Raw genomic sequence first — 57,200 nt, 5'->3', positions numbered from 1 at the left:
GTACCTGCGCAAGGTGGCAGTGTCCTCCACGATGGGCCTGGGCGTCCGCGTGGATACGCAGACCATCGCAGCGTAATTGCAAGAAATCTTCGGGCCGGCCTTCGGGTGGGTCCGATGTGGTGGGCTGGGGCTGCTTCGGTAGCCACAGGCCATCCAAGACCGTTGGTGCGCGATCCCGTCGCGCTTAAAGACACATAGACGCCAACGCAGATGGCGATCCCGCTGCAGATGGAAAATTTTCCTAAAACAGTTGGTCGCTGCAACAAGAGCGTGCACGAGGCAGTCGCCGAGTGCGCATTTTAAGGAGTAGACCTTGAGTCTTAATCGCAGTGAGAAAGAAGCGGTCATCAGTGAAGTGACCAGCCTCGCCGCTAAAGCTCAAACGCTTGTGATCGCGGAATACCGTGGCATCACGGTCGCCGACATGACCAAACTGCGTGTTGATGCTCGCAGCAAGGGCGTGACCCTGAGTGTTCTGAAGAACACCCTGGCTCGCCGTGCTGTGGCTGGAAGCGCATTTGACGTGGTGGCAGACCAGATGACCGGCCCGCTGATCTACGGCTTCTCCGAAGACGCTGTGGCCGCCGCCAAGGTGGTGGCCGATTTCGCGAAGACCAACGACAAGCTGGTGATTCGCGGTGGCGCTTTCGGTGGCAAAGCCCTGGATGTCAACGGCGTTAAGCAACTGGCCAACATTCCTTCCAAGGAAGTGCTGCTGGCTCAGATTTGTGGCTTGCTTATGTCCCCCATGTCGCGTACGGCCGTTGTGCTGGGCGCGCTGGCGGCGAAAAAAGGCGAAGGCGCTGCCGCACCGGCCGCCGAACCTGTCGCGGCTTGATTGCCCGATAGATAACCAACAAAATTGTTAGGAAATAAAAATGGCATTCGATAAAGACGCATTTTTGACCGCTCTGGACAGCATGACGGTTCTGGAACTCAATGACCTGGTGAAGGCCATTGAAGAGAAGTTTGGCGTGAGCGCTGCAGCCATGGCTGCACCTGCTGCCGGCGGCGGCGGCGGTGCTGCTGCTGCTGCAGAAGAGAAGACGGAATTCAACGTGGTGCTGCTCGAAGCCGGCGCCAACAAGGTTTCCGTCATCAAGGCAGTGCGCGAAATCACCGGCCTGGGCCTCAAGGAAGCCAAGGACCTGGTGGACGGCGCTCCAAAGAACGTCAAGGAAGCTATTGCCAAGGCCGACGCCGAAGCAGCAGTCAAGAAGCTGGTGGAAGCTGGCGCCAAGGCTGAACTGAAGTAATTCGGTCCCTTGCAAGGGCTGGAGTGCTCCTCGCGGGCCTCCAGCCTTTGGCGCTTTCAGAGCGCACCCGAAAGCCGCATCGAGAAAGCGGTTTTCGAGTGTCTTCTGACAACCCCGACAGCAGAAGATACCTTGGTTCGGGTGATGTGCAATGCATCGCCGTCCGCCATGGTTGGTAGTGGCCAACCGCCAAGCCCGCAAGGAGGAGAGCCTTTGCGGGTCAGTCGTCGAAGACCCAGGACTCATGTCTTTGCCCGGAGATCTCATGGCCTATTCCTATACCGAACGCAAGCGAATCCGCAAAAGTTTCGGCAGCCGCGACAGCGTGCTGGAAGTTCCTTATCTGCTGCAGATGCAGAAGGACGCATACACCGCTTTCCTGCAGGCAGACAAAGCACCACAGAAACGAACCATTGAAGGTCTGCAGGCCGCATTTGACGCTGCCTTCCCCATCGTCTCGCACAACGGTTTTGTGGAGATGAAGTTCATCGAGTACAACCTGGCCAAGCCGGCTTTCGACGTGCGCGAGTGCCAGACCCGTGGTCTGACCTTCGCCTCGGCGGTGCGCGCCAAGGTGCAGCTGATCATCTATGACCGCGAGTCCTCGACGTCGCAGTCCAAGGTGGTCAAGGAAGTCAAGGAACAAGAGGTCTACATGGGCGAAGTGCCCCTGATGACCGAAAAGGGCTCCTTCATCATCAACGGCACGGAACGCGTGATCGTTTCGCAGCTGCACCGCTCGCCTGGCGTGTTCTTCGAGCACGACAAGGGCAAGACGCACAGCTCGGGCAAGCTGCTGTTCTCCGCGCGCATCATCCCCTACCGCGGCTCCTGGCTGGACTTCGAATTCGACCCGAAGGACATCCTGTACTTCCGTGTGGACCGTCGCCGCAAGATGCCGGTCACGATCCTGCTCAAGGCCATCGGCCTGAACCCCGAGTCGATCCTCGCGAACTTCTTCGTGAACGACAACTTCCGCATCATGGACAGCGGTGCGCAGATGGAATTCGTGCCCGAGCGCCTGCGCGGCGAAGTGGCGCGTTTCGACATCACCGACAAGTCGGGCAAGGTCGTGGTCGCCAAGGACAAGCGCGTCACCGCGCGCCACACCCGTGAACTGGAGCAGTCCGGCACCACGCACATCAGCGTGCCCGAAGACTTCCTGATCGGCCGCGTGGTGGCCCGCAACATCGTCGACACGGACACCGGCGAAATCATCGCCAAGGCCAACGACGAGCTGACCGAAGCGCTGCTCAAGAAGCTGCGCGTGGCCGGCATCCAGGACGTGCAGTGCATCTACACCAATGAACTCGACCAGGGCGCGTACATGTCGCAGACCCTGCGCATCGACGAAACGGTGGACGAGTTCGCTGCACGCGTGGCCATCTACCGCATGATGCGCCCCGGCGAGCCGCCAACCGAAGATGCCGTGCAGGCCCTGTTCCAGCGCCTGTTCTACAACCCCGACACGTACGACCTGTCGCGCGTGGGCCGCATGAAGTTCAACGCCAAGATCGGCCGCGACGAATCCACCGGCCCCATGGTGCTGTCCAACGAAGACATCCTGGCCGTGGTAAAGATCCTGGTGGACCTGCGCAACGGCAACGGCGAAGTCGATGACATCGATCACCTGGGCAACCGCCGCGTGCGCTGCGTGGGCGAACTGGCCGAAAACCAGTACCGCACCGGCCTGGCACGTATCGAGAAGGCGGTGAAGGAGCGTCTGGGCCAGGCCGAGCAAGAGCCGCTGATGCCGCACGACCTGATCAACAGCAAGCCGATCTCGGCCGCCCTGAAGGAATTCTTCGGTGCCTCGCAGCTGTCGCAGTTCATGGACCAGACCAACCCCCTGGCCGAAATCACGCACAAGCGCCGTGTTTCCGCACTGGGCCCGGGCGGTCTGACCCGCGAACGCGCAGGCTTCGAAGTGCGTGACGTGCACGTGACCCATTACGGCCGCGTCTGCCCTATCGAAACGCCTGAAGGCCCGAACATCGGTCTGATCAACTCGCTGGCCCTGTACGCCCGCCTCAACGAGTACGGTTTCATCGAAACCCCGTACCGCCGTGTGGTGGACGCCAAGGTCACGAACGAGATCGACTACCTGTCGGCCATCGAAGAAGGCAAGTACGTGATCGCGCAGGCCAACGCCCTGCTCGACAAGGACGGCCGTCTGACGGGCGACCTGGTGTCGGCCCGTGAAAAGGGTGAATCCATCCTCTGTGGCGCAGACCGCGTGCAGTACATGGACGTGTCGCCCGCACAGATCGTGTCGGTGGCCGCCTCGCTGGTTCCGTTCCTGGAGCACGACGATGCGAACCGCGCGCTGATGGGCGCCAACATGTCGCGCCAGGCCGTGCCTGTGCTGCGCCCCGAGAAGCCCCTGGTGGGCACGGGCATCGAGCGCGTGGCCGCAGTCGACTCCGGCACCGTGGTCACGGCCAGCCGTGGCGGTGTGGTGGACTACGTGGATGCCACCCGCATCGTGGTGCGCGTGAACGACGCCGAAGCCGTTGCCGGCGAAGTGGGCGTGGACATCTACAACCTCATCAAGTACCAGCGTTCCAACCAGAACACCAACATCCACCAGCGTCCCATCGTCAAGAAGGGCGACATGCTGGTCAAGGGTGACGTGATCGCCGACGGCGCATCGACGGACTTCGGCGAAATCGCCATCGGCCAGAACATGCTGATCGCCTTCATGCCCTGGAACGGCTACAACTTCGAAGATTCGATCCTGATCTCCGAACGCGTGGTGGCCGAAGACCGCTACACCTCGATCCACATCGAGGAACTGGTGGTCATGGCCCGTGACACGAAGCTGGGTGCGGAAGAAATCACGCGCGACATCCCGAACCTGTCGGAACAGCAGCTGAACCGCCTGGACGAGTCCGGCATCATCTACGTGGGCGCCGAAGTGCAACCCGGCGATACGCTGGTCGGCAAGGTCACGCCCAAGGGCGAGACCACCCTCACGCCTGAAGAGAAGCTCCTGCGCGCCATCTTCGGCGAGAAGGCTTCCGACGTGAAGGACACCTCGCTGCGCGTGGACCAGGGCTCGCAAGGCACGGTGATCGACGTGCAGGTGTTCACCCGCGAAGGCATCCAGCGCGACAAGCGCGCCCAGCAGATCATCGACGATGAACTCAAGCGCTTCCGCCTGGACCTGAACGACCAGCTGCGCATCGTCGAGGCCGACGCCTTCGACCGTATCGAAAAGCTGCTCAACGGCCGTGTGGCCAACGGCGGCCCGCAGAAGCTGGCCAAGGGCACGAAGATCGACAAGGCCTACCTGGCCTCGGTGGAAAAATTCCACTGGTTCGACATCCGCCCTGCCGAAGACGAAGTCGCCACCCAGCTCGAATCCATCAAGAACGCTCTGGAGCAGACGCGCCACAGCTTCGACCTGGCTTTCGAGGAAAAGCGCAAGAAGCTCACGCAGGGCGACGAGCTGCCAGCGGGCGTGCTCAAGATGGTCAAGGTCTACCTGGCCGTCAAGCGCCGCCTGCAGCCCGGTGACAAGATGGCCGGCCGCCACGGCAACAAGGGTGTGGTCTCCAAGATCGTTCCGGTCGAAGACATGCCCTACATGGCCGACGGCACCCCTGCCGACATCGTGCTGAACCCTCTGGGCGTGCCCTCGCGGATGAACATCGGGCAGGTGCTCGAAGTCCATCTGGGCTGGGCCGGCAAGGGCATCGGCCAACGCATCGGCGACATGCTGCAGCAGGAAACCAAGGCGGCGGAAATGCGCACCTTCCTCGAAGAGGTGTACAACTCGCGTGGCCGCAAGGAAGACCTGTCGCAGCTGACGGACGAAGACGTGCTGGCCATGGCCCAGCATCTGACCGCTGGCGTGCCTTACGCGACCCCCGTGTTCGATGGTGCTTCGGAAGAAGAAATCATGGACATGCTCAAGCTGGCCTACCCCGACGACATCGCTGCGCGCAAGGGCCTGACGCCCACGCGCACGCAGGCCTACCTGCACGATGGCCGCACCGGTGACCGCTTCGAGCGCCCCACCACCATCGGCTACATGCACTACCTGAAGCTGCACCACTTGGTGGACGACAAGATGCACGCGCGCTCCACGGGCCCGTACTCCCTGGTCACGCAGCAGCCGCTGGGCGGCAAGGCCCAGTTCGGTGGCCAGCGCTTCGGGGAAATGGAAGTGTGGGCGCTGGAAGCCTACGGTGCAGCCTACGTCCTGCAGGAAATGCTCACCGTCAAGTCCGACGACGTGGTGGGCCGTACCAAGGTGTACGAGTCCATCGTCAAGGGCGAACACGCGATCGAAGCCGGCATGCCGGAATCGTTCAATGTGCTGGTCAAGGAAATCCGCTCGCTGGGCCTTGATATCGAGCTGGAACGCTCCTAAGCGGAAAAGGAAAGAGTCACTATGAAATCGCTACTCGACCTGTTCAAGCAATTCACGCCGGATGAGCACTTCGATGCCATTCGCATCGGCATGGCTTCGCCCGAGAAGATCCGTTCGTGGTCCTTCGGTGAAGTGAAGAAGCCCGAGACCATCAACTACCGCACGTTCAAGCCCGAACGCGACGGCCTGTTCTGCGCCAAGATCTTCGGTCCCATCAAGGACTACGAATGCCTGTGCGGCAAGTACAAGCGCCTCAAGCACCGCGGCGTGATCTGCGAGAAGTGCGGCGTTGAAGTCACGCAGACCAAGGTGCGCCGCGAGCGCATGGGCCACATCGACCTGGCCGCGCCCTGCGCGCACATCTGGTTCCTGAAGTCGCTGCCATCGCGCCTGGGCCTGGTGCTGGACATGACGCTGCGCGACATCGAACGCGTGCTGTACTTCGAAGCCTACGTGGTGACCGACCCCGGCATGACCCCGCTGAAGAAGTTCAGCATCATGTCCGAGGACGACTACGACGCCAAGCGCAAGGAATACGGCGACGAATTCATCGCCAAGATGGGCGCCGAAGGCATCAAGGACCTGCTGGAATCCATCGACATCGACCTGTCGATCGAACGCCTGCGCGGCGACCTGACCGGCTCCGAAGTCAAGGTCAAGAAGAACGCCAAGCGCCTGAAGGTGCTTGAAGCGTTCAAGAAGTCGGGCATCAAGCCCGAGTGGATGGTGCTCGAAGTGCTGCCCGTGCTGCCACCGGACCTGCGTCCGCTGGTGCCGCTGGACGGCGGCCGCTTCGCCACGTCCGACCTGAACGACCTGTACCGCCGCGTCATCAACCGCAACAGCCGCCTGCGCCGCCTGCTGGAGCTCAAGGCCCCTGAAATCATCGCCCGCAACGAAAAGCGGATGCTGCAGGAAGCCGTGGACTCGCTGCTGGACAACGGCCGCCGTGGCAAGGCCATGACGGGCGCGAACAAGCGTGCCCTGAAGTCGCTGGCCGACATGATCAAGGGCAAGTCCGGCCGTTTCCGCCAGAACTTGCTGGGCAAGCGCGTGGACTACTCCGGTCGTTCCGTGATCACCGTGGGCCCGACGCTCAAGCTGCACCAGTGCGGCCTGCCCAAGCTGATGGCCCTGGAGCTGTTCAAGCCCTTCATCTTCTCGCGCCTGGAAGCCATGGGCATCGCGACGACGATCAAGGCCGCCAAGAAGGAAGTCGAATCCGGCACGCCGGTGGTGTGGGACATCCTGGAAGAGGTCATCAAGGAACACCCGGTGATGCTCAACCGTGCACCTACGCTGCACCGCCTGGGCATCCAGGCGTTCGAGCCCATCCTGATCGAAGGCAAGGCCATCCAGCTGCACCCCCTCGTCTGCGCGGCCTTCAACGCCGACTTCGACGGTGACCAGATGGCCGTCCACGTCCCGCTGTCGGTGGAAGCGCAGATGGAAGCCCGCACGCTGATGCTGGCCTCCAACAACGTGCTGTTCCCCGCATCGGGCGAGCCCTCCATCGTTCCTTCGCAGGACGTGGTGCTGGGTCTGTACTACGCCACCCGCGACCGCATCAACGGCAAGGGCGAAGGCCTGATCTTCGCCGACACCGGTGAAGTGCAGCGCGCGTTCGACGCGGGCGAGGTCGAGCTGGCCACGCGCATCAACGTGCGCCTGACCGAGTGGACCAAGAACAAGGACACCGGCGAGTTCGTGCCCGAAGTCAAGATGGTGGAAACGACCACCGGCCGCGCCCTGCTGTCCGAAATCCTGCCCAAGGGCCTGCCGTTCTCGAACATCAACAAGGCCCTGAAGAAGAAGGAAATCTCCAAGCTCATCAACGTCTCCTTCCGCAAGTGCGGTCTCAAGGAAACGGTGGTGTTCGCCGACAAGCTGCTGCAAAACGGTTTCCGCCTGGCCACGCGCGCCGGCATCTCCATCTGCATCGACGACATGCTGGTGCCGCCCCAGAAGGCCGGCATCATCGAGCGCTCCGAGAAGGAAGTGAAGGAGATCGAACAGCAGTACGTCTCGGGTCTGGTGACCTCCGGCGAACGCTACAACAAGGTGGTGGACATCTGGGGCAAGGCCGGCGACGAAGTGTCCAAGGTGATGATGGCCCAGCTGTCCAAGCAAAAGGTCATGGACCGCCACGGCAAGGAAGTGGACCAGGAGTCCTTCAACTCCATCTACATGATGGCCGACTCCGGCGCCCGCGGCTCTGCCGCCCAGATCCGCCAGGTGGCCGGCATGCGGGGCCTGATGGCCAAGCCCGACGGCTCGATCATCGAGACGCCCATCACCGCGAACTTCCGCGAAGGCCTGAACGTGCTGGAGTACTTCATCTCCACCCACGGTGCCCGTAAGGGTCTGGCCGATACGGCACTGAAGACGGCCAACTCCGGCTACCTGACGCGCCGCCTGGTGGACGTGACGCAGGATCTGGTCGTGACCGAAGAGGATTGCGGCACCGCCAATGGCTCGCTGATGCGCGCCATCGTCGAAGGCGGTGAAGTGATCGAATCGCTGCGCGACCGTATCCTGGGCCGCACCGCTGCCGAAGACGTGCTGCACCCCGAAACCCGCAAGGTGCTGGTGCCTGCCGGCGTGATGCTGGAAGAAGACCTCATCGAGGAAATCGAAGCGGCTGGCGTGGACGAAGTCAAGGTGCGCACGGCGCTGACCTGCGAAACCCGCTACGGCCTGTGCGCCAAGTGCTACGGCCGAGATCTGGGCCGCGGCGGCCTGATCAACCTCGGCGAAGCCGTGGGTGTGATCGCTGCCCAGTCCATCGGCGAACCCGGCACGCAGCTGACCATGCGGACCTTCCACATCGGTGGTGCCGCATCGCGCGCTGCCATCGCATCGAGCGTGGAAGCCAAGTCCAACGGCGTGATCGGCTTCAATGCCACGATGCGTTACGTGAGCAACACCAAGGGCGAACTGGTGGTGATTGCGCGTTCGGGTGAAATCATCATCCACGACGAGCATGGCCGCGAACGCGAACGCCACAAGGTGCCGTACGGCGCCCTGCTGACGGTCAAGGCCGACCAGTCCATCAAGGCTGGCACCATCCTGGCCAACTGGGATCCGCTGACCCGCCCGATCATTACCGAGTTCGCCGGCCAGGTGAAGTTCGAGAACGTCGAGGAAGGCCTCACGGTCGCCAAGCAGCTCGACGAAGTGACCGGTCTGTCCACCCTGGTGGTGATCGACCCCAAGCGCCGTGGCGCTGCCAAGGTCGTGCGTCCACAGGTCAAGCTGATCGATGCGCAGAACAACGAAGTGAAGATCCCTGGTACCGACCACTCGGTGACCATCGGCTTCCAGATCGGTTCGCTCATCCAGGTGCGTGACGGCCAGGACGTGGGCCCCGGCGAAGTGCTGGCGCGTATTCCGGTCGAAGGCCAGAAGACCCGCGACATCACCGGCGGTCTGCCTCGCGTGGCCGAGCTGTTCGAAGCCCGCACCCCGAAGGACAAGGGCACGCTGGCCGAGATGACCGGTACCGTGTCGTTCGGCAAGGAAACCAAGGGCAAGGTCCGCCTGCAGATCACCGACCCCGAAGGCCATGTGTTCGAAGAACTCGTGCCCAAGGAAAAGAACATCCTGGTGCACGAAGGCCAGGTGGTGAACAAGGGCGAGTCCATCGTCGACGGCCCGGCCGACCCGCAGGACATCCTGCGCCTGCTGGGCATCGAAGAGCTGTCGCGCTACATCGTCGATGAAGTGCAGGACGTGTACCGCTTGCAGGGCGTGAAGATCAACGACAAGCACATCGAGGTGATCGTTCGCCAGATGCTGCGCCGCGTCGTGGTCGAGAACGTCGGCGAGTCGAACTACATCGGTGGCGAGCAGGTCGAGCGTTCCGAGATCCTCAACACCAACGATGCACTGCAGTCCGAAGGCAAGATCCCCGCGACCTATAGCAACCTGCTGCTGGGTATCACGAAGGCATCGCTGTCGACCGACTCGTTCATCTCGGCGGCTTCCTTCCAGGAAACCACCCGCGTGCTCACCGAGGCTGCCATCATGGGCAAGCGCGACGAGCTGCGTGGCCTGAAGGAAAACGTGATCGTGGGTCGCCTGATTCCTGCCGGCACCGGCATGGCCTACCACCAGGCGCGCAAGGCCAAGGATGCCATGGACGACGCCGAGCGCCGTGCCATCGCCGAAGCCGAAGCCGCTGAGATGGCAGCCTCGTCGACGGACGACGCCACGGAAGTCGAAGGCAGCACCACCACCACTGCCACGGACGCTTCCGCAGACTAAAGCCAGGTGGCGCCGGACAAGGAGACCCCAGCGATGCAAGGTGCGGCGCATGGGGCCCTGGTTCGGCGCAAGCCCAGGCTCTGAAGCGCTCCCGCCCTGTCCCTGGACAGGCCGGGAGCGTTTTTACTGGAGCGGCAGAGCGCTCCGGATTTTTCCCGTTTCCTCTTTCTCGGCCACGGGCTGCCCCTGCAGCGCACGTCCTTGGCAATGTGTATGTGGTCATCGCCCCTTTTCTGGATTTTTGTTGCCGTCATGCTGTTCTGGGCCCTGGGGGCCTACAACCGCCTGACACGGCTGCGCTCTTGCGTGGTCCAGTCCTTTGGCGCGGTGGACGCCCACCTCGTGCGCCTGATGGCCCTGCTCAGTGAGTTCGATGCCGTCCAGGGCCACCGCCACATCGCGGACCCCGCCGTGCCCGGCGGCCGCGCGGACCCTGTGCCGCAGCCCCTGGGCCCGGTGCTGGACCCGGCCAAGGTCGCGGCCCTGCGCGGTGCCACCACACAGATGGGGGCGTCGCTGGCTGTGGCACGCTCACAGCCCTTGCAGCGCGACGCGCTGGCCGCACTCACCGCGGCGCGCAGCGTTCTCGATGCCACCTGGCGCACCGTGGTGACCGAGGCCGATGGCCCCGGTGTCCGGGAGATGCTGGCGCCCTGGTCCATCCGCTGGGAAGAGCACCATGCGCAGATCGATCTGGCCGTGCAGGTGATCAACCATGCGGCCGAGCAGCACGATGCCGCCATCCACCAGTTTCCGGCCCGCGTGCTCGCCTGGGTCTTTGGCTTCAAGCCGGCCAAAGGGTTGTGAGAACGCCGCCACGTTCCACGCCCCGTCCACAACCCTTTTCTTTTGACCGCTCCATCCAGCGCCTGTGCGCCGGCACCCCCGAGGCCCCACCATGAATCCAGCCCCCCCCCACCCCGCCGCGCCTGAAGGGCCGCGCTCCGGCCCTGATCGCAAGGCCATGCCGGGGGCCGGTGCAGCGCAGGTGGCGCTGTGGCAGCAGCTCATCGCCGTGGCCGGCGTGCTCCAGGCGATCCGCGCCGGCACCTCGGGCACGGCCGCGCTCGATGCCGTCGGCACCGCGTTGCGTCCGGGCGTGCAGGCCCTGCTGTTCCAGGTGCTGCGCAACCTCGGGCGTGCCGAGGCCCTGCGCCGCCAACTGGCCAAGCGCCCGCCGCCGCCCGACGCGGATGCCCTGCTGTGCAGCGCATTGGCGCTGTGCTGGCGTGCCGACGAAGCACCCTATGAGCCCTTCACCCTGGTCAACCAGGCGGTGGAAGCCGCCAAGCGGCACCCTGCCACGCGCGCCCAGTCTTCATTCATCAATGCCTGCCTGCGGCGTTTTCTGCGCGAAAGCGATGCGCTGGTGGTAGCCACCGATGCCGATCCCGTGGCCCGGTGGAACCACCCGCTGTGGTGGATCAAGCGCCTGCAGAAGGACCACCCCCAGCAGTGGGAGCAGATTCTGCACGCCAACAACACCCACGCCCCGATGGCGCTGCGCGTGAACCGCCTGCAGGGCAGCCAGGCGCAGTACCAGCAGGAACTGGCCGACCTGGGGGCCGGTGCCGACGCGGCAGGCGCCGATGGCCTAGTGCTGCACCGGCCGCTGCCGGTGCAGGCGCTGCCTGGCTTTGCCCAGGGCCGGGTATCGGTGCAGGACATGGCGGCCCAGCAGGCAGCCCCGCTGCTGCTGCAGGGCATGGACCGCACGCGCGAGTTGCGCGTGCTGGACGCCTGTGCCGCGCCGGGTGGCAAGACGGCCCACCTGCTGGAGATGGCCGGGGAGGGCGCTGCGCTGCAGGTGACCGCGCTGGAAATCGACGCCACGCGCGCCGAGCGCATCCACCAGACCCTTTCGCGCCTGGGCCTGGCCGCCCAGGTGCTGGTAGCCGACGCCGCCCGGCCCGAGGCCTGGTGGCAGGCGGCCAATGGCGGGGCGCGGTTCGATGCCATCCTGCTCGACGCTCCGTGCACGGCGTCCGGCATCGTGCGGCGCCACCCCGACGTGCGCTGGCTGCGCCGCGAGACGGACATCGCCCAGCTCGCAGCCCTGCAAAAACAGCTGCTGGCCAGCCTGTGGCCGCTGGTCGCGCCGGGCGGGCGGCTGCTGTACTGCACCTGCTCCGTCTTCCGTGCGGAGGGCGATGCGCAGGTGCAAACGTTTCTTGCACACAACACCGATGCACATTTGCTCCCCTCGCCCGGGCATTTAATCCCTCGCGCACCGGACAAGCAGGGGGCTGTCCCGGACAATCGATTCGGTGATCACGACGGATTTTTTTACGCACTGTTGCAAAAATCGACCGACTGAGCGCTTTGCGGCGCGTTGGGCGTGGATTGGCGCGCTTTTGATGGTGATCACCCTGCTGGGATGGCCTGTATCCGCCCAGGCCGAGGCCAACCGCGGCGAAGTCGCCGAACTGCGGCTGCAGCGCCTGGACGACGGCATCTACCTGAGCACCAGCCTGGAATTCGACCTGCCCGAGCTCGTCCAGGATGCCCTGCGCAAGGGCATACCCATGTATTTCGTGATGGAGGCGCAGGTCATGCGTGACCGCTGGTACTGGTCTGACCGCCTGGTGGCCGAGGCCACGCGCTACCTGCGGTTGAGCTACCAGCCCCTGACCCGGCGCTGGCGCCTGAGCACCTCGGCATCGCCCATCACCAACACCGGCCTGGGTGTGGCGCTGGGCCAGAATTTCGACGACCTGGAAGACGCACTGTCGGCAATGCAGCGGATTTCGCGCTGGAAGATTGCAGAAGCTGCTGCGATCGATGCCGATGCAGGCCATACGATACAGTTCCGCTTCAGGCTCGACATGTCGCAGCTGCCCCGTCCGTTCCAGATCGGCGCCATGGGCCGCCCCGGCTGGAACCTGCTCGTCTCGCGTTCGGGACGCCTTGCCTTGCCGGAAGGCGCCAAGTGACATCCGGCCCTGCGTCGCCAGCGTCGGCCTCGGCCCATCTGGCAGCGCGCCAGTCCCGCGCCGTGCGCTGGGCGGTAGGGGTGGGGGCGGCCATCATGTCCGCCATCGGGCTGGTGCTCCTGTTCTTGCTGACGCTAGCGACCAACAACCGCGCCTTGTACGAGCGCAATTACGCCTGGCTCTTCGGCGTCAACGTGCTGGTGGCCCTTTTGCTGCTGGCGGTGCTGGGCTGGGTGGCCGTGCGCCTGTGGCTGCGGCTGCGCCGGGGCCGCTTCGGCAGCCGCCTGCTGGTCAAGCTGGCGGCCATCTTTGCGCTGGTTGGCCTGGTTCCGGGCCTTTTGATCTATGTGGTGTCTTACCAGTTCGTCACCCGGTCCATCGAAAGCTGGTTCGACGTGAAGGTCGAAGGGGCGCTGTCCGCCGGGGTGAACCTGGCGCGTGTGTCGCTCGATGCCCTGGCCACCGACATGGCCTCCAAGACGCGCACGGCCAGTGCCCAGGTGGCGCAGGTCCCCGACACCTCCGCCGGAGTGGTGCTCGAACGCATCCGCGACCAGTTGGGGGCCACCGACGTCATCCTGTGGAACAGTGCCGGTCAGGCCGTGGCCAGTGCCGGCCAATCCCGCTTCAGCCTGAACCCCGAGCGCCCCGGCGTGCCGCTGCTGCGCACCGTGCGCCAACAGCGGGCGCTGACGCAGATCGAGGGGCTGGACGACATTGCCGACCCTGCCGCCGTGCAGAACGCGCGCGTGAAGATCATCGCCCTCGTCAGCAGCCCCACGGTGGGCCTGCTGGCCGAGCCGCGCTACCTGCAGGCCACGCTGATGCTGCCACCGGCGCTGGTGGAGAACGCCATCGCCGTGCAGGAGGCCAACCGCGAGTACCAGGAGCGTGCCCTGGCGCGTGGCGGCCTGCGGCGCATGTACGTGGGCACGCTCACGCTGAGCCTGTTCCTGGCGGTCTTCGGTGCCGTGCTGTTGGCCGTGCTGCTGGGCAACCAGCTGGTGCGGCCGTTGCTGGTGCTGGCCGAGGGGGTGCGCGAAGTGGCCGCCGGCAACCTGAGCCCCAAGGCCGCCCTGCAGGGCAAGGACGAACTGGGCGGGCTGACCCGCTCGTTCGCGCTCATGACCCAGCAGCTGGCCGATGCCCGGGGCGCGGTGGAGCAGAGCATGAGCGAGGTGGATGCGGCGCGCGCCAACCTGCAGACCATCCTCGACAACCTCACTGCCGGGGTGATGGTGCTCGATGGCGCGGGCACCATCCGCTCGTCCAACCCCGGGGCCACGCGCATCCTGCGTGCGCCCATGGCCGCCTTCGAGGGGCAGGCGCTGGCCGAGGTGCCCGGCCTGGCCGATTTTGCCGCCGCCGTGCAAAAGCAGTTTGCCGCCTTTCTGGGCGAACGCGACCACCACGGTCTGGACCACTGGCAACACCCGTTCGAGCTTCACGCCTCGCTTGCAGGCGTCGGTCAACACGCGACCAGCATCATTGCGCGGGGCGCGGAACTCCCGGATTCGACCCGACTGTTGGTTTTTGACGACATTTCTGAAATCGTTTCGGCACAACGTGCGCAGGCCTGGGGCGAGGTCGCACGGCGCCTGGCGCACGAGATCAAGAACCCCCTGACGCCCATTCAGCTGTCGGCCGAACGGCTGGAGATGAAGCTCACCGGCAAGGTCGCAGCCACCGAGCAGGCCGTGCTCACCAAGTCGGTCAAGACCATCGTGGAACAGGTCGATGCCATGAAGCGCCTGGTCAACGAATTCCGGGACTACGCACGCCTTCCGGCCGCCGAGCTGCACGCGCTCGACATCAACGCGCTCGTGACCGACGTGCTCCATCTGTATGGCGAGGAAAACGCCACAGTCCCCGTGAAAGCTGAGCTGGACGCGCGTTGCCCGGCGATTGCAGGCGATGCGCAGCAGTTGCGCCAGGTGGTGCACAACCTGCTGCAGAACGCGCAGGATGCGACCGAACAGGCGCGTGCGGCGGGTGGCGAAAACCTGCCGGCCGTGCGCATCACGACGCGCTGGAGCGAGTCGTCCGGGCGCGTGCGGCTCACGGTTTCGGACAGCGGAAGCGGCTTTCCTGCGCACATCCTGCAGCGCGCTTTCGAGCCCTATGTCACCACCAAGCCGCGTGGCACCGGCCTGGGTCTGGCGGTGGTCAAAAAGATCGCCGATGAGCACGGAGCCCGCATCGACCTGTCCAACCGGGTCGAAGATGGCGTGGTGCGGGGCGCCCAAGTGTCGTTATCATTCGCCACTGAACCAGCGGTGGCGGCATAACAACACGCCCCGCAGTACCTCCCAAGGCGTTTTCACACACATGGCAAACATTCTGGTGGTCGACGATGAGCTCGGCATTCGCGACCTGCTGTCCGAAATCCTGAACGACGAAGGCCACAGCGTGGACCTCGCAGAGAACGCGACGCAAGCCCGTGCGGCGCGTGCCGGCAGCAGCTATGACCTGGTGCTGCTGGACATCTGGATGCCCGACACCGACGGCGTGTCGCTGCTCAAGGAGTGGGCCACCGGTGGCGTGTTGACCATGCCCGTCATCATGATGAGCGGCCATGCCACCATCGACACGGCGGTGGAGGCCACCCGCATCGGCGCCTTCTCCTTTCTGGAAAAGCCCATCACCCTGCAAAAGCTGCTCAAGGCCGTGGAGCAGGGCCTGGCGCGCAACGCCGCCCACCATGCGGCCCCCGTGGCGGCCGTGCAGGCCCCGGTCGCAGCGCCCGCCGACGCGCCTTTCACCCAGGTGCCCGTGATCACGGCCCTGTCCGGCGTGGAGGCTGGCCCGCATTCGCACCAGGGCTTCGACCTGGACCGCCCGCTGCGCGAAGCGCGCGATGGCTTCGAGAAGGCCTACTTCGAGTTCCACCTCGCCCGCGAAGGCGGCTCGATGACCCGCGTCGCCGAAAAGACTGGCCTGGAGCGCACCCATCTGTACCGCAAGCTGCGCCAGCTGGGTGTGGACCTGGGCCGCGGCAAGCGCGCCTGAAGAAAAATTTCTGCAGCAAATCTTTTTGGCCCGAATTTTCTGGCTATAATTTGAGGCTCAGGCCCGGTAGCTCAGTCGGTAGAGCAGAGGATTGAAAATCCTTGTGTCGGTGGTTCGATTCCGCCCCAGGCCACCAAATCGCGAACGCCCCAGTACTTTCAACGGTGCTGGGGCGTTTTGCATTGGGCGGCTCCTGCATTGCGGGCACATCGCTGGGCGGCCATGATTCATTGGACGGGGTGGTGGCCCGTTCCTAAGATGGCTGCCATGCACATGCCATCATCCCCAGACGCCTCCCTCCTTTCGCAACCACCGGCTGGCGCACTGGCGCAGGCCCTGGGCCTGCCGTTGTTCGAATCACCCTGGTACATGCCTGCGTACCCCGAGTACGCCGTGGGGCAATGGCAGATGCGGCGCGGCGGCGTGGGGCTGGACCGCGGCTACCACAGCGGTCCTTGCGTCGCGGCGGATTCGGCCGTGCTGCTGCGCAAGGGGGCCGGGGACCGCTGGGAAACCTGGATGTCGCTCTCGCCCTTCGAAATCGAAAGCCAGGAGCTGGCGTGCCGCCATGCGCAGGGGCACACGGTCGTGCTGGGCCTGGGCATGGGCTGGACCACGGCCAACATCGCGCTGCAGCCCGCGGTGCACAAGGTCACGGTGGTGGAGCGCGACGCCGAGGTACTGGAACTGTTCGAGCAGTGCCGCGTGCTGGACGGCCTGCCCGCATCGGCTGCGCAGAAGGTGGAACTGGTGCAGGCCGATGCCCTGGAATGGCGGCCTGCACCCGGTACGCCGCCCGTCGACTTTCTGTATGCCGACATCTGGCTGGGCATCGCAGAACCGCGCACGCTGCCCGACGTGCAATGCATGCAGTCCCAGGTTCAGGCGCGCGAGGTGTACTTCTGGGGGCAGGAACTGGTGCTGGGGACCCAGGCGCGTAAGCTGGTGCAGGAGGCGGACGGGGGCCTGTCCTGGCCGCAGGCCCTGGAGGCGGCGGCCCGTGCGACAGGCCTGCCGCTGCTTCAGCAGCCCGCCGGCAGCCATGCGGACTTTGTGGCCCGGGTGCTGCAGCTGCGCGAAGGCACGGTGCCGTCGCGCTGAAATCGGCGGTTGCTCAGCAAATTTTCTTCACCAGGGTGTTGACTGCGGAGTAAAGACTATTTACAGTTGCTTCCATCGCGGCTTCGACCGCACTCCATTTCGACCGACTGCCCTCCCTTCCTCCAGGATTCGCCATGAACGCCACCGCCACCCTCACCAGCCGCCGACCCGCACCGGGCCGCGTGCTCGTGCGCGCCGCTGTGGTCGCACCGTGTGCCGTCCTGCGCCTGCTGCCGTGTCTGGCAGCTGATTTGTGCGCACATGACCACGATGAGGATCGTTGGCCACCGGGTGGAGGGAGCGCGTAGGCGCATTCCCTTCCAAGCTCTCTTCGCAGAGGCCCGGGCACCGCAAGGTTCCGGGCCTTTTTGTTTTGCTTTGTTTTTTGGTTTTCAGTGCCTGCGGTGATCGTGCTGCAGGCCATCGATTGCTCTTTCACAACTTGCTGCGGGGCCTGGCTGGACATGACACCGGCGCAGTGACCCCGCCTGTGGTTCAGACAACAACCATTTCGGGTGTGCCTTCGCCCCACCGCCAGAAGACAGCCGCGTGGACGGCCTGGCGGGATGTGCAGGGGATAGCGATCCCCCTGTGCAGCGATGTCGACGGGGCGCGCGCAGGCCGCGCGTGGCCCATCGCGCGAGGGCACAACCGAAATGGAGAGCGCTTTTTTTCATCTTTGATCCACGCCCCGGTGACGGAACTGGCATACGTGTCCGCCTTAGAAGCGGAATTCTGGGAGTTCGACTCTCCCCTGGGGCACCAATTATTTTTTGCTGGGTGTACTGTCAATCTGGTAGACGGCCTGCCTTGGACGCAGGAGGCTGCAGGTTCAAATCCTGCCACCCAGACCAGCGTTTTTCGTCTCGTTCGTCTAGCGGTGAGGACACCGGACTTTCACTCCGGAGATCGCGGGTTCGAATCCCGCACGGGACGCCATATCCATCATTCCCGCGTTAGCTCAATGGATCAGAGCACTTGCCTACGGGGCAAGGGGTTGCACGTTCGAGTCGTGCACGCGGGGCCAGATTCCGGTGCCTGTTCCGCAGGCACCCCAGGGTGCGGTAGCAAAGCGACCATGCAGCGGATTGCAAATCCGCAGACACCGGTTTGAATCCGGTCCGCACCTCCATCATCATTTTGTGTACCTTTTCGTGGTGCGCGTAGCTCAATGGCAGAGCTGCGGGTTGTGATCCCGCCGACGACGGTTCGATTCCGTTCGTGCACCCCATTCATTCCCCTTGCCTCTCTTGCCTCAGGCAGTCTGGGGCGAAGTACCCATGCGCACAGCCAGGGCCGCCAGGCTGGCCGCCACGGCCAGCAGCGTCACGCCCATCCATCCCCAGTGCGCCAGCAGCAGGCTGCCCAGGGCGGCACCGGCGGCCATGCCGATGAACATGCCGGTCATCAGCACGGCATTGAGCCGGCTGCGGGCGCCCGGGTCGATGCTGTAGACCAGGGTCTGGTGCGCAATCAGTGCGGCCTGCACGCCCAGGTCGAAACCGATGGCAGCGGCCACCAGCAGGCACAGTTGGGCGGCAGGGGTCATCCACGGTGCCAGGGCCATCGCCGCGAAGGACAGGGCGGCCAGGCCGGCACCCAGGCGCGTGACGAGCTCCGGCCCCCGGCGGTCGGCCAGCTGGCCCGCCAGCGGCGCCGCCAGCGCACCGGCCGCGCCGGCCAGGCCGAAGGCGCCGGCAGCAGTGCTGCCCAGGTGGAACGGCGCGCCGTGCAACATCACCGCCAGCGTGGACCAGAAGGCGCTGAACCCCACCGACAGCAGCCCCTGGGCCAAGGCGGCACGCCGCAGGCTGCCATGGCGCCGCCACAGCGTGGCCAGCGATGCGAGCAACTGGCCGTAGGGCAACTGCGTGGTCGGGCTGAAGCGTGGCAGGCCGCGCCATGCGGCCACGCCGATGGCCGCCATGGCCGCAGCCGCCGCGAAGAACATGGTGCGCCAGCTGAAATGCTCGGCCACGAAGCCACTGACCACGCGCGACAGCAGGATGCCCAGCAGCAGGCCGGTCATCACCGTGCCCACGACCTTGCCGCGGTGCGCGGCGGGGGCCAGCGTGGCGGCGGCGGGCACGATGTCCTGTGCCAGGGTGGCGGTGATGCCGATGGCCAGGCTGGCAGCCAGCAGCACGCCGATGCCGGGCGCCACGGCGGCCAGCAGCAGCGCGCCCACCAGCGCGGCGGCCTTGGCCAGGATGATGCTGCGCCGGTCGAACCGGTCCCCGAGCGGCGCCAGCAGCAGAATGCCCAGTGCATAGCCCAGTTGCGTGAGCGTGGGCACCCAGCCCAGGGCCTGGCCGGAGGCGCCGAAGTCCGCCCCCAGCACGCCCAGCATGGGCTGGCTGTAGTACAGCGAGGCCACACCCAGGCCGGCACCGGCGGCGAGCAGCAGCACCAGGGGCGCAGGAAGTGCAGGAGCATCCGGCCCTGCCCGCTGGCTGCCGGATGCGATGGCAATCACCGCATCCGATTCTTGCATGAAAGACATGGTATTAACCCTTGGAAGACCGTTTGCAGCCAGTGTGCGCGTGGCGCGCTGCGCTTGGTAGTAGGATGCACCGCACATTGGATATACGTTGATTGCATGACCAAAGACGCTGTGTTCGAGCCACCAGTCTCCCGATCAGCCGGCGGTGCGTTGGGCAACCGCCTGCAGCTGATGGAGACCTTCGTGCGCATCGTCGAGGCCGGCAGCCTTTCGGCCGCGGCGGCGCAGATGCACGCCACCCAGCCCACGGTGAGCCGTCGCCTGCAGGCGCTGGAGCAATCGCTGGGGCTGCGCCTGCTGCAGCGCACCACCCACACCATGCGCCTTACGGTGGACGGGGAGCGCTGCTACCAGCGGGCCAAGGAGCTGCTGGCGAGCTGGGCGTCGTTCGAGGCCGACCTGCGCGGCGCGCAGGAGGAGCCCGAGGGCACGTTGCGCGTGGCCATGCCGCACGCCTTCGGGCAAGAGATGTTCGTGGGGCCGCTGGCGCAATTCCTGCACGTGCACCCGCGCGTCTCGGTCGAATGGCTGCTGCGGGACGACGTGCGCGATTTCATTGGCTCGGGCATCGACTGCGCCATCCAGGTCGGAGAACCGGCCGACCCGGCGGTGGTGGCCATCCGCCTGGCCGAGGTGCCGCGCATCGTGGTGGGTGCGCCGTCTCTGCTGGGGCCCGGGGGCACCGTGCCCACGGATCCGGACGGGCTGGCGGCCTTGCCCTGGCTGGCACTGCACACCTACTACCGCAGTGAGCTGGCGCTCACCCACGCCACCACGGGCGAAACGCGCCGCATCGCCTTTCGCCCGCGCGTGAGCACCGATAGCCTGTATGCCCTGCGCAGCGCGGCGAAGCTGGGGCTCGGGGCCTGCGCGGGCTCGGCCTGGCTGATGCAGCAGGAACTGGTCCAGGGGGCGCTGGTGCAGCTGGCACCCCAATGGCAGCCGGCGCCGCTGCCGATGTTCCTGATCTATCCGCATGCCCGCTTCTACCCTTCGCGCCTGCTGCGCTTCGTGTCGGCCATGCGCGAGGCGGTGCCGGCGATGATCGTGCCGCCACAGACGCACTGAGGCAGCCCCTGGTGCTGGCGCGGGGCCTGCCGGCGCCGTGGCACAATCCCGCTCCCCCTGCGCAGGGCCCGGCGGCATGATCTGCGGCAGGGAACTGCCCATTGCCGGGCCCGCTCCATGTTCCCGGGGCCGGGCAGCCTTCGCCCTGCGGCGTACTCCTGGCTGCGCGCCGCCGTCCGTCTTCCTGTTCGTTTGCTTTTTTCCCCTCCCTGACTCCCCATGCCCCTCCTGAAGGACACCACCCTCGGCATTGACTTTGGCACCTCCAACTCGGCCATGGCAGTCCGCCAGGGCCGCTCGCCGGCCCGCATGATCGCGCTGGAAGGGGAGGGCGTCACCCTGCCCACGGCGCTGTTCTTCAACGCCGAGGACCACCGCACGCACTTCGGCCGCGATGCCGTGGGCCAGTACCTGGCGGGCACCGAGGGGCGGCTGATGCGCTCGCTCAAGAGCCTGCTGGGCAGTGCGTTGCTGCAGGACAAGACGGCCGTGCACAACCAGCTCATGAGCTACCAGGACATCATCGGCCTGTTTCTGCGCATGCTGGCCAAGAAGGCCACCGAGGCCCTGGGCGCGATGCCGGGCCAGGTGATCATGGGCCGGCCGGTGCATTTTGTGGACGGTGACCCGGCGCGCGACCAGCAGGCCGAGGACTCGCTGCGCAAGGCGGCGCTGGAGGCGGGGTTCCAGAACGTGTCCTTCCAGTTCGAGCCCATGGCCGCTGCGCTCGACTACGAGCAGCGTATCGGCCACGAGTCGCTGGTGCTGGTGGTGGACATCGGCGGCGGTACATCGGACTTCACCGTGGTGCGCCTGGGGCCAGAACGCCTGGCGCTGGGCTCCGACCGCGCTGCAGACGTGCTGGCCACCACGGGCGTGCATGTGGGGGGCACCGACTTCGACCGGCGCCTGAGCCTGGAGCTGCTGATGCCCATGCTGGGCTTTCGGCACCTCGGGTCGAGCGGGCGCGAGGTTCCCAACCGCGTGTTCTTCGACCTGTCGACCTGGCACCTGATCCAGTGGCTGTATGCACCCAAGGCGCTGCGCGACGCCCAGAACCTGCGCACCGACTATGCCGACCAGCGCCTGCATGCGCGGCTGATGACGGTGCTCAACGAGCGCCTGGGCCACCGCATGGCCAACACGGTGGAGCAGGCCAAGATCGCAGCCTCGCTGTCGGATGCACCGGCCCCCATGGCGCTGGACTGGATCGAGCCCGCGCTCGACTCAGCGGTCACGCCCGAGGGGCTGGCCCGGCACCTGGCCGCGCCGCTCGAACAGGTCGTGGCCTGTGCGCAGGAGTGCGTGCAGCTCGCGGGCCTGGCGCCGCGCGGGCCGGACGCCATCTACCTCACCGGGGGCTCATCGGCATTGCGGCCGCTGCGCGAAGCGCTGCGCCAGGCGTTTCCCGAGACGCCGCAGGTCGAAGGTGACCTGTTTGGTGGCGTGGCCGCGGGGCTGGCCGTCTCGGGGCGCTGACGAACAAGCGCCTTAGGCGTCGCTGTCTGGCGCGTTCTTCTTCCAGCCCAGTGCCGTGTCGTAGAGCACGTTGCGCGAGGTTCCGGTGATTTCCGCGGCCAGGCGCACCGCCGTCTTCAGCGGCAGCTCGGCCAGCAGCAGGCGCAGCACACGCAGGCTTTCACCGTCATCGGCGGCCACGGGCACCGGATGCAGCAGCACCACGAATTCTCCGCGCGAGCGCTGGGGCGATCCTTCCAGCCAGGCGCTGAGCGCCTGCGCAGGCTGGGTTACCACCTCTTCGAACTGCTTGGTCAGCTCGCGTGCCAGGGTCACCGGGCGCTCTCCCAGCACCGCAAGGGCCTGCGCCAGCTCGCCGATGCGGTGGGGTGCTTCGAGCAGCACCACGCAGCGCGGCTCGCCGGCCAGTTGGCCAATGGTGCTGGCGCGCTCGGCGTTCTTCACCGGCAGGAAACCCGCAAACACGAAACCGCCATGTTCGGCGCTGTGTGCCACGGCGCCGGCCACGCTCAGGGCGGTGGTGATGCTGCTGGCGCCCGGCAGCGGCAGGGCACGCAGGCCCGCCGCCTGCACAGCGGCCACGAGCCGGGCGCCGGGGTCGCTCACGCCGGGCGTGCCGGCGTCGCTCACATAGGCCACGCGCTGCCCCTGCTGCAGGCGCTGCACCACGTTCTGCGCGGCCTCGGCCTCGTTGTGCTGGTGCACGGCGAGCAGCTGCGACGTGTTCTTGTCGATGCCATAGGCGCGCAGCAGGGACTGGGTATGGCGCGTGTCCTCGCAGGCCACGGTGTCGGCCAGTTGCAGCACGTGCAGGGCCCGCAAGGTGATGTCGGCCAGATTGCCGATGGGCGTGGCCACCACGTACAGGGCCCCCTGCGGATAATGCTGCGCAGCCGCCGCATCGCGTGCGGCATCGAGAGCGGAAGCGAAAGAGGCGCTCAATGAAATTCCTTGGATTTGGACGAAAGCAGGCGGTTGGGGCGCCGGCGCCCGCCGCCGGCGGTGGCACCACGCGGGCGCAAGGCAATGCGGCGGAAGACCGCGCCCTGGCGCATCTGCAGTCTGCCGGCCTGCAACTGCTCACGCGCAATTATCGGACGCCCGGGCGCGGCGGGGGCGAGATTGACCTCGTGATGTGCGAGCGCGACGGCACCACCGTCTTCGTGGAGGTGCGCAGCCGTGCCAGCCAGGCCTTTGGCGGCGCGGGCGGCAGCATTGGCACGGTCAAGCAGCGGCGCATCGTTCTGGCGGCGCGCCACTACCTGATGCGGCTGGCATCACCACCGCCCTGCCGTTTCGACGTGGTGCTGGTGGAGGAGCAGCAGGTGCAATGGCTCAAGGCGGCGTTCGATGCCGGCTAAATCCCCAGGTTCCACCACCACCTCCTGGCTTGCAAGGCCCTGCACAGCCTAAACCCTTTGCTACAAAATTTGCGGCAAAAGCTGTAACACGCGGCGGGTATCATCGGGCCTCCATGCTTGAGCAACGCATCCAACAGCACTTCATCGACAGCGCCGACCTGAAATACCAGGCGGCCCAGACCCTGAGCACACCCATCGCGGCGGCAGTGCATGCCATGCTGGCCTGCGTGACCAGCGGCGGCAAGGTGCTGGCCTGCGGCAATGGCCCCTCGGCGGCCGAGGCACAGCAGTTCGCCGCCTTCTTCGTGGCCGGCTTCGAGCGCGAGCGCCCCGAACTGGCCGCCCTGGCCCTCACGGCCGACAGCACCCTGCTGACGGCCGGGCCGGCCGGCGCCCAGGACCAGGGTTCCCAGCAGTTTGCCCGCCAGGTGCGGGCACTGGGCCAGGCGGGCGACCTGCTGCTGGCCTTGTCGGTCAGCGGCAACGACGCCAACCTGCTGTCCGCGACCGAGGCCGCGCACGAGCGCGATATGACCGTGGTGGTGCTCTCTGGCCGCAACGGGGGGCAACTGGCGGCCGCGCTGCGCGAGACCGACGTGCTGATCAGCGTGCCGCATGACCGCGCCGCCCGCGTGCGCGAGGTCCACGCCCTGGTGCTGCACTGCCTGTGCGACGGTGTGGACGCCCAGTTACTTGGTGAACAGGAGATACCGCTATGAAGCAAACCGTGAACCGTACCCTTTGCACGGCCCTGGCCGCTGCCGCCCTGGCAGCCGGCCTGTCGGCCTGTGCCCCGCTGATCGTGGGGGGCGCCGTGGTGGGCAGCATGATGGCCGTGGACCGCCGCACGACGGGCACCCAGGTCGAGGACGAAGGCATCGAGCTGCGTGCCGCCAACCGCATCCGCGAGGCACTGGGCGACCGTGCCCATGTGAACGTGACCAGCTATAACCGCCAGGCCCTGTTGACCGGTGAAGTGGCCAGCGCCCAGGACCGCGAGACGGTCGAGCGCATCGTGACCGGCGTGGAGAACGTGCGCTCGGTGGTCAATGACCTGGCCGTGATGCCCAACACCTCGCTGGGCCAGCGCTCCAACGACACCGTGATCACCGGCAAGGTGCGCGCCAGCTTCGTGGACGCGGCCGACATCTCGGCCAACGCCTTCAAGGTGGTGACCGAGCGCAACATCGTCTACCTGATGGGCCGCGTCACCCAGCGCGAAGCCGGCCGCGCCACCGAAATCTCCCGTGGCGTGAGCGGCGTGAGCAAGGTCGTGCGCGTGTTCGAAATCGTCACCGAAGAAGAGCTGCGCCGCAACACGCCGGCACCGGTCACTACCGACACCGCGCCTGCTCGTTCGCTCTGACCTCGGTTTGGGGCATGGCATTTGAAACGGGCACTGCCCAAGCCAGTGCCCCCGTGCAAGGGCCGCCCCGCCGCACCGGGGGCGTCCCCCTAAGGGGGAAGGCGCGCAGCGCCTCAGGGGGAGCCTATTTCAAGCGTTTGATGAGGCTCGACGTATCCCAGCGGTTGCCGCCCATGCCCTGCACGTCGGCATAGAACTGGTCCACCAGTGCGGTGACCGGGACGCGTGATCCGTTGCGCCGGGCCTCGTCGAGCACCAGGCCCAGGTCCTTGCGCATCCAGTCCACGGCAAAGCCGAAGTCGAACTGGCCATCCACCATGGTCTTGCCGCGGTTGTCCATCTGCCAGCTCTGGGCAGCGCCCTTGCCGATCACCTCCAGCACCTGCTTCATGTCCAGGCCGGCATTCTGGCCAAAGGCCACGGCCTCGGACAGGCCCTGCACCAGCCCGGCGATGCAGATCTGGTTGACCATCTTGGCCAGTTGGCCCGAGCCGCTGGCGCCCAGCAGCGTGAAGGCGCGTGCAAACGCCAGGGCCACGGGGCGGGCAGCATCGAAGGCCGCGGCATCGCCACCGCACATCACCGTGAGCTGGCCGTTCTGTGCGCCGGCCTGGCCGCCCGACACCGGCGCGTCGACGAACTGCAGGCCTGCAGCCCGGGCTGCGGCATACAGCTCGCGCGCCACCTCGGCCGAGGCCGTGGTGTGGTCCACGAAAATGGCGCCGGTCTGCATGCCGGCGAAGGCACCGTCGGCACCCAGGGTGACGGAGCGCAGGTCGTCGTCATTGCCCACGCAGCAGAACACGAGGTCGGCGCCGGCCGCAGCTTCGCGCGGGGTGGCGGCATGGCGCGGCGCCTTGCTGGTGGCGAACTCCTCGCACCAGGCGGCCGACTTGGCCGCGGTGCGGTTGTACACGGTGACTTCGTGCCCGGCCAGGGCCAGGTGGCCGGCCATGGGGTAGCCCATGACACCCAGGCCCAGGAAGGCGACCTTGAGCGAAGGGGTTGCGTCGTAGCTGCGGGGATGGGTGCTTGGCATGGGAGGGAAGGGGGGCTGGTCGGGAAGAAAAAAAGCCCGCCCAGAAGGGCGGGCGAGAGTGTGTGCGGTGGGTTCCGTGGCGGTCCGGGCGTCAGACGATCGCGAAATGCTCGGTGCCCGAGGCCAGGTCGGGTGACTTGGCGCGCTGGCTGTTGAGCTTGATCTGCAGCCGCAGGTCGTTGAGCGAGTCGGCGTTGCGCAAGGCGTCCTCGTAGCTGATGACGTTGGCTTCGTAGGCGTCGAACAGGGCCTGGTCGAAGGTCTGCATGCCCAGGTTGCGGCTCTTCTTCATGATCTCCTTGATCTCGTGGACATCGCCCTTGAAGATCAGGTCGGAGATCAGCGGGGTGTTGAGCATGATCTCCACGGCGGCGGCACGGCCCTTGCCGTCCTGCTTGGGGATCAGGCGCTGGGAGACCAGGGCGCGCAGGTTCAGCGACAGGTCCATCAGCAGCTGGGCACGGCGCTCTTCGGGGAAGAAGTTGATGATGCGGTCCAGTGCCTGGTTGGCGCTGTTGGCGTGCAGCGTGGCCAGGCACAGGTGGCCGGTTTCGGCAAACGCCACGGCGTGCTCCATGGTCTCGCGGTCGCGGATTTCGCCCATCAGGATCACGTCGGGGGCCTGGCGCAGCGTGTTCTTGAGCGCGGCCTCCCAGGTGTCGGTATCGAGGCCCACCTCGCGCTGCGTGACCACGCAGTTCTTGTGCGGGTGCACGAATTCGATGGGATCTTCCACGGTGATGATGTGGCCGAACGTGTGTTCGTTGCGCCAGTCCACCATGGCGGCCAGCGTGGTCGACTTGCCCGAGCCCGTGGCACCCACCAGGATGCACAGGCCGCGCTTGGTCATCGTCACTTCCTTGAGCACCTGCGGCACGCCCAGGCCATCAATGGTGGGCAAGGTGAGGGGAATCGTCCGCATCACCATGCCGACCTTGCCCTGCTGGATGAATGCATTTACCCGGAAGCGGCCGATGCCGGCGGGCGAGATCGCGAAATTGCACTCCTTGGTGCGCTCGAAGTCGGCCACCTGCTTGTCGCTCATGACGGCGCGCGCCAGCGTGAGCGTGTGGGTGGGGGTCAGCGGCTGGGGCGACACCTTGGTCACCTTGCCGTCGACCTTGATGGCCGGTGGAAACTCTGCCGTGATGAACAAGTCGCTGCCATTGCGGCTGACCATCAGCTTGAGCAGGTCGTTGATGAATTTACTGGCCTGATCGCGTTCCATCAGAGTTTCTCCCTTGGGGTCCTGGTCTGCCGGACGGTCGTTGTCATTTCTGGTTGCCGTCGCTCAGGCGGGCACTCACCACGCGCAGGCGCAACGACAGTTTGCGGGCCAGCAGGGCAATCAGGCTGGCCGCGAGCTGGGGGTCCTTGGACATCATGTCGTCCATGGCCTCGGCGCTCAGCACGGCGATCTCGCAGTCGGTGAGCGTGGTGCAGGCCGAAAAGCGGATACCGCTGTCCAGCAGCGACATTTCTCCCAGGATGTCGCCGGGCCGCGTTTCGGCCAGGCGCAGGTGCTCGCCCCAGGGCTGCACGCGGTCCACGGCAATGGTGCCGGTGAGCAGCACCACCATGAAGTTGCCGTATTCGTCCTGGCGGATCACGTCGCGGTTGGAGGGGATGGCGGCAAACTCGAAAAAGCGCTCCATGCGCTCCACGGCATCCTTGTCCAGGTGCGCCATGTACTTGTCCTTGGCCCACAACCCCTGCAGCAGCTTGCCGCCGCGGCTCGTGGGCAGGCGCTTGGCGCCCACTTCCACGGCGCGGGCCTCCCACGGCACCAGCATGGAATCGTCCACGCCCTGGCCGGCAAAGGCCGTGGAGAACAGCACGGAATCGGTGTTGTCCTCCGCCGGCTTGTTGCCGATCGACTTCATGCGCAGAAGGCCGAGAATGCCTTTCATAGTGTGCTCCGTAGTGCGGCGCGCTGCGCCGCCGTGTCATCTGTCAATGTGGGGAAATGGCGGCCTTGGCTGGCCTGCGAATGCCCCATTGTGCTGCGTGTTCTCCCGCCGCGCATGAAACCGGCGCGGCCTGGGCCAGTGGCCGCCGCGCAAGGGCCGCCCCGCCGCGCTGGCGGCGTCCCCCTTGAGGGGGAAGGCGCGAAGCGACTCAGGGGGCGCTTCATGGTCACCCGGGGAAGTTTTCCGGAATCTTCGCCTTGCCGCGGGCTTCGGCCGGGCTGATGATGTTGCGGCGCACCATGTCGGTGAGGTTCTGGTCCAGCGTCTGCATGCCCACGCTGTTGCTGGTCTGGATGGTGGAGTACATCTGCGCCACCTTGGCCTCGCGGATCAGGTTGCGGATGGCGCTGGTGCCCAGCATGATCTCGTGCGCGGCCACGCGGCCGGAGCCATCCTTGGTCTTGCACAGGGTCTGCGAGATCACGGCCTGCAGCGATTCGGAGAGCATCGCGCGGACCATTTCCTTTTCTTCGGCGGGGAACACGTCGATGATCCGGTCGATGGTCTTGGCGGCGCTGGAGGTGTGCAGCGTGCCGAAGACCAGGTGGCCGGTTTCTGCCGCCGTCATGGCCAGGCGGATGGTTTCCAGATCGCGCATTTCACCCACCAGGATGGCGTCCGGGTCTTCGCGCAGCGCAGATTTCAGCGCGGCGGCGAAGGACAGCGTCATCGGGCCGACTTCGCGCTGGTTGATCAGGCACTTCTTGGATTCGTGGACGAATTCGATCGGGTCCTCCACCGTGAGGATGTGGCCGTACTCGGTTTCGTTGAGGTAGTTGACCATGGCCGCCAGCGTGGTGGACTTGCCCGAACCCGTGGGGCCGGTCACCAACACCAGGCCGCGCGGCTTCAAGGCCAGGTCGCCGAAGATCTTGGGCGCGTTGAGCTGCTCCAGCGTCAGGATCTTGCTCGGAATGGTCCGGAACACGGCCGCCGCGCCCCGGTTCTGGTTGAAGGCGTTGACGCGGAAGCGGGCCAGGCCTTCGATTTCGAACGAGAAGTCGACTTCCAGGAACTCCTCATAGGTCTTGCGCTGGGAGTCGCTCATGATGTCGTACACCATGCCGTGGACCGTCTTGTGGTCCAGCGCGTCCACGTTGATGCGGCGCACGTCCCCGTGGACCCGGATCATGGGCGGCAGGCCTGCCGAGAGGTGCAGGTCGGAAGCCTTGTTCTTGACGCTGAACGCCAGCAGTTGGGTAATGTCCACGGGATCCCCTCAATCGTTTGGTACGCTTGCCAATCATTATGACCACGATTGATAACAACCTCCAACAGGTTATGGGCAGGATTGCACAGGCCTGTGCCGCCGCCGGGCGCGATCCGGCAGCGGTGTCGCTGCTGGCGGTTTCCAAGACCTTCGGGGCCGATGCGGTGGCCGAGGCCGTGGCGGCGGGTCAGCGCGCCTTTGGCGAAAACTATATCCAGGAGGGGGTGGAGAAGGTGGCGGCCCTGCGCCAGCTATCGCCCGCCAGCCTGCAATGGCACTGCATCGGGCCCATCCAGAGCAACAAGACGCGCCTGGTGGCCGAACACTTCGACTGGGCGCACACGGTCGACCGGCTGAAGATCGCCGAGCGCCTGTCGGCCCAGCGCCCGGAACACCTGGCACCGCTGCAGGTGTGCATCCAGGTCAACGTGGACGGCGGCGCGACCAAGGCCGGTGTGCCCCCGCAGGAGGCCCTGTCCCTGGCGCAAGCTGTGGCGAAACTGCCACGGCTCACGGTGCGTGGCCTCATGAGCATCCCCGATCACGCCCCGGACTTCGAGACGCAACTGGAGTTGCACCTGCGCGCCCAGCGCCTGTTCCAGCAGATCCAGGCCAGTGGGCTGCCGGGCCTGGACGCTCTCGACACCCTGTCGATGGGCATGACGGCCGACCTCGAAGCCGCCATCCATGCCGGCAGCACCCTGGTCCGGGTCGGAACCGGCATCTTCGGCGGGCGGGTCTACCCCACCGCCTGACGCAGCGACTCAGCCGCCGGTGAAGATGGCCACGCAATCGAGCGCGGCCTTGATGTCGGCATCGCCGACGTCCAGGTGGGTCACCCAGCGCAGCCGGGTCTGGCCCGCGTAGAGGCCGCTGGTCACGCGCACGCCGTGCTGGGCCAGCCAGGCGGTGAAGGCGGGGGCCACGTCCGTGTGCAGGTCGGTGAACAGGATATTGGTCTGCCAGGGGTGCACGGTGATCTTGCCGCGCAGCACCGGGTGGCTGCGGTTGGCCTCGGCCAGGCCTTCGGCCAGCCGGGCCAGCCGGGCGTGGTCGTCGGCCATGCGGCGCACGTGGTGCTCCAGCGCATAGCGGCCGGCCGCGGCCAGCACGCCGGCCTGGCGCATGCCGCCGCCCAGGATCTTGCGCGTGCGCCGCGCCTGGCGGATGAAATCGTGGCTGCCCAGGACCAGCGAACCGATGGGGGCGCCCAGGCCCTTGCTCAGGCACAGCGAGGCCGAGTCGAAGTGGCTGCAAAGCGTGCGGACCTCGTCGTACACGTCGGTGCCAGCCTTCGCCGCATTGGCCGTTGCCGCGTTGAACATGCGTGCGCCGTCCAGGTGCATGGCCAGGCCACGCTGGCGCGCCAGGGCCGAGACCTCGGCGACGTAGGCCGGCGGCAGCACCTGGCCGCCCGTGGTGTTCTCCAGCACCACCAGGCGGGTGCGCGCGAAGTGCGGGTCGTCGGGCTTGATGGCGGCGGCGATGTCGGTCAGGCGCAAGGTTCCGTCGGGCTGGGTTTCCACGGGCTGGGGCTGGATGGAGCCCAGCACCGCCATGCCGCCGGCCTCCCAGCGGTAGGTGTGCCAGCTCTGGCCGACGATCGCCTCGTCACCGCGCTGGCAATGGCCCCACAGGGCGATCAGGTTGGTCTGCGTGCCGGAGGGCGCGAACAGCGCGGCCTCGAAGCCGAGCAACTGTGCCGCGTATTCCTGCAGCGCGTTCACGGAGGGGTCGTCGCCAAACACATCGTCGCCCAGCGGGGCATCGAACATGGCCGCCCGCATGGCGGGCGTGGGCTGGGTGACGGTGTCGCTGCGAAAGTCGGGCATGGGGCTTCTCGGAGGCTGTGGAAATGCAGGGCATGGTAGCGGGCGCCGATGGCGGGCGGAATCTTGGGGGTTAATGCGCAGGGGCCGTTGTCCCCTGCGTACCAGCTGCGGCGCGCAGCGCGCGCCAGAATGCCGGGCCACTTGCCAGACCGGAAAGCCCCCATGCCGTCAGCCCCTTCCCCGATGTTCCACAAAGTCCTGGTCGCCAACCGCGGCGAGATCGCTCTGCGCACCGTGCGCGCCCTGCAGGACCAGTCCATCACCAGCGTGGCCGTGTACGCGCAGGACGATGCCCAGGCGCCCCATGTGCGCGCGGCCGGCACCGCCGTGGCCCTCGGGGCCACAGGCCCGGCGGCCTATCTGGATGGCGCGAACCTGATTGCCATCGCGCGCGCCCAGGGCTGCGATGCCGTTCACCCAGGCTATGGTTTCCTGAGCGAGCGCGCCGATTTCGCGATGGCCTGTGCCGAGGCCGGTCTGCGCTTCATCGGCCCCACGCCTGAACAACTGGCACTGTTCGGCGACAAGGCCCGGGCGCGCGCACTGGCACTGCGCTGCGGCGTGCCGCTGATGCCGGGCACGCAGGGCGCCGTCACGCTGCAGGAGGCGCAGCAGTTCTGGCAGGCGCAGGGCGGCGCGGGCATCGTGATCAAGGCCATCGGCGGTGGCGGCGGGCGCGGCATGCGCGCCGTGCAGTCCGCCGATGAATTGCCGGCTGCCTATGCGCGCTGCCGCAGCGAGGCGCTGGCCGCCTTCGGCGTTGATGGCGTCTACGTCGAACGGCTGATGACCGGGGCGCGCCACATCGAGGTGCAGGTGCTGGGCGACGGGCGCGAGGCGATGTCCCTGGGCGAGCGTGAGTGCACGCTGCAGCGGCGCTTCCAGAAGGTGGTGGAGGTGGCGCCCAGCCCCTCGCTGCCCGCACCGCTGCGCGAACGCATCGTGGCGGCAGCGCTTGCCATGGCGCGCGCGGTGGCGTACGAGGGGCTGGGCACCTTCGAGTTCCTGGTGGACCTGGCGTCCGAGGCGCTGCCCTTTGTCTTCATCGAGGCCAACCCGCGCCTGCAGGTGGAGCACACCATCACCGAGGAGGTCACGGGCGTGGACCTGGTGCAGACCCAGATCGCGCTGGCCGCGGGCCAAAGCCTGCGCGATCTGGGGCTCGACCCCGGTGCGCCGCCCGTGGTGCAGGGCTTCGCCATGCAGTGGCGTATCAATGCCGAAACCCTGGATGCGCAGGGCGGTGCCGTGCCGGGCAGCGGCCCGCTCACGCGCTTCGATCTGCCGGCCGGCCCGGGCATCCGCGTGGACACGCATGGCGTGGCGGGTGCCGCCCCCTCGCCGCACTACGACACGCTGCTGGCCAAGCTCATCGTGCACACGCGCAGCCCCCGGTTTGCCGATGTGCTGCGCCGTTCCCAGCGTGCGCTTGCCGAATGCCGCATCGGTGGCGTGGCGACCAACCTGGCGCTGCTGCGCGCGCTGGCCGCGCGGCCTGAGATGGAAAGCCAGCAGGTGCACACGCGCTGGCTGGAGACGGTGCTGCCCGAACTGCTGGATGCGGCGGGCCACTTGGCGGATGAACCCCTGGCTGCGGCCGCTGGTCACGAGGCTGCGCAGCCAGAACCCGCGCCCGAAGGCGCGGTGCTGGCACCCATGCCTGCGCGGCTGGTGCAACTGTCGGTGGCCGAGGGCGACGCGGTGGCCGCAGGTGCCGAGCTGGCTGTGCTTGAAGCCATGAAGATGGAGCATGTGCTACAGGCGCCGCATGCGGGCCGGGTGCGTGCGCTGCTGGCCGTGCCGGGCGGCTACCTGGTGCAGGGGCAGCCGCTGCTGGTGCTTGACGCAGCGGAGGGCGCGCAAGCGGTGGTGGAGGAGGGTGCTGCGGCGCAGGGCGCCGACCACGTCCGCTCCGACCTGCAGCGTGTGCTCGACCGCCATGCCTTCACACTCGACGCCGCGCGCCCCGAGGCCATGGCCAAGCGCCACGCCCAGGGCGGGCGCAGCGCGCGCGAGAACATTGCCGACCTGTGCGACGAGGGCAGCTTCATCGAATACGGCGCGCTGGCCATCGCTGCGCAGACGCGCCGGCGCAGCCTGGAAGACCTGGTCGCCAACACCCCGGCCGATGGCATGGTCACGGGCATCGGCGGCATCAACGGTGCCGACTTCGGGCCCGAGAAATCGCGCGCGGTCGTCCTGTCCTACGACGCCACGGTGCTCGCCGGAACGCAGGGCGCGCGCAACCATGCCAAAACGGATCGCATGCTGGGCATTGCCATGGCGCAGAAGCTGCCCGTGGTGCTGTTCGCCGAAGGCGGCGGGGGCCGGCCCGGGGATACCGACATGCCGGTGGTGGCCGGGCTGCACGTGCACACCTTTGCCAGCTATGCCGCGCTGTCGGGCCAGGTGCCCGTGGTGGGCATCGCCACAGGGCGCTGCTTTGCCGGCAATGCGGCGCTGCTCGGTTGCAGCGACGTGGTCATCGCCACGCGCAGCAGCAACATCGGTATGGGGGGGCCCGCCATGGTCGAGGGCGGGGGGCTCGGCGTGTTCAAGCCCGAGCAGATCGGCCCGAGTCGCGTGCAGCACGCCAATGGCGTGATCGACGTGCTGGTGGAGGACGAAGCCGGCGCGGTGCATGCGGCGCGGCACTACCTGTCGTTCTTCCAGGGGCGCCTGGCGCAGTGGTCGGCGCCCGACCAGCACCTGCTGCGCAGCGTGGTGCCCGAGAACCGGCTGCGCGTGTACGACACGCGCGCCGCCATGGCGGGCCTGGTGGACGAAGGCAGCCTGCTGGTGCTGCGCACCGGCTTCGGCGCCGGCATCCACACGGCGCTGGCGCGCATCGAGGGGCGCCCTGTGGGGCTGCTGGCCAGCAACCCGTTGCACCTGGGCGGCGCCATCGATGCCGATGCGGCCGACAAGGGTGCGCGCTTCATGCAGCTGTGCAATGCCCACGGCCTGCCCCTGGTGAGCCTGGTGGACACGCCCGGCTTCATGGTCGGCCCTGAGGTGGAGGCCACGGCCCAGGTGCGCCATGTGAGCCGCCTGTTCGTCACCGCCGCGAGCCTGCGCGTGCCCTGCTTTTGCGTGGTGCTGCGCAAGGGCTATGGGCTGGGCGCCATGGGCATGGCGGCGGGGGGCTTTCACGCTCCCGTGTTCACCGTGGCCTGGCCCACGGGCGAGTTCGGTGCCATGGGGCTCGAAGGCGCCGTGCGCCTGGGCTTTCGCAAGGAACTCGAAGCCGTGCCCGAGGGCGCGGAGCGCAACGCCTTGTTCCAGAAGCTCGTGGCGCGCCAGTATGCCAACGGAGAAGCGATGCACATGGCCGCCACGCTGGAGATCGACGCCGTGATCGACCCGGCAGAGACCCGCGCCTGGCTGGCGAGGGGGCTGGCATCGGCCCAGGTCGCGCCCATGGGGCACCGCTTTGTCGATACCTGGTAGCCGGAGTGGTGTGAAAGGGCCATGCTAAGCTGGCTGGCTGATTGCGGCTGAATGGCCGCGCCATCCAACGGAGACCTTTCCCATGCCCGGTTTGCTGCCCGATATCGATCCCGACGGCCTGCTCGAATTCTCGGTGGTCTACACCGACCGCGCGCTCAACCACATGTCCAAGCGCTTCACGGGCGTGATGCAGGACATCCTGGCCACGCTCAAGCAGGTCTACAACGCCCACACGGCCGTCCTCGTGCCCGGCAGCGGCACCTTCGGCATGGAAGCCGTGGCGCGCCAGTTCGCCAACAACGAAAAGGTGCTCATCGTGCGCAACGGCTGGTTCAGCTACCGCTGGAGCCAGATCTTCGACGCGGCCGGCGGCCTGGGCGGTGGTGCCGTGGTGTGCAAGGCGCGCAAGCAGGGCGACGGCCCGCAGGACGCGTGGGCGCCATGCCCGGCCGACGATGTGGCCGCCGCCATCCGCGCCGAGCGGCCCAAGGTGGTGTTCGCACCGCATGTGGAAACCGCCAGCGGCATCATCCTGCCCGACGACTACCTGCGCACGCTGACGGCGGCCGCGCACGAAGTGGGCGCGCTGTTCGTGCTCGATTGCGTGGCATCGGGCGCGATGTGGGTGGACATGCAGGCCACCGGTGTGGACGTGCTGATCTCGGCCCCGCAAAAGGGCTGGAGCGGCTCGCCCTGCTGCGCCATGGTGATGCTCAGCGAACGGGCGCGCCAGGCCATCGAGGGCACCACCAGCAGCAGCTTTTCGTGCGACCTCAAGAAGTGGATGCAGATTGCCGAGGGCTACGAAAAGGGCCAGCACGCCTACCACACGACCATGCCCACCGATGCGCTGGTGCGCCTGCGCGAGGTGATGCTGGAGACGCGCGAGTACGGCTTCGACAAGGTGCGTGACGAGCAGATCGAACTCGGTGCCAAGGTGCGCGCGCTGCTCGAATCCAAGGGCTTCCCGAGCGTGGCGGCCGAAGGCTTCAAGGCGCCAGGCGTGGTCGTGAGCTACACCACCGATCCGGGTATCCAGAACGGCAAGAAGTTCATGGAAGTGGGCCTGCAGACCGCCGCCGGCGTGCCGCTGCAGTGCGATGAAGGCCCGGAGTTCAAGACCTTCCGCATCGGCCTGTTCGGCCTGGAAAAATGGCACAACGTGGAGCGCACGGTGGGCCACCTGTCAACGGCGCTGGGCCGGATCGCGGCAGCCGCCTGAGCTCGCTTGTGCCCTCGGGGCCGGCACGATGACACTCCGCACCGAGCCGGACGCCGCACGCGCGGCGCTGCGCACGGCCAAGCGCCAGGCGCTGGCCCTGCTGCTGCTGGCCACGGCGGTGTTCATCGGCACCAGCCTGGTGGAGCGGGGCCTGGCGCTCAACTGTCTGAAGGCGGTGGCCGAAGCGGCCATGGTGGGCGCGCTGGCCGACTGGTTCGCGGTGGTGGCGCTGTTTCGCCACCCCATGGGCCTGCCCATCCCGCACACGGCCATCATCGCGCGCAACAAGGACCGCATCGGCCGCAACCTGGCCGGCTTCGTGCGCGACAAGTTCCTCGACCCGCCCTCGCTGGTGGCGCTGATCCGCCGCCACGACCCGGTCGCGCGCCTGGCCGAATGGCTGGTGGCGCCGGGCCATGCCGCGCTGCTGGGCCAGCAGGCCGTGCGCCTGCTGTCGGCCGGGCTCGACGCCGTGCAGGATGCCCAGGTGGAGCGCTTCATCCAGCGCGCCGCGCGCACGCTGATCGGGCAGCTCGACCTGTCGCAGACCATGGCCACGGTGTTGGGCGCGCTCACGCACAACGGCCGCCACCAGGCGCTGCTCGACGATGCGCTGGCCCGGCTCATCACCCTGCTGCAGAACGAGGAGACGCGCCTCGTTATCGCCCACACCATCGTGCAGTGGCTCAAGAAGGACCACCCGGTCAAGGAAAAGGTGCTGCCCACCGACTGGCTGGGCGACAAGGGATCGGCCATGGTCGCCAATGCCCTGGCCGGCCTGCTGGGCGAGGTGGCGGCGAACCCGCAGCACCAGCTGCGTGCCCAGTTCGACGAGGCCGTGCAGCGCCTGGTGGTGCGCCTGCAGACCGACCCCGACTGGCAGCGCAGGGGTGAGGAGATCCGCACCTACCTGCAGACCGATGCCACGCTGGGCCGCTACGTGCAGGAGCTGTGGCAGGGCATGCGCGCGGCGCTGCAGCGCGACCTGGACAATCCCGGGTCTGCGGTGGCGCGCAACGTGCAGGCCATGGGCGGATGGCTCGGGCAGTCGCTTGCCGGAGACCCTGACTTGCGTGCATCGCTCAACGCGCGGCTCGAACGCTGGGTGCAGGGCCTGGCGCCCGATGTGTCGGCCTTCATCGCCCAGCACATCGAGGACACGGTGCAGCGCTGGGATGCCCGGGAGATGTCGGACCTCATCGAGCTGCAGGTCGGCAGGGACCTGCAGTACATCCGCATCAATGGCACGGTGGTGGGCGGGCTCATCGGACTGGTGCTGTTCGGCCTCTCGCAGGCGGGAGAGGTCTGGCGTGTCGTCGCGCGCTAACGCATCCCGCCTGGCGGGTCCTCAGAATCTTGGCAGGTCCGGGTGCCTGATCTGCCCCGCACGCACCAGCATCTTGCCGTACTCAGCACAGCGGTGCAGCGTCGGGATGACCTTGCCGGGGTTGAGCAGGCCCGCCGGGTCGAACGCATGCTTGAGGCCGAACATCTGCGCATTCTCGGCGGCGCTGAACTGCACGCACATGCTGTTGAGCTTTTCCACGCCCACGCCGTGCTCGCCGGTCACGGTGCCGCCCATGGCCACGCTGGTTTCCAGGATGTCGGCGCCGAAGAGTTCGCAGCGGTGTAACTGGTCGGGGTCATTCGCATCGAACAGGATCAGCGGGTGCAGGTTGCCGTCGCCCGCGTGGAACACATTGGCGCAGCGCAGCTGGTACTTCTTTTCCATCTCGGCGATGGCCAGCAGGATGTCGGCCAGGCGCTTGCGCGGGATGGTGGAGTCCATGCACATGTAGTCGGGGCTGATGCGACCGCTGGCCGGGAAGGCGTTCTTGCGCCCGCTCCAGAAGCGCAGGCGCTCGGCCTCGTCGCAGCTGACCGAAATGGCCACGGCGCCTGCAGCGCGCAGCACCTCGGTCATGCGGCCGATCTCTTCCTCCACCTCCTCGGGCGTGCCGTCGCTCTCGCACAGCAGGATGGCCTCGGCATTGAGGTCGTAGCCCGCGTGCACGAAGTCTTCCACCGCGGCGGTCATGGGCTTGTCCATCATCTCCAGCCCTGCCGGGATGATGCCGGCCGCGATGACGGCAGCCACCGCAGCGCCCGCCTTGCGCACGTCATCGAAGCTGGCCATGATGCAGCGCGCCAGCTGCGGCTTGGGGATCAGGCGCACCGTGACCTCGGTGGTCACGGCCAGCATGCCCTCGCTGCCGATCACGGTGGCCAGCAGGTCGTAGCCGGGTGCGTCGAGCGCACCGCTGCCGAACTCCACGGCCTCGCCCTCGACGGTGAAGCCGCGCACCTTGAGCACGTTGTGCACGGTGAGGCCGTATTTGAGGCAGTGCACCCCCCCGGAGTTCTCGGCCACGTTGCCGCCAATGGTGCAGGCGATCTGGCTGCTCGGGTCGGGCGCGTAGTACAGGCCATAGGGCGCGGCCGCCTCGCTGATGGCCAGGTTGCGCACGCCGCACTGCACCACGGCCGTGCGGCTCAGCGGGTCCAGGTCCAGGATGCGGTTGAATTTGGCCAGCGACAGCGTCACGCCCAGGGCATCGGGCATGGCCCCGCCCGAGAGGCCGGTGCCTGCGCCGCGCGCCACCACCGGCACATGCAGCCGGTGGCAGGCCTGCAGCACGGCCTGCACCTGTTCATAGGTCTCGGGCAGGCAGACCACCAGCGGGCGCTGGCGGTAGGCGGTGAGGCCATCGCACTCATAGGGCGTGGTGTCTTCGGCATGCCAGAGCAGGGCATGGGCCGGCACGGTGCGGGACAGTGCCTGCACCACCTCGGCCTGGCGCGCTGCGCGCTCGGCGGGCGTGGGCCCGGTGGGTGCCTTGGCTGCGAGGGAGGAGAGGGAAGCGGTCTGCATGCCGCCACTGTAGGCCATGGCGGCGCCGGCTGGCGTGAGATTTTTGGAGGGCCGGTGTGAAAAATCCGCTGCAGGGTGTCAGCCGCCGCGCGCCAGTGGGCAGACCTGGCGGACCTCGTCGATCGGCGCCCCGGCCACCGTGATGGTCCTGTCGCTCTCTGGATCGGGTGCGAAGCCCAACGCTGCATAGAAGCGGATGGCCCGCTGGTTGGCGGCCAGCACCCACAGGCTGGCCTCGGCCTTGCCCTGTTCCTGCAACTGCTCCCGCGCCTGCCGCCACAGCGCCTGGCCCGCCCCCTGCGACCAGCGGGCCGGGTCCACGTAGATCGCCCACACCTCACCCCGGGTGGCCGGCGCATCCGTGTCGCGGCAGTCGCCGAAGGCGATCCAGCCCGCCACCGCACCGCCGCCGTCCTGCGCCAGCAGCAGCCTGGGCCGGCCCTGGGCAATGGCCTGGGCCCAATAGGTTTCGCGCGGGGCGGTGGACAGGGCCGCCAGGTAGGCCGCATCGATGATGCCCGCGTACGCCGCCTGCCAGGCCGCCACGTGGATGCGCGCGATGGCAACGGCGTCTTCCCGTTGTGCTGGGCGTATGACCAAGCTCACACCATGATCTTGCGCAGCCATTCGGCAAAGGCCGCGCATTCCCAGCGGTCCATGGTGCCGGTGCGCCAGCACAGGTAGTGGGCGTGGGGGCTGGTGGTGTCGGTGTCGAACAGGCGCACCAGGGTGCCGTTCTCGAGCCAGGGTGCACCGAGCTTCAGGCGCACCAGGGCCACGCCCATGCCGGCCGCAGCGGCGTCGCACATCAGGCCGATGTCGTTGAACTGCGAGCCCTCGCTCGGTTCGGACCAGTCCAGGCCGGTGGCGCCGAACCAGGTGCGCCAGGGCTCCAGCGGGCTGCGCAGCAGCGCCACGCCCTCCAGGTCCTCGGGGCGCTCGAAGGGGCCGTGCTCGCGCACGAAGGCCGGCGAGGCCAGCGGGGTGACCACGTCGCGCGCCAGCTCCACGTGCTCCACATCGGCATAGTGGCCGGCGCCAAAGCGCACCATCAGGTCGGCATCCTCCGCCACCACGTCCAGCAGCGGGATGGAGACCTGCAGCGCCAGGTCGATCTCGGGGTAGGCCTCGGTGAACTGGCGCAAGCGCGGGATCAGGATGGTGCGCGCGAAGGTCGGCGTCACCGCCAGCTTGAGCCGGCGCCGGCCGGGTGCCGCCGCTGCGCCCGGAAAGCGCTGCAGCGCCCCCAGCCCCTCACGCACATGGGCCAGGTAGGCGCTGCCCTCGGTGGTCAGCGAAAAGTCGGCCCGGCCGAACAGCCGCACGCCCAGGATCTGCTCGAGCTGCTTGACGCGGTGGCTCACCGCGCTGGGCGTCACGCACAGCTCATCGGCCGATTGCGTCACGCTGCGCAGGCGCGCCAGTGCCTCGAAGGTCAGCAGGCACTGGATGGGCGGGATGCGCCGCGCCGCGCTGCTGAGGAACGAAGAAGGAGCGGCCATGGCAGCGGCGGCGCCAGGGATCAGCGGAAGACGACCGTCTTGTGCCCGTTGAGCAGCACGCGGTGCTCGCTGTGCCACTTCACGGCGCGGGCCAGCACCTGGCTTTCGGTGTCGCGGCCGCGGGCGGTGAGGTCTTCCACCGTGTCGGTGTGGTCAGCGCGGGCCACATCCTGCTCGATAATCGGGCCTTCGTCGAGGTCGGCGGTGACGTAGTGGGCGGTGGCGCCGATGAGCTTCACACCCCGGTCATGGGCCTGGTAGTAGGGCTTGGCGCCCTTGAAGCTGGGCAGGAAGCTGTGGTGGATATTGATCGCGCGGCCCGACAGCTTCTTGCACAGGTCGTCCGACAGCACCTGCATGTAGCGCGCCAGCACCACCAGCTCGGCCCCTTCGGCCTCGATGATCTCGTACTGCCTGGCTTCGGCCTGCGCCTTGGTGGCGGCTGTGACCGGGATGTGGTGGAACGGCACGTTGTAGCTGGCGGCCAACTGGTAGAAGTCGCGGTGGTTGCTGATGATGGCGCGGATGTCCACGGGCAGCAGGCCGGATTTCCAGCGGAACAGCAGGTCGTTGAGGCAGTGGCCTTCGCGGCTGACCATGAGCACGGTCTTGACGGGCTGGGCCGTGGCGTGCAGGCTCCAGCGCATCTGGTTCGGCTCGGCGAACGCGGTCAGGCGCTCCTTGAGCGTGGCATGGTCGTGCTGGCTGCAGGCGAACTGCACACGCATGAAGAACAGGCCGGTGGCGTGGTCGTTGTACTGCGCGGCTTCTTCGATGTTGCCGCCGTGCTCCAGCAGGAAGCCGGAGACAGCGTGCACCAGCCCCAGGCGGTCGGGGCAGGACAGGGTAAGGATATAGGCTTGGGTCGTCATAGCTGCGCCATTGTCGCAGCAAGGCCCGGACGGGTTTGGAAGAGGGATTTCATGCAAGAGTCTGGTGGTCCGAGGCAGCTGGTTCCCTGGCGCGTGGCGGCGCTGTATCTGGTGCTGGGCGTGGTGTGGGTGTGGGTCGGCGATCTGCTGCTGGTCCACTGGGTCACGGACCCGGATGACCTGACCCGTTACCAGACCTGGAAGGGCTGGCTCTACGTGCTGCTCACCGGGGTGCTGGCCGGCTGGCTCGCGCACCGCGCACGCGAGGCCGAGCAGGCCCGGGCGCGCGTGCTCCAAGACCGGGTCGACATCGCGGCCGTGCGTGCGGCCCTGGCCACCAGCGAAGAGCGCCAGCGCCTGGCCAGCACGGTGGTGGACAACACCATCGAGGGCGTGGTGGTGACCGACGCGCAGGGCCGCATTCTCTCGGTCAACGCCGCCTTCACGCGCCTGCTGGGCTATACCGAGACCGAACTGCTGGGCCAGAACCCGCGCGTGTTCAAGTCCGGCCGCCATGACAAGGCCTTCTACGATGCCATGTGGGCGTCCATCCACGGCACCGGCCACTGGCAGGGCGAGATCTGGAACCGGCGCAAGAACGGCGAGGTCTTTCCCGAGCACATGTCGCTGAGCGCGGTGCGCGATCTGCAGGGCGCCGTGACGCACTACGTGTGCATGTTCTCCGACCTCTCCGAGGAGAAGGCGCAGCAGCAGCGCCTGGAGTTTCTGGCGCACAACGATGCGCTCACCGGTCTGTCCAACCGCAAGCGCTTTGGCACCGAGCTGGCCGACGCGGTGAGCGAGGCGCGCCTGAGTGGCGAGCACCTGGCGGTGCTGCTGATCAACCTGGACCGCTTCAAGGACGTGAACGACAGCTATGGCCACGCCACGGGCGACCAGGTGCTGCAGCACATTGCGAAGAGAGTGCAGTCGGCCCTGCGCCCGGGCGACCTGCTGGGGCGCATGGCCGGGGACGAGCTGGCCGTGGTGGCACGCCACATGCGCAACTCCGAGGGCGCGGCGGCCGTGGCGCGCCAGTTGATCGCGGCCGTGGCCGAGCCCTGGCGCTCGCCCGATGGCCTGGAGGTGGTGGCCGGGGCCAGCGTGGGCATCTGCATGTACCCGACCCATGCCGACACGGTGGAGGGCCTGCAGCAGGGCGCGCATGCCGCCGTCTATGGCGCCAAGGCGCGCGGGCGCGGCGCCTGGTGCTTCTTCCACGAGACCATGACGCAGGCCGCGCGCGAGCGCCTGGCGCTGGAGTCGCGCCTGCGGCTGGCGCTGGCACAGGGGCACATGGAGGTGTACTACCAGCCGCAGGTGGACATCGCCACTGGCCGCATCGTGGGGGCCGAGGCCCTGGTGCGCTGGAACGACCCCGACGAGGGCCTCATCTCGCCCGCGCGCTTCATCCCCGTGGCCGAGACCTCGGGCGTCATCGGACCGCTCGGTGAATGGGTACTGCGCGAGGTTTGCCGCCAGGGCCGGCAGTGGCGCGATGCGGGGCTGCCGGACCTGACGCTGGCCGTCAACGTCTCGCCGCGCCAGTTCCACCTGACCGATGTGGCCGGCTGCACAGCCGCAGCGCTGGCCGATTCGGGCTTTCCGGCCGCGCTGCTGGAGCTGGAGATCACCGAGACCGCGCTGGCCGAGCGCGCCGAAGAGGCCCTGCAGGTGCTGCTGGGCCTGCGCGGCCTGGGGGTGCGGATCGCGGTGGACGACTTCGGCACCGGCTACTCCTCGCTGGCGCAGCTCAAGCGCTTTCCCATCGACGTGCTCAAGATCGACCAGGGCTTCACGCGCGACATCCCGCAGAGCGCCGACGACATGGCCATCAGCGCGGCCATCATCGCCATGGGGCACAGCATGGGCCTGTCGGTGCTGGCCGAGGGGGTGGAGACTCCCGCGCAGTTGGCCTTTCTGCAGGAGCGGGGCTGCGACACCTACCAGGGCTACCTGTGCAGCCGGCCGCTGCGTGCGCAGGCGTTTGCTGCGCTGCTCCAGGCCCAGCCCGCGCCCGATCCCCGCGCCGCATAGGACGTTCCCGCGGCTCGCATGGGGTCACGGTTTTTGCGGGGCATTGCCCCACTTCTCGCGCAGCTCGGCGCAAGCATCGCGCGGCGGCAGCGCCGGTGTCGGTGCCACCAGGTCGGCATCGGCATGCGCGGCCGCCGGTTCGCCGCCGGCCCGGGCCACCACTACCTTGGCCGCGACCTGGGGGCCCAGGTGCGTGGGCACGCCCAGGCTGCGCCACACATGGCCGGCGCCGGCGACCAGCAGCACGGTCTTGCCGGGCTGCAGGGCCGAGGTGGCCGTCTGTGCCATGCGCGCATCGCGTGCGATCTGGATGCGCGCCATGGGCGCGATCTGCGCTTGCGGCAGCAGGCCGCAGTGGCCGTCGCGGATCTCGGTGTACTGGCGCTGCAGCGCGGCGGCAGGCAGGTGCGCGTCCCACTGCGCCTGGCCCATGGCGGCGCGCATCTGGCTGCGCGGCAGGTTGCCGCCCAGCACCGGCACGCCGGCGGCCACGGCCGCCATGACCACCGGGCCGTATTGGGCCCAGGGCCAGGCCTTGTCCTGCCATTGCAGGGCCGTCTGCGCCTGGGCCTCGGTCGCATCGCGCGCCAGCCCGGCGGTGCTGCCGCCCTGTTCGGCCATCTCCATCACCACGGCTGCCAGCGCGCCGCGCGCGGCCAGCCACTGCACGGCCTCGCGCTGCAGGCGCTGGTGCTCGGCGGCATCGTGCTGCTCGCCCAGCAGCAATACATCGGCGGGCAGCACCTGCTCCAGGCGGGCGGGCCAGGCAGGGGACTCCTTTGGCGACAGGTTCGCACAACCAGCGAGTGCCAGGGCGGTCAGCAGCAAGGGGCCCAGCCGGGCCGCAGAGGTGGTGGACAAGGGGTGGGTATGCATGTCGTAATGCTAGCGGGCGGCCATTTCCCGGAGGCCGTGCGGCGCACCCGCAGGATCGAAGCCACGGCGGCAGTGTGGCTATCGGGCCGATGTAAGGTGCTGCTTTTCGCCTCCCCGGCCGGGTTGCAGCGTGCGGGGACCCTCTGTTTGTTGATGGAGCGCAAGGACCTTCCGCCATGAAACGCGAAACATCGGGTGCTTTGACCGGCGCCACCTCCATGCAACCCATCAGCCTCGACGTCCTGCGCGAGAAATACCTCAAGAACGGCGAAACCAGCGCCGACGACCTCTACCGGCGCGTGGCGCGCGCCCTGGCGTCGGTCGAGGCGCCCGCACTGCGCGACAAGTACGAAGCCTTGTTCCTCGGTAACCTGCAGGCCGGCGCCATCGGTGCCGGGCGCATCATGAGCGCGGCGGGCACCGACATCCAGGCCACGCTGATCAACTGCTTCGTGCAGCCCGTGGGCGACTGCATCCAGGGCGTGGACGGCGGCGGCTACCCCGGCATCTACGAAGCCCTGCGCGAGGCGGCCGAGACCATGCGCCGCGGCGGCGGCGTGGGCTATGACTTCTCGCGCATCCGGCCCAAGGGCGCGCGGGTGGTGGGCACGGCGTCCACGGCCTCCGGGCCGTGCAGCTACATGAACGTGTTCGACCAGTCCTGCTCCACGGTGGAGAGCGCGGGTGCGCGGCGCGGCGCGCAGATGGGCGTGCTGCGCATCGACCACCCCGACGTGCAGGAGTTCATCACCGCCAAGCGCACGCCCGGGCGCTGGAACAACTTCAACGTCTCGGTCGGCGTGCCCGATGCCTTCATCCACGCCGTGCAGAACGACGGCCCCTGGGAGCTGGTGCACCAGGCCCGTCCCATCGAGCCGCTGATCGCCCAGGGCGCCCACCAGCGCGCTGACGGCCAGTGGGTGTACGCCACGGTGCCGGCGCGCACGCTGTGGGACAGCATCATGCAGTCGGCCTACGATTTCGCCGAGCCCGGCATCCTGTTCCTCGACCACATCAACGAGGACAACAACCTGCACTACTGCGAGGACATCGCGGCTACGAATCCTTGCGGGGAACAGCCGCTTCCCTCGTACGGCTGCTGCGACCTCGGCCCCATCATCCTCACGCGCTTCGTGCGCAATCCCTTCGGCTTCGGCGGGGTCGCGCAGTTCGACTTCGAGGCCTTTGCCCAGTCGGTGGCGCTGCAGGTGCGGGCACTCGACAACGTGCTCGACGTGACCTTCTGGCCGCTGCCGCAGCAGCGTGACGAGGCCATGGCCAAGCGGCGCATCGGCGTGGGCTTCACGGGCATGGGCAATACGCTGGCCATGCTGTGCCTGCGCTACGACCTGCCCGAGGGGCGCGACATGGCGGTGCGCATTGCTGCAGGCATGCGCGATGCGGCCTACCTGGCCTCGGTAGACCTGGCGCGTGAGAAGGGTGCCTTCCCGAAATTCGAGGCCGGGCCTTACCTCTCTGGAGGCACGTTTGCAAGCCGCCTGCCTGAACCCATCAAGGAGGCGATCCGCACGCACGGCATCCGCAACAGCCACCTGCTGTCCATCGCGCCCACGGGCACGGTGAGCCTGGCCTTTGCCGACAACGCCTCCAACGGCATCGAGCCACCGTTCTCCTGGACTTACAAGCGCAAGAAGCGCGAGGCCGATGGCAGCACCAGCGAGTACGCGGTGGAAGACCATGCCTGGCGCCTGTACCGCGAGCTCGGCGGCGATGTGCTGCAGTTGCCCGAATACTTCGTCTCGGCGCTGGCCATGCCGGCCGAGGGCCACATCGCGATGATGGAGGCGGTGCAGCCGTTCGTGGACACGGCGATCTCCAAGACCGTGAACATCCCGGCCGACTACCCCTACGAGGGTTTCAAGGACCTGTACCTGCACGCCTGGCGCGCGCGCCTCAAGGGCCTGGCGACCTACCGGCCCAACGCCATCCTGGGCTCGGTGCTCGAAACCCACAGCGCCCCAACGACGCTGGCCCCGGCACCCGCCGCGCCGCCGGTGGACCCGATGCGCACCGTGATCGAAAGCCGGCCCAAGGGTGGCCTGTCGGCCGTGGCCGAAAAGGTCGAGTACTGGACGCAGGAGGGCCGCAAGACGCTGTACCTGCTGGTCTCCTTCCTGCCGGTGCCCACGGGCGTGGGCCACACCACGGTGGACCGGGCCATCGAATTCTTCATGCCGGTGGGGCAGAGCGGCGAGTCGCAGCAGTGGATCACCTCCAGCATGCGCATGCTCTCGCTGGCGGCGCGTGGCGGCTTCCTGGAGCGTGCGCTCAGCGACATGCGCAAGGTGGCCTGGGACCGGGGCCCCGTGCGCCTGGGCACGCACCGCAAGGAGGACGGCACCCAGGTGCCGATGTGGCACGACTCCGAGGTGGCGGCCATGGCCTATGCCATCCAGAACATCCTGGCACGCCGCGTGGCCGACCCGGTGCAGCAGCAGTTGCCGCTGGACGAACCGGCTGCGCCCCCCGTGGCCGTGCCCCAGGCCATGGCCGGCAAGAAGTGCGTGGAATGCGGCGCGCATGCCGTGATCCGCAAGGACGGCTGCGACTACTGCACGCAGTGCGGTCACACGGGGGCCTGCGGCTGATGCGCGGCCTGTGCTTGTCCGGGGCCAGCCCACAAAGCGATCCATGGCGGTGATCCCCTGGCCGCTGCGGCCCGTGCCCCATGGCGTGCCGCCTGCGGTGGAGGTCACGGCGGCGAGTGCCTGGGCGCTCATGCGCACCCGCCGCACCGTGCTGCCCAAGCGGCTGGTGGCGCCCGGCCCCAGCGCCGCCGAGCTCTCGGCCATCCTGGATGCGGCGGCCCATGCGCCCGACCACGGGCAGTTGCAGCCCTGGCGCTTCGTGCTGGTGCCCGAGGCCGCGCGCGCGGCCCTGGCCGAGGTGTTTGCCCAGGCGCTGGCCGAGCGCGACGCGACCGCCACTGCGGATCAACTGGCGCTGGCGCGCGAGAAGGCCTATCGCGCGCCGGTGCTGTTGCTGGCGGTGGTGGACGCCGGCCGGGGCGACCCGCGCATCGACCTGGCCGAACGCCTGGTGTCCGCCGGATGTGCGCTGCAGAACATGCTGCTCATGGCCACGGCGCAGGGCTACGGCTCGGCGCTGACCAGTGGCCGGGCCCTCAAGGCGGCGGGCTTGCGTGCCCTCTTCAGGCTGGGCGCGCAGGAGCAGGCCCTGTGCTTCCTGAGCATCGGTACGGTGCAGGCGCGCAAGGCGGCTGCCCGCGCACGGCCGGCGACCGCCAGCTATGTGAGCACCTTGGGAGCCGATGGGGTGGTGCTGCCTTTCGAATCGGCAGAGAAGCGGGTCTGACGGTGCCGCTTCCTGGTTTCAACACCCCGTCCGTGGGCTTCGAGGAGCCCTTTGCCATGCTCGAGGCCTGCCACGAGCGGGTGCAGCGCACGCTGGCACTGCTGGGCCGGTTGCGCGCGCATGTGGCGCTGCAGGGCAGCGACGAATCCGCCCGGCAGGCCGCGCACGATGTGCTGCGCTACTTCGACATCGCGGCGCCCCTGCACCACCAGGACGAGGAGCTGCACGTGTTTCCGCCGCTGCTGGCCCAGGGGTCGGCCGCCATGGTCGCGCTGGTGCGGCGCCTGCTGCAGGACCACCAGGACATGGTGGCCGATTGGGCGGCGGCGCGGCAGCCCCTGCAGGCCCTGGCGGACGGCCAGGCCAGCGCCTTCAGCGCGGAGGACGAGGCCGCGCTGGAGCGCTTTGCCCTGCGCTATGCGCGCCACATCGAAGACGAAGAAGGCGCGGCCTATCCGGCCGTGCAGCAGCTGTTGCCACCCGAAGCCCTGGCCCCCATGGGGCGCGAGATGGCTGCCAGGCGGCAGGTCAGGCCAGCGCCGCCACTGGCCCGGCCGCGCGCAATTGCGTGAGCGAGACGCGCTGCACGCCCTGGGCATCGAAATTGGCGGCCGCCAGCCAGCGCTCGAAGCCGGTCTTGATCGTGGGCCATTCGCTGTCGACGATGGAAAACCAGGCCGTGTCGCGGTTGCGGCCCTTGTAGACGATGGCCTGGCGGAAGATGCCCTCGAACGTGAAGCCCAGGCGCGCAGCCGCCTGGCGCGAGGGGCCGTTCAGGCTGTCGCACTTCCATTCATAGCGGCGGTAGCCCAGGTCGGCGAACACGTACTTCATCAGCAGGTACTGCGCCTCGGTGGAGATCGGTGTGCGCTGCAGCAGCGGCGAGAAGGTCACATGCCCGACCTCGACCACGCCGTTGGCCGGGTCGATGCGCATCAGCGCCAGCGTGCCCACGGCCTTGTCCGTGCGCTGGTCGATCACGGTGAAGTGCAGCGGGTCGGTGCTGGCAGCCGCCTGCTCGCAGTGGGCGCGGTAGCTGGCTTCGTCGGCAAACGGACCGACGGTCATGTAGGTCCAGTTGCGGCCACCGGAGTCCTTCGCATAGGCGGCATGCAGCTGCGCGGCATGGCGCGCCGCGTCCAGGGGTTCCAGGCGGCAGTAGCGGCCTTCGATCGTGTCGCGTGCGGGGCGCGGGCGGGGGCTCCAGCCGGGCAGGGGGGAGCCGACGGGCTGCTGGTAGGCGTTCAAGGTGGAAGCCATGCGAAAGAGGTCCTTTGGGTTGCAGACAGACTGAACGGTAAACTGGGCGTGGCATTGTGAAAAGTGCCAGATTAGGATGAATTTCAGGTGCCACGTATGCCCGATGCTTTCATGGATGCCGTGCTCCCGGTTCCCCCAATCCTGCTGGAGCAGGCGCTAGACCATGGCCCGCGCGCCGAGCCGCTGCGGCGCCAGCTGTTCCAGCGGCTGCGCCAGGCCATTCTGGACGGGCGGCTGCCCGCCGGCAGCCCGTTGCCCGGGTCGCGCGCCCTGGCCGAGGGTCTGGCCATCTCGCGCAATACCGTGACGGCGGCATACGAACATTTGCTGGCCGAGGGCTATGTGCAGTCCGACCGGCAGGGCACACGGGTGGCAGCGCTGTCGTCGCCGTCGGTGGCCGCGTCCGGCCCGCAGCCGGCAGCACAGCTTCCCGCCACGGCGGCGCGCCTGGCGCTCATGCAGCCCAGGGCTGCGCGCCCTGGGCCGGCCCATTGGCTGAGCCCGGGCATGCCAGCCCTCTCGCAGTTCCCATCTGCTGCCTGGCGCCGCGCACTCGACCGCGCGGTGCGCGACGGCGGCCCAGCCGCCCTGGGCTATGGCGATCCGCTCGGCGAAATGGCGCTGCGCACCGCCATCGCGCGCCACCTGGCGCTGGCCCGGGGCGTGCGCTGCACGCCCGAGCAGGTGGTGATCACCGAGGGCGCGCAGGAAGCCCTGGTGCTGTGCGTGCGCCTGCTCACCAACCCCGGCGACACGGCCTGGGTGGAAGACCCCGGCTACCGGGGCGCCCAATCGGCCCTGCATGGTGGCGACCTGCGCACCCTGCCGCTGCGGGTGGATGCCCAGGGCCTGATGGCCGACGAAGCCGACTGGCGCACGCGCACGCCGCGCCTGGTCTACACCTCGCCCTCGCACCAGTACCCGGGCGGGTCGGTGCTCTCGGTGGCGCGGCGCCTGGCGCTGATGGAGCAGGCGCGCCGCCATGGCGCCTGGATCATCGAGGACGACTACGACAGCGAGTTCCGCCACGCCGGCGAGCGCATCGCCGCCATGCAGGGCCTGGCCGATGGTGCGCCGGTGCTCTATGTGGGCACCTTCAGCAAGACCATGTTTCCTGCGCTGCGCATCGGCTTCGTGGTGCTGCCCGAGGCGCTGCTGGCCGCTGTGCGCCCGCCCTTGACCGAGATGCTGCGCGGCGGCCAGCGCCACGCCCAGCTGGCGCTGGCGGACTTCATCGACAGCGGCCAGTTCGGCCGCCACCTGGGCCGCATGCGCCGCCTGTACCGCGAGCGCCAGCATCAGCTGCGCGCCGCGCTGGCGCAGCACCTCACGGTGCCGCATGGCATCGAAGGCGGGCATTGCGGCATGCACCTCCTGGTGCGCCTGCCGCCGGCATACCCGGACCACGCCATCGCCACCGCCGCGCGCGCGCACGGCATGGCGCCCGCGCCGCTGTCGGCCTTTGCCCTGCAGCCCCGGCCCGAGGACAACGGACTGGTGCTGGGCTATGGCCACACGCCCGTGGAGCTGTTTGCGCCGCTCGTGCAGCGGCTGTCGCAACTGGCACAGGACGCCCGCCGGGAGTGACCCCCCGCCATGTGCGATGCCTGCCATGCCCCACGGGCAGTGCAGGGCTTTGGGGCACCCCCGTGTGCGCGAGCGATACTCGCGGGTCCCCGCCTTTCGTATGCGTACTTATTTTCAATTCACCAGCCGCGTGGTGCTGACCCTGGCCGTGGCATGGGCTGCGGCGGGCGCCTGCGTCGCCCTCAAGACCCCGCTGCCGTGGATGATCGGGCCGCTGCTGGCCACCTCGCTGCTGTCCATCGCTGGCGCGCCCACCGAAAGCTGGGGGCCGCTGCGCAATGGGGGGCAGTGGACCATCGGTGCGGCGCTGGGCCTGTATTTCACGCCCCAGGTCATGGGCCTGGTGGCAAGCCTGTGGTGGGCGATTGCGCTGGGCATCGTCTGGGCGCTGGTGCTGGGCTGGCTGTTCGGCGCCTGGCTGTACCGCGTGCATGCGCCGCGCATGCACGGCGTGCCGGCCAGCATGATGCGTGCGACCAGCTATTTCTCGGGCGCCATCGGCGCCGCGTCGGAGATGACCCTGCTGGCCGAGCGCGAGAACGCGCGCACCGACCTCGTGGCCGCCAGCCACAGCCTGCGCCTGCTGATCGTCACCATCACCATCCCGTTCGCACTGCAGTGGAGCGGCTTGCACGGCATCGACATCCTGCCACCCGCCACGCGCGTGGTGGATTGGCCTGGCCTTGCGCTCATGGCCATGCTCACGGGTGCGGGCGCGCTGGCGATGGACAAGCTGGGCAGAGCCAACCCCTGGTTCATGGGTGCGCTGGTGGTGTCCATGGGTTTTGCGATGGCGGGCATCGGCTTCTCGGCCGTGCCGCAGTGGCTGGTGAATGCCGCGCAACTGGTGATCGGGGTCAGCCTGGGGGTGCGCTTCCGGGCAGATTTTTTGCACACGGCGCCGCGCTGGCTGGCCAGCGTGGCGGTGGGCACGCTGGGGCTCATGGGGATTTGCGCCGTGTTCGCAGCCGTGCTCGCCTGGGGCACGGGCCTGCCCTGGGTGACGCTGCTGCTGGGCACCTCCCCAGGCGGCATCACCGAAATGGCCATCACGGCCAAGGTGCTGCAGCTGGGCGTGCCGGTGGTCACGGCCTTCCAGGTGTGCCGGCTGATTGCCGTACTGATGCTGGTGGATCCGCTGTTCCGGTGGATCTATCCGGTGGAGTGATTGCAGGCGCTTGCGAGCGCCTGCCGGTCAATGCACGACGACCGGGTTTTGCGCCAGGCCCGCATAGCGGTCCAGGGCATCTTCGACTTCTTCCTGCGTAGGGGTGTCGCGCTGCCAGGCCAGGATCTGCTGCTGGAACATCTCGGCCCACGACCCGTCCAGGTACACCTCCTTGCCCGAGCGCTTGTCCACGATTTCAAAGCCGTGGCGTGCCAGCTGGGGCTTGGGTGGTGCGGTGTCGTTGAGTGCCTGGCCAACGGACTCCCGGGCGTCGGGCAGCATATGGACCACCACAAAGGATTCGGAGTCGTAGAGCATGTGCATCGTGTTCCCTTTGTCGATATGAATGTCAGATGACAGCGGGTCGGCAGAGTTCAAGGCTTGTGGGCTGGCCCTGCGTGGTAACAGTATTTCACGAATTGTGCGAAGCGGTGGCCCCGCAGGGGTATTTCGCAGGCGGTGGGGATAACGCAACACCGGCGGGAGCGCGATCCTTACAGGCATCTGGCCGGCTCGGCCCCGTGCTGAGGCGCCATGGCCTACGGCGCCTCAGGGCTTTTCACTGCCGTGCAGGAACAGGTCGGCAAAGTCGCCGTTGGACTGCGTGAGCCTGATGCGCGCGGGCAGGTAGCCCAGGCCGGGCGCCAGCCACAGCTCGGCCTTCTGGTCGTAGTCGCGCCGCGGCAGGCGCAGCAGCTTCAAGGTGGGCGTCTCACCCACGGGCAGGTACAGGGTTTCGGGGGCTTCGATGCTGAAGGTCCAGCGGTCGGCGTTGCGCGCGCTCACGACGGTCAGCGTGATCTGCGTGCCCGGTGTGTAGCGGGTCGGGTCGGCCGCCAGCATCGACGCCAGCTGGATGAACATGCTCAGTCGGTCCTGTGCGCCCGGGCCGATGGCGGCCTGCGGCGTGTTGGCGCTGAAGGTCACGCGGCCCTGTGCATGGTCGAAATGCGCGGCCTGCTCGCTGCGCGAGCGGTCCCCGAAGCGCTCGGGCTGCAGGCCCTGGGCGCCGACCAGACCCGCGCTGCGCTGGGTGCGCGAGCCGAGGAGGAAGGCGCTTACCTCCTGGCGCGCCTCGTAGCGGCTGCCATCGTGCTGCCAGAGCAGTTCGGCCCGGGCCGTGTAATCGAATTTCTTGGCCTGGCCCTTGACCTCGTAGGTCAGCCGCACGGGCGGCGGAATCTGCACCGGCGGTGGCGTGGCACTGGCATTCTGGCCCGTGCCGCTGCCGGGCGGTGCGATGTCGATGCCGGCGGCCGTGGGGTTCGCCTGCGCCGGGGTGGACGCGGGTGCGGCCGGTGCGGATGCAGGCGCCACGGCGGCAGAGGCGGCGGGCTCGGGTGGGGCAGCGGGTTCGGGTGGGGCAGGAGAGGGTTCGGCCGCTGCGATTGCCACCTCCATGGGGGGCTCGGGGAGGGCTACAGGTTCCGGCGGTGCCGCTGGCGGCTCGGCGGGGGGCGCTTCGGCGACCGGGGTGGGACGTGGCGGTCTCTTGCGGGGTGCGGGTGCCGGCGCGGCGGGCGGCGGGGCAGGGGCGGCCGAGGGCCTGGGTGGTGGTGCTGCCACGGGCGCGGGTGCCGCCGCGATGGTGCGCGTGCTGAACACCTGGCCCGTCGGCGCGGCCGGGCTGTCCCACACCAGGGGCACGCCCTGCAGCAGCAGCCAGTGCAGCGCCAGCACCAGCGCGGTGAGGGCGATCAGCGCGCGCCGGGGCATCAGCGGGGCTGCCCCGGTGTCATGCGCAGCCCGCGCCCAGGTCGCGCGAGAGCTGGGCCGCGGCAGCGCGCAACGGGGTGTCGATGGCGCCGCCCCACTCGGGGTCGAAGGTGGCGACCGAGCCCAGGGTGGTGATGCCCAGCTCCAGGTGGCCGTCGGCATCGAACACCGGGGCGCAGAAGCCCACGATGCCGGGCAGCAGGGTGTCCACCACGCGCGCCGCGCCGCGCTCGCGCACCTCGGCCAGCACGGCCTGCACCTCGGCCATGGTGGTGGGCAGGTCGGTGCGGCGCATCTTGCTGGCGCGGGCGAGTTCTTCCTTGAGCAGGGGTGCGGCCACTTCCGGCGGCAGGTGGGCGGCGAAGCAGCGGCCGGTGGCCGAGGCCAGCAGGGGCATCACATCGCCCAGCCGCAGGTTGGCGGTGACGGCCTGGGACGATTCCTCCCAGTGCACGATGGTGGGGCCGTGGTTGCCCCACACCGCCAGCGCCAGCGTGTGGCCGATGTCTTCCATGAGTGCGGGCATGCGCTCGCGTGCCAGGCGCACCGCGTCGAGCCGGGCCAGCGACGCCAGCCCCAGCTTGAGGGCGGCAGGCCCCAGGTCGTAGCGTGCGGTGCGGCTGTCCTGGGTGACCAGGCCCAGGCGCTGGAAGCTCACGAGGTAGCGGTGGGCCTTGGCGGCGCTCATGCCGGCCGAGGCGGCCAGGTCCTTGAGCATGAGCGGCCCGCGGGCGCGGGTGAGGCCCTCCAGCAGCGCAAAACCGACCTCCACGGACTGGATACCTGCACGTTCTTTGTCCATGTGCACTAAAATTCTCTGGTTTTGTTTAGTTAAATCAATTTACCCAAGCGTAATTCATGCGCGGCGTGTACCGTAGCGTCGGCACCACCGCTTTTGCAGAGACAAGAGGCCTTCACCATGAAACTAGCTACCTACAAAGACGGTTCGCGCGACGGCCAACTGGTCGTCGTCTCGCGCGACCTGGGCACAGCCCATTATGCGACCGGCATCGCCAGCAAGCTGCAGCAGGTGCTCGACGACTGGGGCTTCCTCTCGCCCCAGTTGCAGGACGTGTACGACCAGCTCAACGCCGGCCGTGCGCGCCATGCCTTTCCCTTCGACCCGGCCCAGTGCATGGCGCCGCTGCCACGCGCCTACCAGTGGGCCGACGGCTCGGCCTACCTCAACCACGTGGAGCTGGTGCGCAAGGCGCGCAATGCCGAGGTGCCCGAGAGCTTCTACACCGACCCGCTGATGTACCAGGGCGGCAGCGACGACTTCATCGGCCCCTGCGATGACGTGGTGGTGCCCAGCGAGGCCATGGGCATCGACTTCGAGGCCGAGATCGCCGTCATCACCGGCGACGTGAAGATGGGCGCCACGCCCGAGCAGGCGCTGGACGGCATCCGCCTGGTGATGGTTGCCAACGACGTGAGCCTGCGCAACCTGATCCCGGCCGAGCTGGCCAAGGGCTTCGGCTTCTTCCAGAGCAAGCCGGCCACCGCCTTCAGCCCCGTGGCGGTGACACTCGACGAGCTGGGCGGCGCCTGGAACCACGGCCGCCTGGACCTGGTGGTGCAGTCCACCTGGAACGGCCGCAAGGTCGGCATGTGCGACGCCGGCCCCGAGATGACCTTCCACTTCGGCCAGCTCATCGCCCACGTGGCCAAGACGCGCAACGTGCGCGCCGGCTCCATCATCGGCAGCGGCACCGTGAGCAACAAGGGCGTGGAGCAGAACGGCCGCACCGAATGGCCCAAGGGGTACAGCTGCATTGCCGAAAAGCGCTGCATCGAGACCATCCAGGACGGCAAGCCCAGCACCGAGTTCATGAAGTTCGGCGACACCATCCGCATCGAGGTCAAGGGCAAGGATGGCGCGAGCATCTTCGGCGCCATCGACCAGGCCATCGTGGAGCCGGGGTGAGAATGCACCCCCTGAGTCGCTTCGCGCCTTCACCCCTCTCTCGCATTGCTGCGCAATGCGGGAGGGGGACGCTCCCAGCGCGGCGGGGCGGCCCTTGCGCGGGAGCACTGGCATGTGACGCGCCAGTTTTGCAAGCAGTGGGCGATGCGTAACACCTTGAACACCTTGGGCCATTGATATGCCCAGCCCTTTCTTGCCATCTCCAGGCCGCTGCCTGCGCGCAGGCCTTGTCTGTCTGGCCTTGCTGGTGCCGGCCCTTGTAGTGCATGCCAAGAGCGACGCCACTGCCTGCCCACCCGCCGCGACCCCCATCGGCCCCGCCGATGCCGAGGCGGCCCGCCGTGACGACCGCGACCGCGGCCTGCTCTGGCGCATCGAGAAGGACGGCCGCACCAGTTGGCTCTACGGCACCATCCATGCCGCCGAGCGCGGCTGGGTGCTGCCCGGGCCTGCGGTGCGCGAAGCACTGCGGCGTGCCGACCGCATCGCGCTGGAGGTGGACCTGATGGACCCGGCGATCGCCGGGGGGCTGGCCGCCGCCGTCATGCCCGGCCCCCACACGCCACCCCTGCCCGAGCCCCTGGCCAGGCGCCTGCGCGCGCAGAGCGAAGCGCTGTGCGCCGATGCGGCGCTGGCGCGCCTGCGGCCGGAGATTCAGCTCATGTCGCTGGTCGGCCTGGCCGCGCGCACCGCAGGCATCGACCCGGCCTATGGCATCGACCTGTTCCTCGCGGGCCTGGCGCGCGCCATGGACAAGAAGGTCGTCTCGCTGGAGTCGGCCGAGGCGCAGATCGCGCTGCTGGTGTCGGACGACCCGGCCAAGGTGGCCCGCACCCTGGATGAGGGCCTGCGGCAGCTCGAAGGCGGGCAGGCCCGCAAGAGCATTGCCACCCTCACGCGCGCCTGGGCCGACGGCCAGCTCGAGACCTTGCGCAATTACGGCGACTGGTGCGACTGCCTCAAGACCGCCGAAGACCGCGCCGACTACGCCCGCATCGTGGAGGGCCGCAACCCCGCCCTGGCCGCTGGCATCGCTGCGCAGCATGCGGCCGGCCACGCGGTGTTCGCGGCCGTTGGGGTGCTGCACATGGTGGGCCCCGAGGGCCTGCCAGTCCTGATGGCCGCCAAGGGGTTTCGCGTGACGCGCGTGCCCCATGCCCCACCGGGGGCACGGCAGGGTAAGCCACTGAACGCGCCGCGATAGTCCCGTTCCCAGTTTCCTTTTTTCTTTCTTCCTGCAACGGAGACAACCACCATGACCTTGCAACGCCGTACCGTTCTTTCCGCCCTGGCCGCTGCCGGCGCGTCTGCCGCAGCCCCCTGGGCCCAGGCCCAGGCTGCCTGGCCCGACCAGCCCCTGCGCTGGGTCGTGCCCTACCCGGCAGGTGGCGGCACCGACGTGCTGGCCCGCACGGTGGCAGAGGCCATGCGCCAGACCCTGGGCCAGCAGATCGTGGTGGACAACCGCCCCGGCGCGGCCACCAACATCGGCGCGCAGCTGGTGGCCACGGCCAAGCCCGACGGCAACACCTTCATGTCGGCCGACAACGCCGTGCTGGCCTTCAACGAGCATTTGTTCACCAAGCTGCCCTTCCACCCCGAGAAGGACTTCACCTATGTGGGCGGCATCAGCCGCTTCCCGCTGGCACTGGTGGTGCACCCCTCGTTCGAGGCCAAGACCGTCAAGGAATTCCTGGCCTACGTGCGCGCCAACCCCGGCAAGGTCAACTACGCATCGCCCGGCAACGGCTCGCCGCACCACCTGGCGATGGAGATGTTCAAGAACCGCACCAAGACCTTCCTCACGCACATCCCCTACCGCGGCGCAGCGCCCGCGATGCAGGACGTGATGGGTGGCCAGGTGCCGTGCATGTTCCTCGACCTGGCCGCCGGCCTGCCCGTGATCACCGCAGGCAAGGTGCGCGCCCTGGCCATCGGTTCGGCCAAGCGCGTGGCGGCCTTGCCCGACGTGCCCACCCTGGCCGAAGCCGGCGTGGCCAACACCGAGGTCTATGCCTTCCAGGGCATCCTGGGCCCCGCAGCCCTTCCGGCGGCCATCGCCGCGCGCCTGAACGGCGACCTGAACAAGGCGCTGGCCAACCCCGCCGTGCTCAAGCGCATGACCGATTTCGGCATGGAGCCGCTGCCCGGCACGCCCGAGCAGTTCCGCACCATGGCCCGCGCCGAATCGAAGCGCTGGGGCGAGATCATCAAGGCGGCGGGCGTGAAACTCGACTGAGTGGTCTTCACCGGGGCACTCTACCCCCGGGCCATAGGGTTGCCATCGCCGGGTGCACCGGCGATAGTGGCCCTTTTTCTTGTCCAAGCGATGCCCGCCCCCATGCCCGAAGACGTCGTCTGTGCCCGCATCCAGCTCCAGCCCGGCTCTCTGTCCCGGGTGCAGGAATGGGCGGAGCACCTGCGCACCCATCGCGACGAAGCGCTGCAGACCCTGGCGGCCGAGGGCGTGACGGTGGAGTCGGTGTTCCTCGACTCGGGGGCCGAGGGCGACTTCCTCGTCTACTACATGCGCTCGGGCTCGCAGCAACTGGCGCAGGAGGTGGCTGCGCGCTCCGTGGCGGCCATCGATGCCTACCACCGTGC

46 protein-coding genes and 7 tRNA genes (2 of these 53 only partly in view) are annotated in these 57,200 nt (G+C 68.0%); 37 read left to right on the top strand and 16 right to left on the bottom strand.

All coding sequences use genetic code 11. The annotated features are described in order from the left end of the window. The 18 genes from rplA to U5N23_RS17905 all read left to right on the top strand — a co-directional run. On the top strand, window positions 1–76 hold the 3' end of the coding sequence (gene rplA / locus U5N23_RS17990) for a 50S ribosomal protein L1 (protein ID WP_007850049.1). 620 nt of this gene lie to the left of the window's left edge; only the last 76 of its 696 coding nucleotides appear in the window; its start codon lies beyond the left edge, outside the window; its stop codon occupies window positions 74–76. A 237-nt stretch (window positions 77–313) separates the two neighbouring features. Beyond that, window positions 314–838 (top strand): 50S ribosomal protein L10, encoded by a 525-nt coding sequence (gene rplJ, locus U5N23_RS17985; RefSeq protein ID WP_007850048.1) that lies wholly within the window; start codon window positions 314–316, stop codon window positions 836–838. Window positions 839–878: 40 nt separating this feature from the next. Further along, on the top strand, window positions 879–1,256 hold the full coding sequence (gene rplL / locus U5N23_RS17980) for a 50S ribosomal protein L7/L12 (protein ID WP_007850046.1): 378 nt from the start codon (window positions 879–881) through the stop codon (window positions 1,254–1,256). 265 nt (window positions 1,257–1,521) lie between these two features. After that, the gene (gene rpoB, locus U5N23_RS17975) at window positions 1,522–5,634 is read left to right on the top strand and encodes a DNA-directed RNA polymerase subunit beta (protein WP_322594128.1); all 4,113 of its coding nucleotides are present in this window, start codon (window positions 1,522–1,524) and stop codon (window positions 5,632–5,634) included. Between the two features lie 21 nt (window positions 5,635–5,655). Beyond that, complete coding sequence (rpoC, locus tag U5N23_RS17970; RefSeq protein ID WP_322594127.1) at window positions 5,656–9,900, top strand: DNA-directed RNA polymerase subunit beta'; 4,245 nt, start codon at window positions 5,656–5,658, stop codon at window positions 9,898–9,900. A 252-nt stretch (window positions 9,901–10,152) separates the two neighbouring features. Next, entirely contained in the window at window positions 10,153–10,707 is a 555-nt protein-coding gene (locus U5N23_RS17965; RefSeq protein WP_322594126.1) for a LemA family protein, read from the top strand. A gap of 91 nt (window positions 10,708–10,798) precedes the next feature. After that, window positions 10,799–12,217, top strand: a complete 1,419-nt coding sequence (rsmB, locus tag U5N23_RS17960; RefSeq protein WP_416208630.1) for a 16S rRNA (cytosine(967)-C(5))-methyltransferase RsmB — start codon at window positions 10,799–10,801, stop codon at window positions 12,215–12,217. A gap of 40 nt (window positions 12,218–12,257) precedes the next feature. Next, complete coding sequence (locus U5N23_RS17955) at window positions 12,258–12,833, top strand: DUF4390 domain-containing protein (protein WP_322594125.1); 576 nt, start codon at window positions 12,258–12,260, stop codon at window positions 12,831–12,833. After that, entirely contained in the window at window positions 12,830–15,121 is a 2,292-nt protein-coding gene (locus U5N23_RS17950) for a sensor histidine kinase (protein WP_322594124.1), read from the top strand. The genes U5N23_RS17955 and U5N23_RS17950 overlap by 4 nt, the downstream gene beginning before the upstream one ends. Window positions 15,122–15,161: 40 nt before the next feature. After that, a complete protein-coding gene (locus tag U5N23_RS17945) occupies window positions 15,162–15,842 on the top strand; it encodes a response regulator (protein ID WP_322594123.1) in 681 nt (226 codons plus the stop codon). 60 nt (window positions 15,843–15,902) lie between these two features. Beyond that, window positions 15,903–15,978, top strand: a tRNA-Phe gene (locus U5N23_RS17940). A gap of 137 nt (window positions 15,979–16,115) precedes the next feature. Continuing rightward, window positions 16,116–16,943: a hypothetical protein gene (locus U5N23_RS17935; protein WP_322594122.1), complete on the top strand. Its 828-nt coding sequence runs from the start codon at window positions 16,116–16,118 to the stop codon at window positions 16,941–16,943. 688 nt (window positions 16,944–17,631) lie between these two features. Beyond that, window positions 17,632–17,708 (top strand) — tRNA-Leu (locus U5N23_RS17930). Window positions 17,709–17,719: 11 nt separating this feature from the next. Further along, window positions 17,720–17,797, top strand: a tRNA-Pro gene (locus U5N23_RS17925). Window positions 17,798–17,806: 9 nt separating this feature from the next. Beyond that, window positions 17,807–17,882, top strand: a tRNA-Glu gene (locus U5N23_RS17920). Between the two features lie 11 nt (window positions 17,883–17,893). Next, a tRNA-Arg gene (locus U5N23_RS17915) sits at window positions 17,894–17,970 on the top strand. Between the two features lie 31 nt (window positions 17,971–18,001). Beyond that, window positions 18,002–18,075: transfer RNA gene (locus tag U5N23_RS17910), tRNA-Cys, on the top strand. A 25-nt stretch (window positions 18,076–18,100) separates the two neighbouring features. Continuing rightward, window positions 18,101–18,174: transfer RNA gene (locus tag U5N23_RS17905), tRNA-His, on the top strand. 24 nt (window positions 18,175–18,198) lie between these two features. On the opposite strand, the gene U5N23_RS17900 is transcribed toward U5N23_RS17905, so the two are convergent. Beyond that, window positions 18,199–19,437, bottom strand: coding sequence for an MFS transporter (locus tag U5N23_RS17900; protein WP_322594516.1), 1,239 nt, complete (start codon window positions 19,435–19,437; stop codon window positions 18,199–18,201). A 105-nt stretch (window positions 19,438–19,542) separates the two neighbouring features. Between U5N23_RS17900 and U5N23_RS17895 the strand changes: the two genes are divergently transcribed. Together U5N23_RS17895 and U5N23_RS17890 are read left to right on the top strand one after the other, a co-directional pair. After that, the gene (locus U5N23_RS17895) at window positions 19,543–20,514 is read left to right on the top strand and encodes a LysR family transcriptional regulator (protein WP_416208629.1); all 972 of its coding nucleotides are present in this window, start codon (window positions 19,543–19,545) and stop codon (window positions 20,512–20,514) included. Window positions 20,515–20,733: 219 nt separating this feature from the next. Next, the gene (locus U5N23_RS17890) at window positions 20,734–21,993 is read left to right on the top strand and encodes an Hsp70 family protein (protein WP_322594121.1); all 1,260 of its coding nucleotides are present in this window, start codon (window positions 20,734–20,736) and stop codon (window positions 21,991–21,993) included. A gap of 12 nt (window positions 21,994–22,005) precedes the next feature. Here the strand turns inward: U5N23_RS17890 and rsmI are convergent, their stop codons facing one another. Then, window positions 22,006–22,935 carry a 16S rRNA (cytidine(1402)-2'-O)-methyltransferase gene (gene rsmI, locus U5N23_RS17885; RefSeq protein ID WP_322594120.1) on the bottom strand — a complete coding sequence of 310 codons (930 nt, stop codon included), beginning with the start codon at window positions 22,933–22,935 and terminating at the stop codon, window positions 22,006–22,008. On the opposite strand from rsmI, the gene U5N23_RS17880 reads away from it, so the two are divergent. From U5N23_RS17880 to U5N23_RS17870, 3 genes are all read left to right on the top strand, one after another. Further along, window positions 22,935–23,354, top strand: coding sequence for a YraN family protein (locus U5N23_RS17880; protein ID WP_322594119.1), 420 nt, complete (start codon window positions 22,935–22,937; stop codon window positions 23,352–23,354). The genes rsmI and U5N23_RS17880 overlap by 1 nt on opposite strands. 113 nt (window positions 23,355–23,467) lie before the next feature. Then, the gene (locus U5N23_RS17875; RefSeq protein WP_322594118.1) at window positions 23,468–24,073 is read left to right on the top strand and encodes an SIS domain-containing protein; all 606 of its coding nucleotides are present in this window, start codon (window positions 23,468–23,470) and stop codon (window positions 24,071–24,073) included. Continuing rightward, window positions 24,070–24,720 (top strand): BON domain-containing protein, encoded by a 651-nt coding sequence (locus tag U5N23_RS17870; protein ID WP_322594117.1) that lies wholly within the window; start codon window positions 24,070–24,072, stop codon window positions 24,718–24,720. The genes U5N23_RS17875 and U5N23_RS17870 overlap by 4 nt, the downstream gene beginning before the upstream one ends. A 124-nt stretch (window positions 24,721–24,844) precedes the next feature. On the opposite strand, the gene U5N23_RS17865 is transcribed toward U5N23_RS17870, so the two are convergent. The 4 genes from U5N23_RS17865 to U5N23_RS17850 form a co-directional block, all read right to left on the bottom strand. Further along, window positions 24,845–25,759, bottom strand: a complete 915-nt coding sequence (locus U5N23_RS17865) for an NAD(P)-dependent oxidoreductase (protein WP_322594116.1) — start codon at window positions 25,757–25,759, stop codon at window positions 24,845–24,847. Window positions 25,760–25,850: 91 nt separating this feature from the next. After that, window positions 25,851–26,987: a PilT/PilU family type 4a pilus ATPase gene (locus U5N23_RS17860; protein WP_322594115.1), complete on the bottom strand. Its 1,137-nt coding sequence runs from the start codon at window positions 26,985–26,987 to the stop codon at window positions 25,851–25,853. Between the two features lie 43 nt (window positions 26,988–27,030). Further along, on the bottom strand, window positions 27,031–27,669 hold the full coding sequence (locus U5N23_RS17855; RefSeq protein ID WP_007855992.1) for a cyclic nucleotide-binding domain-containing protein: 639 nt from the start codon (window positions 27,667–27,669) through the stop codon (window positions 27,031–27,033). A gap of 226 nt (window positions 27,670–27,895) precedes the next feature. Beyond that, a complete protein-coding gene (locus U5N23_RS17850) occupies window positions 27,896–28,939 on the bottom strand; it encodes a type IV pilus twitching motility protein PilT (protein ID WP_007855993.1) in 1,044 nt (347 codons plus the stop codon). 38 nt (window positions 28,940–28,977) lie between these two features. Here U5N23_RS17850 and U5N23_RS17845 point away from each other — a divergent pair, with 38 nt between their 5' ends. Then, a complete protein-coding gene (locus U5N23_RS17845) occupies window positions 28,978–29,694 on the top strand; it encodes a YggS family pyridoxal phosphate-dependent enzyme (protein WP_322594114.1) in 717 nt (238 codons plus the stop codon). 9 nt (window positions 29,695–29,703) lie between these two features. Here the strand turns inward: U5N23_RS17845 and ltaE are convergent, their stop codons facing one another. After that, entirely contained in the window at window positions 29,704–30,771 is a 1,068-nt protein-coding gene (ltaE, locus tag U5N23_RS17840) for a low-specificity L-threonine aldolase (protein ID WP_322594113.1), read from the bottom strand. A 183-nt stretch (window positions 30,772–30,954) separates the two neighbouring features. Between ltaE and U5N23_RS17835 the strand changes: the two genes are divergently transcribed. From U5N23_RS17835 to U5N23_RS17825, 3 genes are all read left to right on the top strand, one after another. Next, entirely contained in the window at window positions 30,955–34,221 is a 3,267-nt protein-coding gene (locus U5N23_RS17835) for an acetyl-CoA carboxylase family protein (RefSeq protein ID WP_322594112.1), read from the top strand. A gap of 82 nt (window positions 34,222–34,303) precedes the next feature. After that, complete coding sequence (locus U5N23_RS17830) at window positions 34,304–35,443, top strand: aminotransferase class V-fold PLP-dependent enzyme (protein WP_322594111.1); 1,140 nt, start codon at window positions 34,304–34,306, stop codon at window positions 35,441–35,443. 28 nt (window positions 35,444–35,471) lie between these two features. After that, window positions 35,472–36,770, top strand: a complete 1,299-nt coding sequence (locus U5N23_RS17825) for a DUF445 domain-containing protein (RefSeq protein ID WP_322594110.1) — start codon at window positions 35,472–35,474, stop codon at window positions 36,768–36,770. Window positions 36,771–36,791: 21 nt separating this feature from the next. Here U5N23_RS17825 and U5N23_RS17820 read toward each other — a convergent pair whose 3' ends face one another. The 4 genes from U5N23_RS17820 to purU form a co-directional block, all read right to left on the bottom strand. Next, entirely contained in the window at window positions 36,792–38,315 is a 1,524-nt protein-coding gene (locus tag U5N23_RS17820) for an FAD-linked oxidase C-terminal domain-containing protein (RefSeq protein ID WP_322594109.1), read from the bottom strand. 78 nt (window positions 38,316–38,393) lie between these two features. Further along, a complete protein-coding gene (locus U5N23_RS17815; RefSeq protein WP_322594108.1) occupies window positions 38,394–38,921 on the bottom strand; it encodes a GNAT family N-acetyltransferase in 528 nt (175 codons plus the stop codon). Then, complete coding sequence (locus tag U5N23_RS17810) at window positions 38,918–39,817, bottom strand: LysR substrate-binding domain-containing protein (RefSeq protein WP_322594107.1); 900 nt, start codon at window positions 39,815–39,817, stop codon at window positions 38,918–38,920. The genes U5N23_RS17815 and U5N23_RS17810 overlap by 4 nt, the downstream gene beginning before the upstream one ends. A 20-nt stretch (window positions 39,818–39,837) precedes the next feature. Continuing rightward, window positions 39,838–40,689 (bottom strand): formyltetrahydrofolate deformylase, encoded by an 852-nt coding sequence (gene purU, locus U5N23_RS17805; RefSeq protein ID WP_322594106.1) that lies wholly within the window; start codon window positions 40,687–40,689, stop codon window positions 39,838–39,840. Window positions 40,690–40,740: 51 nt separating this feature from the next. On the opposite strand from purU, the gene U5N23_RS17800 reads away from it, so the two are divergent. Then, on the top strand, window positions 40,741–42,726 hold the full coding sequence (locus U5N23_RS17800; RefSeq protein WP_322594105.1) for a putative bifunctional diguanylate cyclase/phosphodiesterase: 1,986 nt from the start codon (window positions 40,741–40,743) through the stop codon (window positions 42,724–42,726). A 24-nt stretch (window positions 42,727–42,750) separates the two neighbouring features. On the opposite strand, the gene U5N23_RS17795 is transcribed toward U5N23_RS17800, so the two are convergent. Beyond that, window positions 42,751–43,602, bottom strand: coding sequence for a ChaN family lipoprotein (locus U5N23_RS17795; RefSeq protein ID WP_416208628.1), 852 nt, complete (start codon window positions 43,600–43,602; stop codon window positions 42,751–42,753). Window positions 43,603–43,778: 176 nt separating this feature from the next. On the opposite strand from U5N23_RS17795, the gene U5N23_RS17790 reads away from it, so the two are divergent. From U5N23_RS17790 to U5N23_RS17780, 3 genes are read left to right on the top strand one after another with little or no spacing between them, the layout of a single operon-like run. After that, window positions 43,779–46,211, top strand: coding sequence for an adenosylcobalamin-dependent ribonucleoside-diphosphate reductase (locus U5N23_RS17790; protein WP_322594103.1), 2,433 nt, complete (start codon window positions 43,779–43,781; stop codon window positions 46,209–46,211). 43 nt (window positions 46,212–46,254) lie between these two features. Then, entirely contained in the window at window positions 46,255–46,938 is a 684-nt protein-coding gene (locus U5N23_RS17785) for a nitroreductase (RefSeq protein WP_322594102.1), read from the top strand. A gap of 56 nt (window positions 46,939–46,994) precedes the next feature. Beyond that, window positions 46,995–47,510: a hemerythrin domain-containing protein gene (locus U5N23_RS17780; RefSeq protein ID WP_322594514.1), complete on the top strand. Its 516-nt coding sequence runs from the start codon at window positions 46,995–46,997 to the stop codon at window positions 47,508–47,510. Here U5N23_RS17780 and U5N23_RS17775 read toward each other — a convergent pair. Beyond that, entirely contained in the window at window positions 47,467–48,315 is an 849-nt protein-coding gene (locus tag U5N23_RS17775) for a GNAT family N-acetyltransferase (protein ID WP_416208642.1), read from the bottom strand. The two genes, U5N23_RS17780 and U5N23_RS17775, sit on opposite strands and share 44 nt — an antisense overlap. Between U5N23_RS17775 and U5N23_RS17770 the strand changes: the two genes are divergently transcribed. Both U5N23_RS17770 and U5N23_RS17765 read left to right on the top strand, forming a co-directional pair. Then, complete coding sequence (locus tag U5N23_RS17770) at window positions 48,295–49,785, top strand: PLP-dependent aminotransferase family protein (RefSeq protein ID WP_322594100.1); 1,491 nt, start codon at window positions 48,295–48,297, stop codon at window positions 49,783–49,785. The two genes, U5N23_RS17775 and U5N23_RS17770, sit on opposite strands and share 21 nt — an antisense overlap. Before the next feature lie 100 nt (window positions 49,786–49,885). Further along, the gene (locus U5N23_RS17765; protein WP_322594099.1) at window positions 49,886–50,953 is read left to right on the top strand and encodes an AbrB family transcriptional regulator; all 1,068 of its coding nucleotides are present in this window, start codon (window positions 49,886–49,888) and stop codon (window positions 50,951–50,953) included. Window positions 50,954–50,980: 27 nt separating this feature from the next. On the opposite strand, the gene U5N23_RS17760 is transcribed toward U5N23_RS17765, so the two are convergent. The 3 genes from U5N23_RS17760 to U5N23_RS17750 form a co-directional block, all read right to left on the bottom strand. Then, complete coding sequence (locus tag U5N23_RS17760; RefSeq protein ID WP_007848772.1) at window positions 50,981–51,277, bottom strand: DUF3567 domain-containing protein; 297 nt, start codon at window positions 51,275–51,277, stop codon at window positions 50,981–50,983. 225 nt (window positions 51,278–51,502) lie between these two features. Then, window positions 51,503–52,669 (bottom strand): DUF3108 domain-containing protein, encoded by a 1,167-nt coding sequence (locus U5N23_RS17755; protein WP_322594098.1) that lies wholly within the window; start codon window positions 52,667–52,669, stop codon window positions 51,503–51,505. A 19-nt stretch (window positions 52,670–52,688) separates the two neighbouring features. Next, window positions 52,689–53,471, bottom strand: coding sequence for an IclR family transcriptional regulator (locus tag U5N23_RS17750; protein ID WP_322594097.1), 783 nt, complete (start codon window positions 53,469–53,471; stop codon window positions 52,689–52,691). A gap of 117 nt (window positions 53,472–53,588) precedes the next feature. Between U5N23_RS17750 and U5N23_RS17745 the strand changes: the two genes are divergently transcribed. From U5N23_RS17745 to U5N23_RS17730, 4 genes are all read left to right on the top strand, one after another. Next, on the top strand, window positions 53,589–54,596 hold the full coding sequence (locus U5N23_RS17745; protein WP_322594096.1) for a fumarylacetoacetate hydrolase family protein: 1,008 nt from the start codon (window positions 53,589–53,591) through the stop codon (window positions 54,594–54,596). Between the two features lie 178 nt (window positions 54,597–54,774). Then, window positions 54,775–55,800, top strand: a complete 1,026-nt coding sequence (locus U5N23_RS17740) for a TraB/GumN family protein (protein WP_322594095.1) — start codon at window positions 54,775–54,777, stop codon at window positions 55,798–55,800. A 57-nt stretch (window positions 55,801–55,857) separates the two neighbouring features. Further along, window positions 55,858–56,835 carry a tripartite tricarboxylate transporter substrate binding protein gene (locus tag U5N23_RS17735; protein WP_322594513.1) on the top strand — a complete coding sequence of 326 codons (978 nt, stop codon included), beginning with the start codon at window positions 55,858–55,860 and terminating at the stop codon, window positions 56,833–56,835. A 102-nt stretch (window positions 56,836–56,937) separates the two neighbouring features. Further along, a protein-coding gene (locus U5N23_RS17730; protein WP_305743670.1) for a DUF6176 family protein crosses the window boundary here: on the top strand, window positions 56,938–57,200 show its 5' portion. Its footprint extends 70 nt past the window's final position; 263 of the gene's 333 nt are visible here — the first part of the coding sequence; the start codon lies at window positions 56,938–56,940; its stop codon lies beyond the right edge, outside the window.

This window comes from Acidovorax sp., from assembly GCF_034519795.1.
GTDB lineage: Bacteria > Pseudomonadota > Gammaproteobacteria > Burkholderiales > Burkholderiaceae_C > Acidovorax.
The sequence above is the reverse complement of the archived record's forward strand: the minus strand, read 5'-3'. Positions and strand labels throughout refer to the sequence as shown.

Bases quoted from the DNA above. Each gene is read 5' to 3' on its own strand.
- rplL (WP_007850046.1), top strand. From the start codon at position 879: ATGGCATTCGATAAAGACGCATTTTTGACCGCTCTGGACAGCATGACG.
- rpoB (WP_322594128.1), top strand. From the start codon at position 1,522: ATGGCCTATTCCTATACCGAACGCAAGCGAATCCGCAAAAGTTTCGGC.
- rpoC (WP_322594127.1), top strand. From the start codon at position 5,656: ATGAAATCGCTACTCGACCTGTTCAAGCAATTCACGCCGGATGAGCAC.
- U5N23_RS17965 (WP_322594126.1), top strand. From the start codon at position 10,153: ATGCTGTTCTGGGCCCTGGGGGCCTACAACCGCCTGACACGGCTGCGC.
- rsmB (WP_416208630.1), top strand. From the start codon at position 10,799: ATGAATCCAGCCCCCCCCCACCCCGCCGCGCCTGAAGGGCCGCGCTCC.
- U5N23_RS17955 (WP_322594125.1), top strand. From the start codon at position 12,258: ATGGTGATCACCCTGCTGGGATGGCCTGTATCCGCCCAGGCCGAGGCC.
- U5N23_RS17945 (WP_322594123.1), top strand. From the start codon at position 15,162: ATGGCAAACATTCTGGTGGTCGACGATGAGCTCGGCATTCGCGACCTG.
- U5N23_RS17935 (WP_322594122.1), top strand. From the start codon at position 16,116: ATGCCATCATCCCCAGACGCCTCCCTCCTTTCGCAACCACCGGCTGGC.
- U5N23_RS17900 (WP_322594516.1), bottom strand. From the start codon at position 19,437: ATGCAAGAATCGGATGCGGTGATTGCCATCGCATCCGGCAGCCAGCGG.
- U5N23_RS17895 (WP_416208629.1), top strand. From the start codon at position 19,543: ATGACCAAAGACGCTGTGTTCGAGCCACCAGTCTCCCGATCAGCCGGC.
- U5N23_RS17890 (WP_322594121.1), top strand. From the start codon at position 20,734: ATGCCCCTCCTGAAGGACACCACCCTCGGCATTGACTTTGGCACCTCC.
- U5N23_RS17880 (WP_322594119.1), top strand. From the start codon at position 22,935: ATGAAATTCCTTGGATTTGGACGAAAGCAGGCGGTTGGGGCGCCGGCG.
- U5N23_RS17875 (WP_322594118.1), top strand. From the start codon at position 23,468: ATGCTTGAGCAACGCATCCAACAGCACTTCATCGACAGCGCCGACCTG.
- U5N23_RS17870 (WP_322594117.1), top strand. From the start codon at position 24,070: ATGAAGCAAACCGTGAACCGTACCCTTTGCACGGCCCTGGCCGCTGCC.
- U5N23_RS17865 (WP_322594116.1), bottom strand. From the start codon at position 25,759: ATGCCAAGCACCCATCCCCGCAGCTACGACGCAACCCCTTCGCTCAAG.
- U5N23_RS17860 (WP_322594115.1), bottom strand. From the start codon at position 26,987: ATGGAACGCGATCAGGCCAGTAAATTCATCAACGACCTGCTCAAGCTG.
- U5N23_RS17855 (WP_007855992.1), bottom strand. From the start codon at position 27,669: ATGAAAGGCATTCTCGGCCTTCTGCGCATGAAGTCGATCGGCAACAAG.
- U5N23_RS17845 (WP_322594114.1), top strand. From the start codon at position 28,978: ATGACCACGATTGATAACAACCTCCAACAGGTTATGGGCAGGATTGCA.
- ltaE (WP_322594113.1), bottom strand. From the start codon at position 30,771: ATGCCCGACTTTCGCAGCGACACCGTCACCCAGCCCACGCCCGCCATG.
- U5N23_RS17835 (WP_322594112.1), top strand. From the start codon at position 30,955: ATGTTCCACAAAGTCCTGGTCGCCAACCGCGGCGAGATCGCTCTGCGC.
- U5N23_RS17830 (WP_322594111.1), top strand. From the start codon at position 34,304: ATGCCCGGTTTGCTGCCCGATATCGATCCCGACGGCCTGCTCGAATTC.
- U5N23_RS17825 (WP_322594110.1), top strand. From the start codon at position 35,472: ATGACACTCCGCACCGAGCCGGACGCCGCACGCGCGGCGCTGCGCACG.
- U5N23_RS17820 (WP_322594109.1), bottom strand. From the start codon at position 38,315: ATGCAGACCGCTTCCCTCTCCTCCCTCGCAGCCAAGGCACCCACCGGG.
- U5N23_RS17810 (WP_322594107.1), bottom strand. From the start codon at position 39,817: ATGGCCGCTCCTTCTTCGTTCCTCAGCAGCGCGGCGCGGCGCATCCCG.
- purU (WP_322594106.1), bottom strand. From the start codon at position 40,689: ATGACGACCCAAGCCTATATCCTTACCCTGTCCTGCCCCGACCGCCTG.
- U5N23_RS17800 (WP_322594105.1), top strand. From the start codon at position 40,741: ATGCAAGAGTCTGGTGGTCCGAGGCAGCTGGTTCCCTGGCGCGTGGCG.
- U5N23_RS17795 (WP_416208628.1), bottom strand. From the start codon at position 43,602: ATGCATACCCACCCCTTGTCCACCACCTCTGCGGCCCGGCTGGGCCCC.
- U5N23_RS17790 (WP_322594103.1), top strand. From the start codon at position 43,779: ATGAAACGCGAAACATCGGGTGCTTTGACCGGCGCCACCTCCATGCAA.
- U5N23_RS17785 (WP_322594102.1), top strand. From the start codon at position 46,255: ATGGCGGTGATCCCCTGGCCGCTGCGGCCCGTGCCCCATGGCGTGCCG.
- U5N23_RS17780 (WP_322594514.1), top strand. From the start codon at position 46,995: ATGCTCGAGGCCTGCCACGAGCGGGTGCAGCGCACGCTGGCACTGCTG.
- U5N23_RS17770 (WP_322594100.1), top strand. From the start codon at position 48,295: ATGCCCGATGCTTTCATGGATGCCGTGCTCCCGGTTCCCCCAATCCTG.
- U5N23_RS17765 (WP_322594099.1), top strand. From the start codon at position 49,886: ATGCGTACTTATTTTCAATTCACCAGCCGCGTGGTGCTGACCCTGGCC.
- U5N23_RS17760 (WP_007848772.1), bottom strand. From the start codon at position 51,277: ATGCACATGCTCTACGACTCCGAATCCTTTGTGGTGGTCCATATGCTG.
- U5N23_RS17755 (WP_322594098.1), bottom strand. From the start codon at position 52,669: ATGCCCCGGCGCGCGCTGATCGCCCTCACCGCGCTGGTGCTGGCGCTG.
- U5N23_RS17750 (WP_322594097.1), bottom strand. From the start codon at position 53,471: ATGGACAAAGAACGTGCAGGTATCCAGTCCGTGGAGGTCGGTTTTGCG.
- U5N23_RS17745 (WP_322594096.1), top strand. From the start codon at position 53,589: ATGAAACTAGCTACCTACAAAGACGGTTCGCGCGACGGCCAACTGGTC.
- U5N23_RS17740 (WP_322594095.1), top strand. From the start codon at position 54,775: ATGCCCAGCCCTTTCTTGCCATCTCCAGGCCGCTGCCTGCGCGCAGGC.